This is a genomic window from Pedobacter sp. UYEF25 (assembly GCF_054061655.1).
The window spans coordinates 115,344-173,014 of record NZ_JBSSEL010000009.1 but is presented as its reverse complement, the minus strand read 5'-3'; the positions used below and the strand labels follow the sequence as shown (position 1 = coordinate 173,014).

Sequence of the window (57,671 nt, the reverse complement as noted above, 5' to 3'; positions counted from 1 at the left end):
TCGTGCTTCGAGCGAAGAAGATTTTACGTCTTAAAGAATCCTGAATTCTTTCCCTTGCAGACTGGTTATGGGCCTTGTCAGTTCATTTGATTTATTTTCTATTTCTTGCTTTGTAAGGGGCAACAGGTCTGTTCAGACCTACATTCTGATATATTTCTTGATCGTACCATTTTAGATGCAGACCAGTATGCTGCCAATATACAACGTCATATGTTTGTGGATGAGCTGGGGTAATGTCATCAACATTAAGTTTTCCATTCCCCGTACCTTTGTAAACAACTACACTTGGAGCGATTGTCCGGATGATTTTGTTAAGTTCAGAGACCAACTCTTGGTCATTTTTCACTTTCAGCATTTTTTTTTGACTCCATATACTGAAAAGGCATACCAGTCCGGCTCGGCAGCTTCGTCAGAAGGATGAAAGTATTGGACATAACCATAAAGCTAATTGAAGGCAGTTAAATTGCGTTTTTGTTGTTCGAGTGACTGTGCTTTTGAATTCGGGCCAAAGCAGAAAAGAAATAGCTGAAATAAAAGAGATAGGAAACCAAATAATCTTTTTTTGGACATGTAAAATGCGACTAACAGCTTAAAAATAGGAAATTATTTGCTAAGTTCTTGGAAATTCAGGGATAAACTTGGTGTTTTTCAACTCGATCAAAACATAACATTTTAGGCTAATGTGAAAAAAAAGCAGATTTAAATAATAATCCGTTTCCCAACTTCTAAATGGTACTGCTGACCAACAAATGCAAACCTTTTCCAAGCTCTAAAAGGAATTTGGTAATATGTGAGATCAATTGCTGCTCTACACCCCTTTCTTGAAATGGCTTTGTCATTGTGAGAAAATCAAAAACATAAGGATCTTTTAGGCTCTGCTGCGCAAGTTCTGACAGTTCATACGCGGGATGTTTATTATCTGAGCATCTCCGTTGGTGGATTTCCGTAATTGTCGAACTGCTTGTTGGAAAATTGATTTCCATGGTTAATTCACACTATACTTGTAGGTTGCTCTACCGATTTGGCCGTCTGAACTTATCCCTTCTAACACAACCCGATAATTACCTGTTTGGTCTGAATTGAAAAAGCTGGTTTCAGCTTTGCCTTCGCGTTGAGTGATAACAGATGGGTTCCAATAAATCGTAGTTCTTAGATCAGCTGCAATGTTACCTTTTTCCGGTCTATCATATTTTGGCAGATAAAATTCTTTAACAGAATCGTATCCTTTTGGTGCGTATGTTATCATTGATGGATCTTGCGCTTTGCGGAAATTTCCACTTTTTGTATAGATAGCCATAACGGCACGTCCACCATTCTCTGTTCCTATTACTCCAGTCATCAATTTGGCACTTATTGCTGCACTTTCATGTGAAAAGTATATTTTTTCGATGTCAGATGAGCTACCCGAGAAAAAGGATTGATAATCACATGCAGCAACAGACATATTGTCAATGATTACACCGTACCTTTCTTTTTGGTACATTGGCACCCATATAGTGCCACATTCTTCATCTGTTGTAATTGCAAACCGGACTCTGGAAGCTTTCATTTCTTCTATACATTCCATCAACGTAGTACAGGGCATTCTACTGTCAGGACGGAAAACTTCATCAGCCTGGCTCTCGTTAATCTCGTTACCAAAGGTCCAAGGTTTGCTTGCTCTTATATTAACTTCTCGTAACTGTTGGGTGCGACTCAAAATTCCGTGTTTTTCAAGCTGTTGCTCTTGCTTTCTTCCATTATCCATCGATATTTTCACAAGCTTTGGAATGTCTAAATTTATGTCGCCAATATTCCGGTTAGGAGCTACCTCTGGTTTGGTAATATTGTCCACCGCAATAGTCACACGCTTACTATGTTTTTCATTTCTTCCCTGCAAACTAAATTGCATGTCATTTAAGATCATCAGATTTCCAAACTTGTAACTGCCATTTTTATCTGTTACTGTGTCCAGGAGCAAACCGTGCTTGTTATTTATAAGGGTAACTTTGCCATTTATTACGGGTTTATTGTTTAAGGTGGTAAGAGTTCCTGTGATGTCGTTAAACAGTTTTTCGGCTTTGTAAGTAGGTTTTGTTGGTTTGGGATCCAGGACTTGATTCCAAAGAAATCTCCTGTATCCCTGTGTCAACATTAAAATGTCCAGATCACTTTTAGTAGTTTGAGAGGGATGTTGAAAATAGTAATTCGGTTTTTCAATATAACCTTTAATGTCAGCATTAAGGAGCAATTGCGAAAAGATTGATCGCTCATTAACCTCATCTGTTGGCACTGCATCTTCACTGATTACGGATATTGAGAAGTTCCCAACAGCTGGTTTTCCGCTGGCATCTTTCGCCTCAAGTTGGAGAACAACTTTGTCTCGTGGATGATGGGTCTGTTTTTCCGTTTCGACTAGTTTTAGTTGTAACTGGTCATTGTTCTGTATAAAGACTATGCGCTCATTAAGAGGAGAACCAGAGGAAGAAAAAAGTGTAAACTGCAATATACCCGATGGAACGTCTTTAACGGGTAGGTATATTGAGGTCATAGTTTTAGTGACCTTTATATTCGCTGCTCCATATACAGTTCCACCAGATTGGGCGATAAGGCTTAATTGCTGGGCACCCTTTTCTAAGGTTGTCGGGTTTGTATTGATCCTAACCAAAACAGAGTCAGCTTGTAAGCGCTTATCAATAGTCTCTAAACTGTTATAAACTGAAAGTACGTATCCCTCTGTCTTTACCTCCGGTAATTTTAATGTCCTTTCAGAATCAAGGGAATTATGGATTCTGGCACTATAGGTCTTTCCTGCTTCTGGGATAATACTAAAATAACCCATCCCCAAATGATTGCTTTCTATCTTGGCAATTTCATTTTGTTCGTTGTCAACTATTGTTCCGTGTAATATAATGCCAAGACCATCGGGACCAATGGCTTTAAATGCTATCTTACTTTTAACATTATTTACAAGGTATCCGCCTTCAGGAAAAAATTGTATGTCGGGTTGCTTAATTGTTGGCTTTATGGGAAATGTTTTTGGCACTGTGATGCCTTTGCTCGGACTAAATTTTGTTAGTAGGTAAGTATTTTGCGTAGTGTCAGATTTAGAAATAGGAAGGTTGATGCTAATTTCACCGGCTGCATTTGTTTTACCTGCTCCCGAAGTGATTATTTTATAATCCTCCTTTAGATTATATGTGAGCATTTTATCTACATATGGGTTGTCTTTTTCATCTGTAAACTTTAGAAGCGCTTTAATCTTTGTATTGTCGTTACTTTCTGAATAAACATAACTTATATTGGCAAATACCGTATTGACTACAGAATTTCCAATGCTGAATGTTTGGTCATAAAAGTAATCTGGACCCGCATTGCGCATCCATTGTGTGTATGCCCTGATCCTATAATTGCCTTCTCTACTTGTGCTATCATTGAGCACAAAATCTCCCTTTGCCATCCCGGCAGTTAATGGTAGTTTAAGCGTCTGTGCTACTGAATCTTCTTCATTAATTAGGTCGATATATATTGCGCCACTCAATGCCGAAAGTTGATGTTTATTTCCTATCGTTACATAGGCTTTAAACCATATCGTATCTCCGACGAGATAATATGGCTTATCAGTGTGCAGATATACTTTTTCCTGCGGATTAGTCTGCGTCCAGTTTTCTAGAGAGGAGATTATTTTCTCTATGGGGCTATCATCTCTGGGAATAAAGGCTAGAAAAATAGCCGCAATTACAGCTATGAAAATTGCAGAAGAGCGCCTCATACTATCAGGGATTTGATTAATTAAAATTAAAGAAAAAAACAACAACAAATATTAATGAGTCAATCAAAACTTCTTGATTATTTCATTTTACATCTGCATGAGGCATTCCCATAGCTAAACATGAGTTCGTTGAACATCCTTTCGTCACGGCGCATATTTTGACAATCAGTTTCGCTTGTTCCACGTTACAACTTTCTAACGGGTGTTTTACTTTTAAGATAGTGCTTAGATAAAATAGTTATTCAGATAAATATGTCATTTGCTTTGCGTTTTTATTTTTCCGTCAGAGGCTTTCAATGCCTCAGCAACCCTTAAATAGCGATAACAGGTGGCACGACCAATATTCAAACCATTTGCAATCTCTAGCCCAGATGCTCTATTATTCTTTTCATACAAAACCTTTACGGCCTTAATTTTAGCAAGTATTTATTTAGAATAGGCTGATGGCCGCCCACCTATCCGTCCACTTGCTCTAGCTGAAAGTAAACCCGCTTTGGTTCGTTCGGAAACGATTTCTCTTTAGAATTCTGCCAATCAGGCAAAAATATTGAAAGTAAACCTTCCCGTTGCCGTTTTTGTATCGATCGAATCCTGAATACTTAGAAAGCTAACTTCTAGCTGCCGGATTTTGGCCACCAGATCAATAAGATCCCTCAACGATCGGCCAAGTCTGTCAAGTTTCCAGACCGCAACGGTATCACCCTTTCTAAGCTTATCAAATAATTTGACCAGCTCGGGTCGTTCCTTAGATTTACCCGACATTTTCTCTTTAAATATAACTTCGCAACCAGCTTTATTTAGGGCATCCACCTGCAGAGCTAAGTTCTAGTCCTGGGTGCTTACCCTTGCATATCCAAGGTTCATAAAACGTATATATGTAAATATAGAACCATAGTTTAGTGAGACGTATTTTGGAGACACTAAAGGGCGACAATATTTAGTTTATTTTGACCAGACCAACGTTCGAAATCCCAGTAAACGGTGGTATAGCGAGAAAATGGAGGCGTATACATTGTAATTATGTTAAATAGAATAAATGATTGTTTAACATTCAAATGGTTGGCACTAAAAATTCTTAATAAGAATTAAATATTTTGTTTCGTTATATTTATCACAATGGAAGAATTTATTAAATTCATAAAAACAATCGTCGGAATAGACGATTTCGATTTACAACTTGTACTTTCCCGCTGTAGCAAAAGGCAAATTCCTAAAGGAAAACTGATCCTGCGAAAAGGACAAATTGCCAACCAATACTTCTTCATAATATCAGGTGGGATCCGTTTTTTTTATGATGCGAACGGTCAGGAAAATACGACTTGGGTGAGCTTTAAAAATGAGTTCTTTACTGAGATTTCTAGTCTCAACCCACAAAAGCCATCTCGTTTTAATATTGAAACCATTGAAGATTCAGAACTTATTGTAATAGATAAAAAGGATATGGACTTTTTATACGGTCATATAGCCGTATGGGAAAAGTTTGGACGAAAAATATTCGAAGAAATAGCTGTTCGGATGATAGATCAGATCCTTAATTTCCAAACGCTGTCAGCCGAAGAAAGGTATCTCAACTTCATGAATAACCCTGAAATGATCCAAAAGATTCCAGTAAAACAGTTAGCTGCAGTTCTTGGAATTACACCTAATGCTTTAAGCCGAATCAGGAAGAATGTGAGGTAGAAATCATTATCTACCACTTGGTAGATTTACGCTTTGATAGACCATTTATCTTTGAGCTATCAAAACAAAGCACCTTATGAATGAGAACTCAATTAAGTCGCAGAATGTATACGCTGACGATGAATTAATAAAAAAATTTCTTGGATTTACCAATCACTATCCTACCGTAAACGGAGTGAAATTACACTATGTATCAGGTGGAAGTGGTACCCCTCTGATTTGCCTTCCGGGATGGCCACAAACTTGGTATTCCTATCATCCGGTTGCAATGGAACTCGCAAAAATATTCCGGGTAATCATTGTGGATATACGAGGTATGGGAACTTCGGAAAAACCTGATTCAGGCTACGATAAAAAAACGATGGCAACTGATGTTGTTGAACTTGTAAAGCTGCTCGGGTTAAGCAAAGTGCATATCATGGGTCATGACATAGGCGGAATGGTGGCCATGAGTTTTGCCTACAACTACCCTGAGTACACTCAAAAGTTAATCGTATTAGATGGATCTCACCCTAATGAAGGAATGATGCAAATGTCTTTGATGCCTGCTGCTGGTACATTTGAAGAAAAAATGGATGCTAACATGCCTTATGCATGGTGGATGGGTTTTAACCAGGTAAAGGCGTTGCCAGAAAAAATATTGGAGGGACGGTTCCATTACCTACTAGATTGGCTCTTCAACTACGTAATGATTGACGATACTAAGATGTCTTCTTTTGATAGAGCAGTGTATGCTTCGGCTTATAACCAAACGGAGAGTATCAGGGCTTCAAATGCCTGGTACCAAACATTTACCCAGGATATAGAAGATTCAAAAAACTACCACCAACTGACAATGCCTGTTTTAGGAATTGCCAGCTATGTGAGTTATAACTTCATGAAAGTGGGTTTGCCATATACAATAAAGGATGTGGAGGTAATAGGGATTTTAGATAGCGGACATTATCTGTATGAGGAACAACCCGAACAAATAATTGATGCAGTTGTTAAATTCTTATTAAAATAGATAGAATAAAAAAATGGGAAAATCAATATTAGTAGCCGGTGCTACAGGTAATTTAGGAAATAGGATTTGTAGGGAATTAGTAAGGCGAGAAGCATTAGTAAGCGCTATGGTCCGACCCTCTACTGACCCTGAGAAAATAGAAGTACTAGTTAAAATGGGCGTCAATATTTTGGAAGTAGATCTTAATAGCGTAGAGGATATTGCAAAAGTAGCTGCAAATATGGATTGCGTCGTCTCAGCACTGGCAGGTTTGAAGGAAGTAATTATTGATTTACAAAAAAGAATTTTGGATGGCGCCACTCAAGCAGGCGTTGCAAGGTTTATACCATCAGACTTTTGCACAGACTACAATGATTTAGTGCCTGGAGAAAATAGAAATTTTGATCTTAGACGAGAATTTAAAGCCTATCTGGATCGCACTCCAATAAAAGCATCGTCTATTTTCAACGGTGCCTTTGCAGATATCCTAAAGTACAATACACCGGTTTTAAACTTGAAAGATAAGAGCATTGCTTACTTTGGTGATAACAAAGAATGGAAATTAGATTTCACTACCATGGACAATACCGCCGCTTTTACAGCTGAGGTTGCTCTTGATAACGATGCCCCGCGGAATTTACAGATTGCAAGTTTTCAAGTTAGTCCTGAGATGATTTGGAACGATGTAAAGGAAGCAACGGGACAAGAATTCAGGACATTTCAGTTGTCAAGCCTGGAAGACTTTGCCAAATCCATAAAGAAACAAAGAGCCGACAACCCCGCAGGAGAAAATGAGTTGTATGCAAAATGGCAGCAAGGACAGTATATGTATTCGATGTTTACAACACATCATCTGCAATTGGCTAACGAACGGTATGACAGTTTGACTTGGACATCAAGTTTAGCGTTTTTAAAGTCATTTGTTAAGTAGATATTACACAATGTCTTTTCAAATTTAAATGAGAAGATATTCCCATAGATTGGCGTCATTTAAATTGTTGGTGCAAAACCTTTGCAGATCCTGTTTGTGGTACAGGTGGTTTCTTTTTGGTAGCTTACGATTGGTTGGTAGAAAATAGAGATTTAGATAAAAACAAGAGCAGTTTTTGAAATACAATACCTTTTATGGGAATGAGATTGTTGCAGGGACGCGTTGTTGGGCGTTGATGAATTTATTCCTCCATAACATTGGAGACATTGATGCAGGTTCAGCAATTTCGCCAAATGATGCTTTGATTGCAGACAGCGGAGTTAAATACGATTATGTATTGGCTAATCCACCTTTCGGTATTAGATATAAGTTGGATTAAAGATAAATCTTTAGCGGATTTAGATAACTTACCCGATCCTGATGGTTTGGCAAATGATATTCTAGAAAATTTGGAAGCCGGAATCTAAAATTTTAGGCCGATTATTATGCAGTTGAAGTAGTGAGATTCGAGCAGAGGCGCATTTTCAACTTGTGCTTAGCGCCATAATATTTCTTCCTCCCAATTAGTTGGAAACCCCATTGCATTTAGATCTATATTGGGGTACTACTCGGACAAAGCCTTAAATCGTTTCGCGAAAGGATTTCGTGGGTGGTTTAACAAATAACATTTTGGACATTTAGGACAAAAAAAGCTTACCCTAAGTGCGCTGTTCAAAAGGGAAGCGTGGGTAAGCATGTTGATAGAAACATAATAATAAATTCGACTTAACATGAATTAAATGATAAATGTTACAGATCAAAAATAGAAAGCATTGAGCGAGAAATAGTGTACGATATCTGTCCGATTATAAACAAGAAAACCATTAACTAGCTTAAAGTTAATGGTTTAATTATTGCTATCGTAGCCCGTAGGGGAATCGAACCCCTGTTTCCAGAATGAAAATCTGGCGTCCTCACCCCTAGACGAACGGGCCAATTTTACATGTGTAATTTTAAAATTTAGGCCTAAGATTTTTTAATCTTAAGCCTAAAATCAAAACTAGTAGCGGGGACACGACTCGAACGTGCGACCTTCGGGTTATGAGCCCGACGAGCTACCAACTGCTCCACCCCGCAATATATTTTAAAAATCATTCTGCTCAAATCATTACTCCAAGCAGGCTACCTAGGTAGCAATTCCAATTTTTATTGGCTTTAAATCCTTAATGCCTCTTCCGAATTGGAATGCAAAGATATAATTCGTTTCTTTGCGGTGCAAATTTATTTTAAAAAAAATTTTAATGGCACATAAAGCAGGCTTTGTAAGTATCGTGGGAAAGCCTAATGTAGGAAAGTCTACATTAACAAATGTTCTTGTAGGAGAGCGACTTAGCATCATTACACCTAAAGCTCAAACCACTAGACACCGTATTTTAGGCATTGTAAATGATGACGATTATCAGATCGTTTTTTCCGATACACCTGGAATTATCAAGCCAAAGTATGGTTTGCAGGAGAGTATGATGAGCTTTGTGAACGGTTCTTTAACCGATGCCGACGTGCTTTTATTCGTTACCGACGTAAATGAAACACACGATGAGGAGGACGCAATTGAAAAAATTAAGAACAAAGACATTCCAACCATTGTATTAATTAACAAGATAGACAATGCACTTCAAGAGAAAGTTGCGGAGAAAATTTCCTATTGGGAAGAAGTGCTGCATCCTGTAGCCATTTATGCCATTTCTGCGCTCCATAAACATAACGTAGATGGTTTGTTGGACAAGATTTTGTCTATGCTGCCTGAACATCCTGCCTATTACAATAAAGAAGATTATACAGACAGATCGGAGCGGTTTTTCGTTTCGGAAATTGTGAGAGAGAAGATTTTTTTAAATTATCAAAAAGAAATTCCTTACAGTACAGAGGTGATTGTGAAATCTTTCAAAGAAGAAGCATTAAGATCTGGTAAGGACGGAGATTTACTCATTAGAATTACTGCGGAAATCATCGTTGAACGAGATTCTCAGAAAAATATTCTAATCGGCACTGCTGGCAACATGTTAAAAAAGGTTGGGACAGAAGCAAGGTTGGAGATAGAAAAGTTACTTGGAAATCGAGTGTTTTTAGAGCTTTTTGTGAAGGTAATACCCGACTGGCGCAGTAAGAAGAATTATCTAAAAAGCTTCGGTTACGATAATTAAGCGTATTTTTGTCGCGTTATTTTTAGATGAAGAAGAAAAATACGCAGTTTATTGTCCTTATAGTTTGGGTTAAAGATTTCAATCCAAACGAAAATTTCATTCAATTTCAGAAAACATGAGTAATATAATAGCCATTGTGGGAAGGCCAAATGTTGGCAAAAGCACCCTTTTTAATCGTCTAACAGAAAGCCGAAAGGCAATTGTAGACGATGTTAGTGGCGTAACACGCGACAGGCATTATGGAGTAGGGGAGTGGACTGATAAACAATTTACAGTAATAGATACCGGCGGCTATGTAGCAAATCCAGACGATATTTACGAAGCTGCCATCCGAGAGCAGGTTATGATTGCGATAGAAGAGGCAAGCGTAATTATTTTTATGGTCGATGTAACTACAGGAGTTACCGATTTGGATGACGACATTGTAAGCGTTCTTAGAAAAAGCGACAAGCCGATTTTTGTAGTTGCTAATAAAGTAGATAACACCGCGTTACATTCTGAAATTCATACCTTTTATGGTTTTGGCTTGGGTGAAATCTATCCCTTATCATCGATGACAGGTTCGGGAACAGGAGAACTGTTAGATGATGTTATCAAAAACTTTGAAGATGAACCGGAAGAAGAAAATTCGCTCCCTAAGATTACGATCGCTGGAAGACCAAATGTAGGGAAGTCTTCTTTAATTAATGCGTTAATCGGCAAAGAACGAAATATTGTTACACCGATAGCTGGCACTACCCGCGATTCGATAAAGATCCATTACAATCAGTTTGGACATGAGTTTATGCTTATAGATACTGCAGGACTTCGTAAAAAAACTAAAGTAAGGGAAAATATAGAGTTTTATTCAGTAATGCGGACCATCAAAGCGTTAGAAGAAGCAGACGTAGTGGTGTTAATGATTGATGCGACAGAGGGCATCGAAAGCCAAGACATTAATATTTTTCACCTTGCCGAAAAAAATAAGAAAGGGATTGTAATTTTAGTAAATAAATGGGATTTGGTTGAAAAAAACACCCAATCCATGAAAGCCTTTGAAGAAGCAATTCACGAACGCATTAAACCCTTTACGGATGTGCCCATTGTTTTTACTTCGGTGCTAAACAAGCAAAGAATTTTTAAGGCGATTGAGGAAGCACTTGCCGTTTACGAGAATAGGAAAAAGAAGGTGCCAACGTCTAAATTAAATGATGTGATGCTTCCGATCATCGAGAATTTTCCACCACCTGCGTTAAAAGGAAAGCACATTAAAATAAAATACATTACGCAGATAAATGCAACCTCGCCCATGTTTGCCTTTTTTTGTAATTTGCCTCAATACATTAAAGATCCATATAAACGGTTTATAGAGAATAAACTAAGAGAAAATTTTAACTTTTCTGGTACACCGATCCAAATCTTTTTCAGACAGAAATAAGCACGAAATTTAGAAGAGCACCTTTCTTAAACTGATTTTTATAGCGGGCATATTTTTAATATAAACTGGCTAAAGTCTTAAACGTTTGCCTGACCGTACTACTTGGCAAATTGGGGAGGATACAGAAGCGCTTTGAAATGGATTTTAGCGTAATTTAAAAGGTGCTTTAAATTTAAAAAGAGCCCTATGAATGGCGCTAAAGACGTCGTGTTTTTCAGCTAGTTTATTCTAAAACTCGTTTAATAAGCAACTTTATATTTAGATTTTAGTGAGCCAACAGTCTCATTTATAGTGTTCTCTATCAACGCTATGGATTGCACTAAGGACGGATCATTTATTTGCTCATTTCCAAGTTCTTCTATATTTCTAATTACACGCTGTATTTTAAAAATCTTCAGATGGTCAATATTTGATTTTAATTTATGTGCCACAGACCCCATCTCTAACAAGTCGTTGCTTAGAAAGGCAATTTTCATTTCTTGTACCATAATTGGCATCTGCGTACAAAAAAGATCGACCATTTTAAGTACAAAATCCTCTCTGCCCTTGCTTATCTCCACCAAAGAATCTAAGGTGTATAAAGGATTTTCATCTTTTTCTTCTTTCATTTCTTCTGCTGTTGTAATTGAATGCTTTGCGTCTGATTTGTTCAACCATTTGTCTATGTTCTGCAAAAACGATTGTTCTTCAATAGGTTTGGTAACGTAATCATTCATGCCCTCTGCCAAGCAACGCTCTCGCTCGCCTTCCACTGCAGAAGCGGTAAGTGCAATAATGGGTAACGTGTAACCTTGGGCGCGCAGAATTCTAGTGGTTTCGTATCCATTCAATACCGGCATCTGCACATCCATAAGAATTAGATCAAAATCATTTTTGCTAACCATTTCCAAGGCATCTTCCCCGTTCTCAGCTACAATAACCGTTGCGCCATAATTTAGGAGTAAAATAGATGCGACTAGTCTATTAAGATCGTTGTCATCGGTAATTAAGATTTTTTTGCCATCTAAGAAATCTTCACTAAAGGTGATCACTTTACTTTCTGGCATATCTTTTTCAGACCCCTTTTTAAATTCTATGTTTAGAACAACCTTTGTTCCCACGCCTTTCTCACTGTTCACGGAAATGGTGCCGCCCATTTGTTCTATTAAACTTTTGCTAATACTCATGCCTAAACCAGTTCCGCCATATTTTCTGCTCACAGATTCGTGCTCTTGGCTAAATTTATCAAAAATACGCGCCACATAACTTTTGTCCATACCAATGCCTGTGTCTTGAATTGCTATTTCAATGAGTTGAGCATCTGGTTTGTCTTCTAACACTTCGCAGCTTATGTTCACAGAGCCTTTCTCGGTAAACTTAATGGCGTTGGTAAGCAAATTAATAATAATTTGTTTAAGCCTATCAGGACTGCCAGAAAGAATTGGAGCAACTTTATCTCGTACAAAATGTTGGTTTAAGGTGAGGCCTTTTAATTCGGCCTTATGTGTAACCACTTTAATGGCATCTAACAATTCTGCCATTAAATCAAAAGAAATATATTCTAGGTTTAACTTTCCGGCGTCGATTTTTGCCAAATCTAACACGTCGTTTATTAATACCAATAAACCCTTTGACGCCTTGCGAATGGTTTCTAAATAAAAATTTTGGCTGGAATCTAGATTGGTTTTTTCCAGTTGGCTGGTCATACTCATAATGGCATGCATAGGGGTACGCATTTCATGGCTCATATTGGCCAAAAAAGTATCTTTTGCCTGTGCCAACCGTTCCGCATCATTTCGTGCCTCAACAAGGTCTTTTTCCTGTGCTTTATTGTCTGTAATGTCTAAATAGATGCCAACACTGCCAGTTTGCTCAAATTTTTCGTTATACCTTGGGGCACTACTCACCATCCACCATTTTTGCTCTTGGTTTTTATTTAAAGCTTCCAGTTCGTAAGCAGGAAGGACACCATTTGCTTTGGTCTCTAATACATTTTGCGAAGCGTTAGAAAACATTTCATCTGATTTACTGCCAAGCAACTCATTTTCTTTATACCCGCTCATATAGCAGAAGCTTTTGTTTACATAGGTAATAATGCCTGCGCCATCAACTTCAAGCATTCCTAATTTCATGCTCGCCAAGATATTCCTATATTTTTCTTCATTTATACGGATGGAATCCTCTATGGCTTTTCGCTCTGTAATGTCTACCATAAAACCGCTAAACACAATAGCCTGATGAGGCGTGGTATAGGAATAGACGGAACTTATGGCGTACCAACGCTCACCTTTGCTCGGTGTAGTAATTTGGCATTCATCATAAAACGGCTTTAATGTTCTACGGCTATATTGCTGTTTTCTATCTATTCTCCGCTGATCGTAATCTGAAATACTCTTTTTATTCCAAAATTCATGTGGTTTTAGTCCAAATACACGCTCTATCGCCGGACTTATGTAGCGCATTCCATCAGATCCGTCTACACGATATTCATACTCATAAAGTACAATAGGCAAATGTTCGGAAAGGGATTTAAATTGATTTAGTGCGCGTTCCAAAGACTCTTCAGTTTCTTTAATGCTAGTAATGTCTGTGTGCGTGCCAATTAATTTTAACGGTAACCCTTCAGGGCTTCGCTTTACAATCACTCCTTGCTCCAAAACCCATTTAACTTCTCCGCTATTGGTAATAAATCTATATTTTTCGTTATGAGAATCTATCAATCCAAGCTCATAGCTCTTTATATTATCCTGAAGTTTTCCTAAATCATCCTTGTGTATCTTTTCCCACCAATCAACTGAATTATTTGTTAATTCTTCTCCTTCAAAACCCCAAAATTCTTTGTCGCTTTTAGAAAATGTTGTTAGTCCGGTAGTAAAATCAAGTTCCCAGAAATGGCTAATCTTTTCTAGCGCATTTCTAAATTCTCCCTCCGCCAGTGCCGATTTTTCTTCTATTTGTTTTTGGAGGGTAATGTCTTCTATAATGGAGAAAAATCCAGTCGTATTGCCATTGTTATCGCTAATAGTCTGTCCGGTAATTCTTCCCCAATATGGGGTTCCGTCTTTTTTATAGTTAATCAGTTCACTGCTAAAAGGCTTGCTGCTCGCAACCTGTTCGTTTAGATAGCTTAATGTTTTTGCACTCGTATTTTCGCCTTTTAATAAATCTTCAGGCTTTTTCCCAAGCGCCTCTTCAAAAGAGAACTGTGTAAGTGCAGAGAAACTCTTATTTATCCATTTAATGTTGTCTTGTAAATCGGTTATGGTAACACTATGAATATTATTTTCTACAATTTGCGAAAGCGTATGTAAACGTTCTTCTTGGTTTTTTCCAGCACTTTTATCGCCCAAAAGTGCTTCGGTTTTATCGCCAGCAAAAAGCAATAGGTCTTCTGATATTATTTGTATTTTGCCAACGATGAACTCATGGTCATGATTTTTAACGCTTAGCGTTAAGCGCCGACCTTCCAGTGCTAAAAATCGCGTATAATCGAGCGTGGCCTCTTGGGGTGTCTCAACCGAAAAGTATTCGCTTAAAGGTTTATCAACACAGTCGCCCAGAAGCGCATTAAGCGCTACCGAACAATCCGAAATGGATAAATTATTATCAAAGACGATAAAATAGGGGAACAGGTCATTCAACTGTTTCTTACTGAAAGATATTTGAGACATTTTCATTTTCAATAATAAGCTACGAAGGTAAAGCGGCTGTAGTTTCCATTAAATAAGAAATTCTGATAACTCCAACAGAATCAACTTATAAAATGATAAATTTAGGCATTTTAATACCGACAAATATAGAATTTTTTAAATGCTACTTTTAAGTAATTTTGCATAAAATCAAGTGAATTCGTACGTGTTTTGTGAGTAACTCGAGGTGTATTGCATTTTAATTATTGCTTTTTCGTATAATTGTAGAATTTCTTGAGAGAAGATATACTATGGTTAAATTTATGAACGGTAATCTGTTTAGAGGTAAATTTCGTAAACAAGATTTGGTGTTGGAATTTAAGGTAAGTGAGGTTTCTCTAAGCAATGAAAGTATAAATTAATAGTCCCAAAAATGAATTTATCCGATAACAGACCAAGAAGTATTCTCGTTGTAGAAGATGACATCTTTATGCAAGCCATTTTAGAAGAGATTTTAGGAAGCCAATACCTCACAAAAATTGTTGCAGATGGCATGGATGGGCTTGCTCATCTTCAAAACGGAAATATGCCAGATTTAATAATTGCGGATTTGAATACACCGAAGTTGGGTGGTTTGCAGTTAATTGAACAAGTAAAAAGCAGCGATTTCTTTAACTCTATCCCTATTATTATCCTGTCTGGAGAAGAAAGTTCAGAGAAGAGAATAAAATGTTTAGATGCTGGCGCTGATGATTATGTGGTGAAACCGTTTAATCCCGCAGAATTACAAGCAAGAATTAGAGTAGTGCTAAGACGAATGGGCAAATTTACTGCTGCGAGGTCATGAACGAGGAATTTTTAGGCGATAATAAGCGACCAATCATTGCGCTAATTTCATTTGATACGACGAACTTCGAAAAATTTGCCTCTTGCGATTTTGGAGACCGTGTGCTAGTGAACTTTGAGAACGGCATGAAAATGACGACAGCTTGGCTCGAACAAGGACTGGATATTGTTTCTATTGTTTCACAAAGTGAAATTATGGCGCCCGGTGGTTTGGCACTAATTGAGACGTTAACAAATAAAGACACGCCCCGTGTCCCGTTTTTTCTCTTGGCAAATTATTTCAATCCAAATTTGCGTAAATTGGCCTTAGACGCAGGGATTGCTGATGTGTTTAGGTTTCCGCTCGCCACCGAAAAATTAGAAAAAAGAATTAATTTTTTAGTTGACAACTGGGATGGCCTTAAAAGTAGTATTAAGGCAGAGGTTCCTGCAGTAAAAAGCACTGGTGTTGCAAAACGGGTGTTCGATATTTTTTTTGCCGGGCTTGCGTTGTTGGCTTTTTCGCCATTGTTTTTGGTGATTTATATATTGGTCAAATTAGAATCTAAAGGACCGGTATTTTATTATTCTTTAAGAGCTGGAACAGGGTTTAAGGTGTTTAAGTTTTATAAGTTTAGGTCTATGTTTGTTGATGCAGATCAACGCATTAAGGATTTGAAACACCTAAATCAATACAATATAGATGCTGGTGAGAAGGCGACAATTTCAGAACCTCAGGGACTTTGCGCAGAATGCGCGATTGGAGGGGTGTGCAAGTTTCCGATGTATGCCGATAAAGTTCAATGGTGTGAAAAGAACTTTCTTGATCATAGATCTAATACCGCAGGATCTGCTTTTTTTAAAATCAAGAACGATCCCCGAATCACCAAAGTGGGTAATTTTATACGCAATACAAGTATCGACGAGCTTCCACAGCTTTGGAATGTATTAATTGGAGACATGAGTATTGTAGGAAATAGACCTTTACCATTGTATGAGGCAGAAAAATTAACTACCGATAAATACGTGCTTCGCTTCGCTGCACCATCTGGCATTACTGGTCTTTGGCAGGTAGAGAAACGTGGGAAAGGAGATATGAGCGAGGACGAGCGCTTGGAGTTGGATAATACCTATGCGAAAAATCAGAGTTTTGTAAACGATTTGCGCTTAATCCTTAAAACGATACCAGCATTGCTACAGAAGGAAAGCGTTTAAGATAACGCTTTCCTTCTGTAATTTTCTGTCTCGCTTAATTGCCCATAAAACCAAATATTCTTCTTGTATTTGGATAAGCTGCTTCATCAATGCATCCACTTCGAAACAAGCTAAGATAGTCCCTTTCAGGTTTGTCGAGCATTCTGCTTTTGTTACTTCATTTCAAATGCATTTTAATTAGTGTGACGTTAACAGATTATCCAAGGGATAAACGTTTTAACCAAATCCTGTGAAAGTTAAGCGCTGTCTTTGCTTTGCAGAAAATGCTGCACCTTAACTGTTGCCGGTGGCATTTAGTTCTTAAGCAGCTTGCGGTAATAATGCGCAACAAAAAAGCCCTACAAATTTTTGGAGGGCTTTTGTTTGTTTCTTAATTTTATTAGTTAGGTATTCTATTGGTTAGGTGCTTGTCCCATGTAAATGGTAAAGCGGTTTTCCAGTCCTTTTGAAATATTGTCCAGCTGGGTGGCAATCTTAAGTTGATTATTTGCTTTAGCTGCTTCACTCATCCTACCTAAAAAGTATAGTCCTGTACGCACATTTTGCGCTCCCGTAAGCTGTCCTTTAGAATCCGATATGTCTGCTAAATAGATGAGTTCCTTGTTTACATAATCGCCCGATTTAACCAAAATATCATTCGCCCGCGCTGTCTCACCCAGTTTATAAAGGTTTTCTACAAAGTAATATTTAAGCATTACGGTCCGAATGCCAAAGAAGCGCTGGGGCATTACCTCATAGAATTTCTCTACCACTTTCTTAGCGCTGTCAGTTTTCCCTTCGTTGATTAGGCTGGAAGTCAAGCTGCTAAATATATTCGTAAATATAAAGGTATCGTCTGATGATTGCGGATCTAGGTAGGTGGCAGTTTTCATTTTTCCCCACTTAAATTTGTTCATCACATTATTGTACATAATCGGTGTATTCAGCTGATCTGGCTTTTCGGTTTCTTTGGAGGTTGTATCAGCTTTTAAAGGCAGCAAACGCTGAGTCAATCCCTCTGTGTACAAATATTTATCTAAGCCATTAAATTGTTCTGAAGGCACTGTAGAGGCAAAATAGATAGGACGCTTCCAATTGTTGTGCGCCAAAATATCAAGCATCGCCAATGTTCCTTTGGTTACATAGTTCTTGTTGAATTTCCAATCCATTTCTGGGGCAATTTTCGCAGAATCTGCTGCCGGAACGGTACCAGTGCTTAGCACTTGTGCTTTATTTATGGTTAGTTTGAAGTTTTTGGTCGGTAAAAAGTTGCTCTGACTATTGTCTTGCATCGCAACTTTGTCGCTCGCATTGTCTGACAGCAATAAGTCTACGATCTTTTTAAGTTCTATACTTCCTTGAATTTTATAATCATCAAAGGGCATCACATCTCTTATACCTTGTACGTACTGTGCTTTTGTCATAGAAATAGGAAGCGGTTCGGAGTCATTTTGTTTTTGCTTCATCCCGTCGATGTACCAATCGGTATCAAACAGACTCAAATTTACTACCCGCACATCTGGGCGCACATTTTCCACTTCTTGAATGTACCAAAGTGGATAAGTATCATTATCGCCATAGGTGAACAGAATGGCGTTTGGCGCGCAGGATTGTAGATAATCATAGGCGATATCATGGGTTACCATTTTAGTAGATCTATCGTGATCGTCCCAGCCCTGTTCGCCCATAATGGTTGGCGCAACCAACAAACCTACTACTGTTGCCGCTATAGCTCCAGTAATAGGAGTAAGTTTTTCGAAAAGCCATTCTCGAATGGCCAGCACCCCGAGCCCAATCCAGATTGCAAATGCATAAAATGAGCCCACATAAGCATAATCTCGCTCTCGAGGTTCTAAAGGTTTTTGATTAAGGTATAGCACAATTGCCAATCCTGTAAAAAAGAAAAGTAAAGCCACTACACCAGCATCTTTCTGGTTGCGTTTGAAGTGCCAGATAGCGCCTAAAAGCCCAAGAATAAGGGGTAAAAAGAAGAAACGGTTATACGCATTGCTATCTACAGTAGAGGGTGGCAAATGACTCTGGTTGCCCAAACGCATGGCGTCAAGTGGTTTGATGCCGCTAAGCCAAGATCCCTCAAAACCACTGCCTTGCCCTTGTTCATCATTTTGTCTACCAACAAAATTCCACATAAAATAACGCATATACATATAGCCCACCTGATAACTCGCCAAAAAGCCCAAATTATCTATAAAGCCAGGTTTCACACTGTCGTCCAAGTTCATCCACTCTTTATAGAAAGCGGCATGGTTTGGGTCATCGCTGTACATGCGCGGCAAGAGCGTTGTATTGCTATACTGATAGTCTGTTTTCTGACCTGCGATAACATAGTTTTTATCCCCTTTGCGGTAAATATTTTTACCTTCACTTACGCCGGCTTTTTCAGAATTATAGTTGGGACCGAATAGAAGTGGTCTATCTCCATATTGCTCACGGTTTAAGTAGCTTAAAAATGAAAAAGCATTCTCTGGATCGCTATTGTTTAGATTAGGCTCAGCCTTGGCTCTAATTACGATCATAGCAAAAGAGGCATAGCCAAAAATGATAAGCACCGTAGCCATTAAACCAAGGTTTAAGATTTTTTTCTGATGTTTGATTGAATAGCTTATGGCAAGTACAAATGCGGTTATTAGAATAACTGCAAAGAATAAGACGCCGCTTCCAAAACCGAGGCCCAAGGTATTTACAAAAAACAAATCGAAGTATGCGCCGAGAGAAACTACATATTGAATAATCCCATATTGAATAACTCCTAAGATTAAAATTCCTAAAAAAAGTGCCTTAAAAATGCCCGTGGTAGTAGTTTTTTCTGTTCTTTTAAAATAATAAACCATGGCCATGGCAGGTATGGTAAGCAAGTTGAGTAAGTGTACGCCAATGGAAAGACCCATCATATAGGCAATAAATAACAACCATCTGTCTCCTTTTGGTTCATCGGCGTGTGCGTCCCACTTTAAAATTCCCCAAAAAACGATGGCGGTAAATAGAGATGATTGTGCATAGACCTCGGATTCTACAGCAGAAAACCAAAAACTATCTGAGAAAGTATAAGCCAATGCACCAACTGCCCCGGCACCCATAATGCCAATCAGCTGAGATTTTGAAACTTCTTCTCCTACCTTAACTAAAGTTTTCTTGGCTAGGGCAGTAATTGTCCAAAAAAGAAATAAGATGCAAGCGCCACTACATACCGCAGACCCAACATTCATCCAATAGGCAATATTCATCACATCGCCGAAGGCAAAAAGTGAGAAAAATCTTTGGATCATCAGGAAGAGTGGAGCACCTGGTTGATGCACAACCTGCATTTTAAATGCAGATGCTACAAATTCTCCGCAGTCCCAAAAACTAGACGACGGTTCTAAGGTAAGCACATAAGTTAGGGTAGCAATTCCGAAGCATACCCATCCTATACTATTATTAACTTTTTTGTAATTCATTGTCTATCTGGTAACTGTAAATTAAATTTTGCCTTTGAAAATGCTGCCGAAATTAACCAATAATGTCGATAAAAATAGGGTTTCGGCAGATTGTTTTAACAATATTAACCCTTTAACCCATTTCTACACGTAAAATTCATAAAACAAATTTTGGCAAGATTTAGGTAGCGTCTTTCACTTTTTGTTGATGTACCCATATTGACGTCAAAGGAAAGACGAAGTTGCATGGAATTCGTTTTTTAAGATAGATTTTCTTATTTTTTCTAAAAGCAGATAAAACAGCATTTTTTTTAAGAACACTATTGCAAATTTAAAATATGGTGCCTACATTTGCATTCTCTTTCGATGAGTGCTTTATCGATTGATTTTTGTCCGATAGTATAAGGGTAGTACGACAGTTTTTGGTACTGTTTGTCTTGGTTCGAATCCAGGTCGGACAACACAAGTTTAGGCTCGGATCATGTTTAACAAAGCATGGTCCGATTTTTTTTAAAAACAGTTAACTACACGGATCATGCCATTGCAGTTTAACAATGTGAAGCTTTTTTCAGGAACAGGTTCGCGGGATTTAGCAGAGAAGATAGCCGGTAATTACGGTAAACAGTTGGGCGAGGTCACCATTCATCGGTTTAGCGATGGAGAGTTTCAACCGTCTTTCGATGAATCTATTCGTGGCTGCGATGTGTTTTTAATTCAGTCTACGTGCCAACCTACTGATAATTTAATGGAGCTTTTGCTCATGATCGATGCGGCTAAACGTGCCTCTGCCCATTACATAACAGCTGTGGTACCTTATTATGGTTTGGCGAGACAAGATAGAAAAGATAAGCCACGGGTAGCAATCGGCGCCAAATTGGTTGCTAATTTGTTAAAATCGGCCGGAATTCATCGCATCATGACTATGGATTTACATGCTGCACAGATACAAGGTTTTTTTGATATCCCGGTAGATCATCTAGATGCTTCGGTTATTTTTGTTCCATATATTAAAGGACTAAACCTTGCAAACCTCACCATTGCATCGCCAGATATGGGCGGATCTTATCGTGCTCGTACTTTCGCGAAGTTTTTTAATGCGGAAGTGATCATCTGCGATAAACGTAGAAAAAGAGCGAATGAAATAGAATCCATGTCGATCATTGGAGATGTTACCGGTCAGGATGTGGTGCTAATGGATGACATTTGCGATACCGCTGGCACTTTATCTAAAGCCGCTGCACTGATTATGGAAAGTGGTGCAGCAAGTGTTAGAGCCGTTTGTACGCATGCAGTATTATCAGGCAATGCAGTACAAACCATAGAAAATTCTGTGTTGGCCGAGCTAATTGTTACAGATACCATCCCTCTAAGGGAAAAAAGTGAGAAGATAAAGGTCTTGAGCACTTCAGATTTATTTGCTCGAGCAATTACCAATGTAAATGAACACGGCAGCATAAGCGAGTTGTTTAAAGTGTAAAAGGTGATGCATAGTTGTTGGTGGACTTTTCTGCTTACTGCCATGATAAAACCGAGTTGAAATAAAGAGAATATAAATGTGTAGAACTGAAAGGGTTTAGCTTTACTAAATACCATATAGGAACTGCGAAACAATAAATAAGTAAAAACAAAAAAAACATGAAAACAATCGCAATTAGCGGTTCTCCAAGAGAGAACGTAGGGAAACGCGACGCCAAAGGGCTTCGCTACGAAGGTAAAGCTCCAGCGGTATTGTACGGAGGTAAAGAGCAACATCACTTTTCGGTATTGATCACTGATTTAAAAGACGTGATTTATACTGCAGAAGCAAATTTTGTTGAAATTGATTTAGACGGTAAAAAAACTAAGGCTATTGTAAAAGATGCCCAATTCCATCCTTTAACAGATGTATTGTTGCATATCGATTTTCTTCAATTGTTTGACGATAAGGAAATCGTTATGGAAATCCCGGTTAAATTAACTGGTACTTCTCCTGGTGTAAAAGTGGGTGGAAAAATGGTTCAAAAACTTCGTAAGTTGCGAGTGAAAGCATTGCCATCCGACATGCCACAAAGTGTAGACGTAAGTATTTCGAAACTAGAAGTTGGCGGTATTATTCGCGTTAGAGATGTGAAGACAGAAAAGTTTTCAGTTATAAACACTGCAGAAGATACCATTACTTCTGTAAGCTTATCGAGAGCATTAAAGCAAGCTGAAACTGAAGCTTCTAAAACAGTTAAGAAATAGACGGTTTTAAGTATCACTCAAATTTTTAAAGAACGACAGGTTTTTCCCCTGTCGTTCTTTTCCGTTTTAACTCTTTTTGTTGTCGTTTTTCTGTTTGTTTTTTAAGCGGGTTAATTGTCGCTTTACTTAAAGCTTAGTCAGGATCTCAGCATTAGTATTTGGTCTTTTTCATATCTTTGTTAGCATGAAATATCTTATTGTCGGTTTAGGAAATATTGGCCCTGAATATGCCCATACGAGGCACAACATCGGTTTTGATATTGCCGATGAACTGGTGAATAACTTAGGCGGAAAGCTGGAAATAGGTCGGTTGGCTTATTATGCTGAAGTAAATTTTAAAACGAGAAAACTGCATGTGATTAAACCTACAACGTTTATGAACTTGAGCGGAAAGGCGGTTAACTATTGGATGAAGGAATTTTCAATTCTGCCTGAAAATGTGTTGGTATTGGTTGATGATTTGGCACTGCCATTTGGAAAATTACGGTTAAAATTGCAGGGGAGCAGCGCCGGACATAACGGTTTAAAAAGTATCGAAGAAGTTTGTGGCGGACAGAATTATGCCCGGTTGCGGTTTGGTATTGGGAGTGATTTTCCGAAAGGCAGACAGGTGGATTATGTACTGGGGGCATTTGATAAAAAGGAGCAAAAGGAATTGCCCATCTTAACTACAAGAAGCGTGGCCTTGATTAAAAGTTTTATTACCATCGGACCATCGCAAACCATGACAGAGTTTAACAAATAATTAAATGCAAAACGATGCTTAAAAAAAAAGCTCCCAAGATGATTGGGAGCTTCCATAAATGACTATCTAATATTTTTATTTTGCTTGTGCCTGTGCTCTAGCAAGATAACCGTCTATCAATTGTGCCTCAGCACTTTCTGGATACTGGGTTTTAATCTTTTTATAAGAATCAACTGCAGACTTAAAATCTTTTTGATTTTCTTGCACCAATGCCAATTTCTTCAAAAACATCGGAGAAGTAAATTTGCTCGCCTTCTCGGCAGCTTTTGTGTAAAAAGTTTCAGCTTGTTTATAATCCTTCAGCTCACTATATGCGTCGCCCAAAAGACCTAAAGCCAATGGATCTGCGACCGGACTTCCTGTAGCGCTATATTTGCTCAATGCATCCACTGCTTGCTTGTATTGACCTTTACGAAGATAAATACCACCCATGTATAGATTGGCCAAATTAGCCGACTTTGTATTGTCGTAATCTGCAGCAATTTTTTCAAGTCCTGGATAACCGCCCTCACCTTTAATGGCTTTGTTCGATAAAGAATCGATGCCAATATATTGCTCGGCCTTGTACATTTTTGCAGATGCTTCTTTAGCACGGCCTTTTAAATATACCCCTTGGTACCAGATGTAAACGACTACTAGCAATACGACAGCACCGGCAATAAATAATAAACTTTTACTATTCTCTTCTAGAAAAGACGTTTTTCTTTGTGTAGGAGATGTTCTATTAATTGGATTAGACATATTGGTTTTAAAAAAATTTGAGAGTGCAAAAATACGTTTTTCGTTTAAAGAAACAACTTTTATCTAAAAGTATTTGATTAAATATTAGTTAATTGGCAGTTTAAAATGGCTAAATTGCGGTTTGTTATATGTGGCTAAAAAATATTACCCTTTTAAACTTTAAGAATTACACAGATGCTACGCTTCGCTTTTCTGAAACCGTAAATGTGTTTACAGGAAATAATGGCTCAGGTAAAACCAATATGCTAGATGCCATCCATTATCTTTGTTTATGTAAGAGCTATTTTAACCCTATAGATGGACAGCAAATTAAAACTGGCGAAGAGCTTTTTATGATTCAGGGTGATTTTGATAGGGAACAAAAAAACGAGAAAATTACTTGTGCAGTCAAAAAGAATCATAAAAAACAGTTTAAACGGAATAAGAAAGACTATGATAAATTAGCAAATCATATTGGATTGTTTCCCTTGGTGATGGTTTCTCCATATGATGTGAACCTTATTATGGAGGGGAGCGAGGAGCGTCGGAAATTTATAGACAACGTCATTTCGCAAACAGATTCCCATTACTTAGATCAGCTCATCGCTTACAACCGTGTATTGGCAAATAGAAATGCATTTTTAAAGCAGATTGCCATCTCAAAAGTTTACGACGCAGATTTGATGCAGATTATAGATGATCAATTGGTAGGTATAGGAGATAGAATATTCGCCATTCGCACGTCGTTTATCCAAGACTTTATTCCACTATTTGCTCAATATTACAGTTATTTAACGGATGATGCCGAAACGGTTGAGTTAAGCTATATATCTCAATTAACCGATAGTCCATTTAAAAGCTTGCTTGCAACGACAAAAGAAAAAGACAGAATTTTAGAACGGACCACCACCGGTATTCATAAAGATGAACTTGCCTTTTCTATAAGGGAAATGCCTTTGAAAAAATTTGCCTCTCAGGGACAACAAAAATCTTTCTTAATAGCATTAAAACTTGCACAATATGCATACCTCGCTAAGAAGAAAGGTTTTAAACCTCTTTTGCTGTTGGACGATATTTTTGATAAATTAGATGACAGTAGGATAACAAAGTTGATGCAGCTGGTATCACACGAAGATTTTGGGCAGATCTTTATCACCGATACAGGAAAAAATAGAGTTGAGGGAATATTTGCGGCGATAGCAGTAAGCATTACCCTTTTTGAAGTAGAGAAAGGAAGCATCAGATATGCGTAAACCAAACGACGTAAGTGTTAAAGATGCCATAGATAAAATGCTAGATGTCTACAGGCTAAGGAAAAAATTTGATGAAACTTCTATCGTAGCGTTGTGGCCCGAACTGATGGGCGCGGCTGTCGCGAATAGAACTACACAAATTTATATTCACGATAAGAAGCTATTTATCCGCCTCGAATCATCTGTCATTAAAAATGAACTTTTGATGGTCAGACATGGAATTATACAAAAACTAAATGAGAAAGCAGGCACTGAGGTAATCTCAGAAATAGTTTTTCTTTAAAAGCGTTAATTCCTGACTAAAAAGGCGAAAAAATAGCTTCTCGCTATTTTCCGCCGAATATTTTCGCCAAAACCCAAATCACCAATGCGACAACTACGACAATCGCAATGACTCCGGTCCACATACCGGCCTTAAATATTCCGCCAACTAGTTCGCAACTGCTTAGAACGCTGCAAATTATGGCAATTGATGCTAATGGAAGTGCTTTTTTCATGTTTAATAATTTTCAACAACAACACTACGCATCAAAATAAAGTTTTGATTTTTTTACTTTCCGTTTACTTTTATCAATTCAATTTCAAAAATCAGTGTGCTAAATGGCGGAATATCTTGCCCGGCACCACGTGCGCCGTATCCTAAATTATAAGGCACATAGAATTTGTATTTTGAACCTTTTGGCATTAATTGTAAACCTTCTGTCCATGCTTTTATTACTTGATTTAGTGTAAGTGTAATTGGTTCGCCACGATCATAAGAACTATCAAACTGCTTTCCATTAAGCAAAGTTCCCTTGTAATTTACTAGAACAGAGTCGGTGGCAATAGGTTTAGGTCCGGATCCCTCAGTTAAAACTTCATATTGTAAACCACTGGAAGTTGTTTTTACCCCAGCACGTTTGCCATTTTCTGCTAAGAATTTTGTGCCCTCTGCAGTAAGTCCTGCATTTTTTGCCTCACTAACGGCCGCAATAGCACTTTGTATCTGTTCTCCCGCTTGCTGTTCTGTTAATAACTGATTTTCCCCTAAAAATGCCGCTTTCAAGCCTTGAGTCAATAGTTCAAAATTAAATTCTGTAATTCCAGAACTTTTTAAACTCGCCCCGATTGAAGTTCCGAAGGCATAGCTGACAGAGTCTAAATTGGTTTTTAAGCCATTCAAAACAACGGGTTTTGAAGCTGTTTGTGATTTTTTGGCCATTGGTTGTTTTTTTTGTGCGAAGCCTGACAACGTTAGTGTGCCAATGGCCACTGTCAGAAATAATCTTTTCATAGGATTATCAGTAGTCTAATGTTTTAAAAAATGGAAGTTAATGTTGTTCGAAAGCCTTTCCAAAAACGTTCTGGTGCACTATAATCGTTGTTGAAAAGGCAAAAGATAAGATTTACTTTTAAAAGCGCTCGTCTGCGGCGAAGAAAAATTCTCCTTCAATTTTGGCGTTTTCATCACTGTCTGAGCCATGAACCGCATTTGCGTCAATTGATTTTGCATATTTTTTTCGAATAGTTCCATCTGCAGCGTCTGCCGGATTGGTGGCACCGATAAGCGTTCTGAATTCTTCTATGGCATTTTCTTTTTCCAAGATGGCCGCAACAATAGGTCCCGAACTCATAAAAGAAACCAAATCTTTGTAAAACGGTCGTTCTGCGTGAACTTCGTAAAACTTGCCAGCACTTTCAGCACTGAGTTTTGTGTATTTTAAGGCTATTAATTTAAAACCTGCTTGGGTAATGTCGTTTATAATTGCTCCGATATGGCCATTCTCTACAGCATCTGGCTTAATCATCGTAAACGTTCTGTTTGTGCTCATGAATTTTATTTTTTTGCAAAAGTACGTTTTAATCTTTAAAAGGAAAGTTTTTCTAAAACATGCTTGCCGACCAACTGAAGTGTTCTAATTTCTATTGCTGCTTTCAAGTGACTTACCGCAAATTATATTTATTTAAATTAATTCTAAATAACTATTGACATTTACACAATTGCTGTTATCTTTGGCCTTCTTTAGAATTAATCCAAATAAAAATGAATAGACTTTATACTATGTTTTGTTTTGCCTTTTTTACTTTAACGGCAATAATTTCTCCACTTATGGCACAAAACCGCCCAGTGAATTTGCATGGAGAAATAAAAATAACGGACGGCGAACCGGCAGCACTTGTAACGGTAAGCTTGTTGAATACCAACCGAACAACAGCAACGAACCATGCTGGCGAATTTTTACTAAAGCACGTTTTGCCAGGCAAGTATATGCTAAAAATTTCGGCCATCGGGATGAGTTCACAGGAACAAGAAGTGACGGTAACCAGCGGTATCAACAAAATTATTTATGTGACAGTTTCGGAGTCGGCGGCGCAGTTGGCAGATGTTGCCGTGCGAGGATACGTTTCCCCAAATAGAAAACCAGTTAAATTAGGAAAGGTAGATATAGCGCCGTTGGATTTGCCCCAAGCGGTACAGATTATTGGCACAGAAGTGATTCAGGATCAACAAGTAAATAAGCTCAGTGATGTGTTGCAAAATGTGAACGGCGTAGCATACGCAGAAAATAGGGGTTCGGTAAGTGGAGAAACTTTTTATGCTAGAGGTTATAGTCTGGGAAAGGATAATGTTTTCAAAAATGGATCTCGCGCTTCCACTGGTGGCATGCCAGAAACAAGTTCGTTACAATCTGTAGAAGTATTAAAAGGCAGCGCTGCTTTGTTATATGGAGGTGTTACAGGTGGAGCCGTGGTGAATTTAATAACTAAAAAACCGGAATTTGATCATGGCGGAGAGGTATCGCTCCGAGGAGGAAGTTATGATATGTATAAGCCAATAGGAGACATTTATGGGCCAATAAGTAAAAACCTGGCTTTTAGGTTAATTGGAAGCTATGAGGGTGCAGATAGCTATAGAAATGATGTTAATTCGAAACGAACATACATCAATCCATCTCTGTTATATAAACTAGGAGAAAAAACAGAGATTTTATTGCAGGGAGACTATTTAAAAAGTGATTTTACGCCAGATTTTGGAATCGGTACCATAGATAATAAGATTGTAAATATTGGCAGAGGCACTTTTTTAAATGCACCTTGGGCGTACAACAACACAAATACCGTAAGCACTCAACTAAATGTAGACCACACTTTTAACCAAAGATGGAAGATAAATGTGATCGCAAATTTCCAGAGCTACAATAGAGACTATTTTAGTGCGGAGCGTCCTTTTGCAGATGCAAGCGGAGTTGCTGCTAGAAACGTAACGCGTTCGAAAACTAGAGAATTTAGCTATAATCAGCAGATAAATCTTAGTGGGCGTTTTAAAACAGGAGAAATTGCACAAACGTTACTTATTGGGGCAGACGCAGACCAATTAAGGACTACGTCTAACGGTTTTCTGTACGCCGATGGAAAAACGGCTTTTAATTATGGCAACATTAACCTGCTAGATCCCTCCACGTATTTTGGTTCTGGCATTGAGCCCGAGGCGAATAATGTGAGTAGAACGTTAGCTCCAGTGTATAGAATGGGTGTATTCGCTCAAGATCTAATCGCGATAAGCAGCAAGTTTAAAGTATTGGCGGGGATAAGATACACTACGCAGAAAACAGCAAATACTAGAATGACGGATCTAGTACAAAACAAGAGATCTGTTGGTGTTAACGCACAAACAGATGGCGCGTTTTCTCCAAAGGCTGCTCTAATTTATCAGCCATTAAAAACAACTTCATTATATGTAAGTTATGCGAACAGTTTTATCACCAATTCTGGTACCGATATTTACAGCGCTCCCCTAGATCCATCATTAGTAGACCAGTTTGAAGCAGGTGTAAAAAATGATTTCTTACAAGGAAGATTGTCGGTAAACTTAACTGTCTATAAAATATTAAATGATAAATATGCACAGCAAGCGCTGTTTTTGGCAGATGGATCTGCAAACGCCGATAGAAACATTAAAGAATTAAATACCAAAACAGCGAGTGATGGCGTAGAGTTAGATGTTACAGGCAACATTGTAGAAGGTTTAAATTTTTTAGCCGGTTATAGCTACAATTACATTCGGTTTACCAGCACACTTGCCGGAAGTGGCGTTGTGGAAGGTGAGCGATTGGTTGGGTCTACTAAGCACACAGCAAATGGAACGTTGTTTTATACCTTTAACGGCGGATGGGCAAACGGACTTAAGTTGGGTACCTCTGCTTTTTACACAGGTTTTAGAAATGGAGGCAGAAATACAAAAAAAGATGGAACTTCTACTGGAGTAATCCCCTTGGCACCCTTTACAACCTTTGATTTTACAGCAGGCTACAGTTGGAATAAAATTTCCTTACTGGCCAAAGTAAGTAACATTGGAAACGAATTAAACTACTTTGTTCATGAAAATTATAGCGTAAATCCAATTGCACCAAGGCAGTTTATCACCACGCTTTCTTACCGTTTCTAGCGCTAAAAAGTTTGAAATTCATAAATTGAAAATGGCTAAAGGCGCGGATATCTTATTCGCGCTTTTTTGTTTTTCGAATTAAATAAAAATTGGTATCCATTTTAGCACGTTGGATTTGTGGAATGGATTTATACACATAAAATCTAAAATTCATCGTTTTAATAGATAGTGTTAGGATAGATTGAGCGCCTTTAATTAAAGACACCTCTCATTTTTTCAAAATACAGTAGTTGTTTACTTACAATTCTGGAAGTACTAGAATTAAACAGCTAATTTACAGCATAACTAAAACTAAAAATACTTAGCTTTGCAGCGCAAAATAACTATGCTTACAATAACAGCGCTAAAATCTTTATTGGCTACGCCGCAAAAAATCGTAATTACTACGCATCACAAGCCCGATGGAGATGCAATGGGTTCGTCGCTTGGCCTTTATAATTACCTCATCCAAAAGGGACATCACGTTAAATTAATTACTCCGACAGATTATCCGGATTTTTTACACTGGATGCCAAACAATGCCGAGGTAATTATTTATACGGAAAATAAAGAGGAAGCAGCACTATTAATTGAAGAAGCTTCGCTAATATTTTGTTTAGATTTTAATGCCTTGAGTCGCATTAACGAACTTGGTGAACTTGTTCGAACTTCCGTTGCGAAAAAGATTATGATAGATCATCATTTGGATCCAGAAGATTTTGATGATTATAGACAATGGGACATCAACGCTTGTGCGGCTGCCCAGTTGGTTTACGACTTTATTGTAAATCAGTTAGATGACAGAGTAGGGATAAATAAAGATGTTGCGACTTGCCTTTACACCGGCATAATGACAGATTCTGGTTCTTTCCGGTTTCCTTTGGCAGGTGCAAATGTGTACCGTATTGCAGCAGACTTAATAGATTGTGGCGCCGAACATTGGAAGATCCATCAATTGGTTTACGACAATTCTAGCGAAAATAGAATAAAGTTTTTGGGATTTTGCCTTTCTAATAAACTCGAAGTTTTGAAAGAATTTAATACGGCTATTATTTCGGTAACTAAAGAAGAGTTGGCGAAATACCATAGTGCAACGGGGGATACAGAAGGCATTGTAAATTATGCGCTATCTATAAATGGAATTAAGCTTGCGGCGTTCATCGTAGACCGACCTGGATTAGTTAAATTGTCTTTACGTTCTACAGGAGATTTTCCCGCAAATGAAATTTGTAAAAAATACTTTAATGGTGGTGGACATCGCAATGCGGCGGGCGGAGCCATTGCTAAGCCTTTAGAAGAAGCTTTACAAATCTTTAAAAGCATTCTGCCCGAATACAAAACACAGCTTTTAGCATAATAATTATAAATTTAAATTAAAAATAATAAAGACAGAGGTGCAAACACTTCTTATAAAACAAAGCAAATAAAATGAAAAAAGGATTAGTTATGCTATGTGCGGCGACTTTAGGGTTGGCTGCTTGTAATCAGTTTAAAAAAGGTGAGGGCGATATGACCTACAAAATCTACAAGAATGAAAACAAACCAAAAATTCAAGAAGGTGATTTTGTAAAGTTGAACGGTATCCAGTCTGTAAAGACTAAAGGTGGCACGGATTCTATTATGGTAAATACCTACGATAATGAGCGGCCGGCATTTTTCCCAATAAGCAAATCGATGTTTAAGGGAGATATGGTTGCTGCCTTAAAGTTATTGGGCGAAGGCGATAGCGCAAGTTTTAAATTAAATTTAGACAGTATGGCTAAATATTCTGGTCAGCCAAAACCTACCAATGCAAAAGATAGCTTTGCAGTTTTTACAGTTAAAATAGAAAAGGTTTTACACAAGCAAGCAAACGAAGCAGATTCTGTATTTGAAAAACAAAAAAGAACATTTTTTGAGGCTGAGTACAAAGATTTAATTGCTAAAAACAAGAAAACTGAGCAAAGTAAAATAGATAAATACATTAAAGAAAATAATCTTAAAGTAGATAGTACTGCAGATGGATTGAAATATATTATCGAAAAAGCTGGAGATAAACAAAGGGCAGCTTTAATTGATACTGTAGTAATTGACTATACTGGGCAATTCACCAACAAAAAAAGCGATGGTAAATTAAATGTGTTCGACACGTCAAACGCAAAAATTGCTAAAGAAGCAGGTATGTTTTCTCCAATGGCCCAATATGCCGCTCGTCCGCTATTATTAAGTCAATTGGCTCCGGGCTTTATTGAAGGTGTTGGATTGATTGGAGTTGGTGGGAAAATCAAAATTATTGTTCCATCTAAACTTGCATATGGCGAAAATGGTGGTGGTCCAATTAACCCTTACACTCCATTGATTTTTGATATAGATTTGCAAGGCATTAAAAAAGGTAATCCAAATGCGGTTGCGCCTACGCCACCAACAATGGCACCTCAAATGCAACGTAAATAAGTTTTTATGTGACAATTGGGCGCTTTACCACGCTATTTGCGATATCTTTTGGAAGAAAAAAGTCCAAATGGATTGCTCTAAATTCTTTAAAGCGTCTAACTTGCAAAAAAAAATATGGCCCTAATATATTAGGGCCATATTTTTTTGATTTTAAAAATCAACTCGAAGACAGGAAGAAATATTACTCGCCTAAACTACCTTGTGGCCCCGATATAATTTTGGCTCTTTAGAGCAGCAATGGCGAATTCTATTAATTGTAAATGTTCAAACTGGTGTCCGTGCTGAACTTCCACATTGATGTATGGGATGTGATTCAACATGGCATAAATCGAAAGGGACCCATCATTTTCTGCAAATTTTGATTGTAGGACTACATTCACATCTGCTTTTTTTAAATAGTTAAAAAGCGCTAAGTCTGTTACCAGCAACATGTCATCTACATCCCACCGCGGACTGATGTATAAAGAATCGGCAGTGCTCGCCAACTCACCTTCTGTGGCATATGAGTTTATTCCGAACGCACCATCACTGTTATTGTGCAGCGTTAAGAGGTATCCGGTTTTTTCGACATCATAAAAACTTAGGATTTGCTTGCCCGCGGAAATAATTTTATCTCCAGCTTCACTACTGCTATACGGGTCCATTTTTAAGCGGGTTTTCACTCCAATTTCCGTATAAATGGCATTTGGATCGATGTGATAAGGATCGTCCATGTAGATGAAATTGTAATTCCTCACGCTTCCATACTGACTGTCTATGAGCTCACCTCCGCTCCAACGGATGTATTCAAATGCAGCCCTCACGCCCGTGTCCTCATTATCATGCACCACCAAAAACCGAACCCCGTTTGGCTTGTAACTATATTTTACCAGGTTGATGTTGAGGTTGCCTATTTTTATTTTTGAAGTATCTGTTTTCATCGCCGGGAAAACAGGAGGGAATTGAGCCCGTACGGCATAGCCAATACATAGGAGAAATACAAGAGTGGAAGCCCTAATCATAAATGCGAATATAGTGGATTTATGATTTTAGATGTACGATTTTCGATTTAAAATTTCTTTTATTGTTCGGCTTGCGATATGTTGTTTCTAAAATATTAACTCCTAATTTCTGATGTTTGACTTTCTTTTTTTCGTAATCATGAAGGACACGGTACCTTTAAAGAATTGGCGATTTAGCGAATAGGAAGCAAAATTTAAGAATTTGAATGAAATTTGCTTTTCTAAAAGTAGTTTGCGGTAGGAATACATTGTTTCATTCCTCTATTTCACATCATTTTTTAAATCTTCATAGGGTAAAAAAAAGCCGTCCTTGGGTTAAGGACGGCTCGCGATGATTGTGTTATGGTGTTTATTAGTCGAACGAGGATTCTATTTCGTATTCGGCCACCTCTTTATGGTCGTAAGGTTCCACCATCAATTCATCGATAGATTGACCTTTTTTGTTCATACCAAAATAGTTTAAAATATTATCGAACCACTGGTACATTACCGGTACAATGATTAACGTTAGGAAGAGTGAACTAGACAAACCGCCTATAATTACCCAAGCCAAACCGTTTTTCCACTCCGCACCAGCACCACTTGCAAGTGCAATTGGAAGCATACCAAAAATCATAGCGATGGTAGTCATTAAAATCGGGCGTAAACGTGCGTGGTTTGCAATAATTAACGCATCGTGGGTAGACTTGCCTTCTTTCTTCATCTGGTTGGTAAAATCGACGAGAATAATGGCATTTTTCGCTACCAGTCCTATCAGCATAATTAACCCGAGAATGGTAAAAATTCCCAAAGAGTTATTGGTCAAGGCCAAAGCAAGTAATGCGCCAATTACCGAGAGCGGGATGGAAAACATCACCACGAGCGGATACACAAAACTATCATAAAGCATAACCATAATAAGATAAACCAGAACAATGGACGACAATAGTGCGATACCCAGTGTACCAAAACCAGCTGCCTGATTTTCTTCATCGCCACCCCATGTATAACTTACGCCCGTTGGCGCTTTCAGCTTTCCGTTTTTCTCTAATGTTTCTAATTGGGTGCGGAAATCTGAAACCACGGTACCTGTAGGTCTACCAATAGACTGTGCTTTAACGGTTACAGAGGTGCTTTTGTTCTGTCGCTCTAATTGAGAAGGACCAGAATCTTCCGCGATGGCAGCAAATTGGGATAGTTTTACCTGCTGCCCTGCATTATTTATAAAAATAAGGTTACGCACATCGTCAATATTCTTTCTGTTAAAAGCTTCATATTGAATGTTAATGTCGTACTCATACTCACCACTTCTAAACTTACCGTCCGTGTTTCCACTAAAAGCAGTTTGCATGGTTGCACCAACGGTTTGCAAATTTAGCCCGAGCGCAGCCATTTTATCGCGGTCTACCTTTACATTTATTTCTGGTGTTCCTTTTTCTACAGAAAGTTCTACCTGAGCCGAACCTTTAATGCGTTCTAGCACTTTTTTGGCGCCTTCCGCATATTTCAGCACACTATCTAATTCGGGTCCCATTACCACCAGGGCAATAGGCGCATTTTCCGCAATTCCCAAAATACTGATAGGCACAGTTTTCACTTTGGCACCGACTAAATATTTGGAAAGTTTTCTGCTTATTTTCGTAGAATAGATGGCCTGGTCATCTACACGCTCGGTACGAGGAACTAAAGTAACATCAATTTCTGACTTATAGGCCGTTGCTTGGGTTCCACCAAAATCGCCACTTGCTTGACCAACTGTGGTAATTAATTTGGTTATTTCTGGTTGCTCGGTTAAAAAGGCTTCCGCTTTTTGTGTCAACAAATTTGTCTGCTCTAAAGAAGCGTCTTTCGGAAGTTCTAATTGGACTAAAAATTCGCCTTTATCTGTTTTTGGAAAAAATTCTGTACCGATAAAGCCTCCGCCCAAAAGTCCGCAAGAACTAATTAACAATAGAAAAACTCCAATTAAAGTAATGGCTTTGTGTCCTAGGGCCCAAATTAATATGCCTGTAATCCAACCTGTAAATTTCTTTAACTGTTTTTCGAACCATAAAATAAAGCGGCCAAAAATATTTTTACCTTCTATTTTGTTCAATTTTCCGAAACGAGAAGAAATTAATGGAACGATAGAGAACGATGCGACTAGAGAGAGTAGGGTGGCGATAATTACCACTACACAAAACTGACGCAGGATGTTACTAACCAACCCTGTACTAACGGCGATTGGAAAGAACACCACCACAATTACAAAAGTGATGGAAACAACCGTGAAACCAATTTCACTTGTTGCATCATAAGCGGCGCGTACCCTGTTTTTGCCCATCTCCATATGGCGATAGATATTTTCTAATACCACAATGGCATCATCCACCAAAATACCAACGACCAAAGAAAGCCCTAAAAGCGACATTAAATTTAACGTGTAGCCAAGCGCACTAATGCCAATAAATGTTGCGATAAGTGATGCGGGTATAGACACCATTACAATTATGGCGTTCCGAATGCTGTGTAAGAAGAATAACATTACGAAAGCAACTAGTACGATGGCCAAAAGCAAATCGTGAATTACTGCATCGGCAGATTCTAGCGTGAAAATAGAACTATCGTTTACGATATTAATCTTAAGATCATCTTTTTTGTATTGCGTCATTAATGTAGCTACCACGGTATGCATCTGCTTACTTAAGTCTACAGCATTTGCATCGCTTTGCTTAATTACCTGTAATGCAATAGCGCCTTGTCTGTTTATGCGCGCAATTTTCTCTACGTCTTTTTGCGAATCTTGGACGTCAGCAACATCTTGTAATCTAATTTGAGCGCCGTTTTTATCGGTAGAAATAACTAGATTACGAAGTTCTTGTACACTAGAATATTTACCAGATAAACGGATAAGGATGTCTTGATCTTTAGTTTTAACAGCGCCAGTAGGAAAATCTAAGTTAGAGCTTAAAATGGCTTGCTGTACCTGAATAACCGATAATCCATAACCTTGAAGTTTATCAGCATTTAAACCAACGTTAATTTCTCTTTCTTGTCCGCCTACCAAATTTATTTGGGCAACACCTTGCACGCGAGATAAATTTGGCGCAATTCGCTTATCAATCAAATCATAAAAGCTAGCATCGTCCATTTTGGCCGAGGCGCTCATGGTAATTACCGGTAAATCATCAAGCGAAAATTTACTAAGCGATGGCGCTTTCACATCTGTTGGCAAATCTGCCAAAATTGCGTTTACTTTACGTTGAGCATCATTTAATGCAATATCTACATTGGCATTATCTGTTAACGTAATCGTAACTACCGAAAGACTTTCGTAAGAAACCGCATTTAATTTTTTGATGTTCTCCAAAGATGAAATGGCATCTTCAATTTTTTTGGTCACTGTATTTTCTACCTCATTAGGCGAAGCGCCTGGGTAAATGGTTGCTATAGAAACTACGTTATTCGAGAATTTAGGCAGCAACTCATAACTTAAAGAGAAGTAGCTTAACAAACCCAACAATGTAAGCGCCGTAAACACCACGATTACCAGAGAAGGTCGCTTTATTGAAATTTCTGTTATTTTCATTTTATATTTTTTTGTATCACAACGTGACTTTTATCAAGGTTCTACTTCTACTGCGGATTAGATTATTTTACCGCTTCAATCTCTGTACCTTCTGAAAGGTTGATTTGCCCGCTGGTAATTACGGTCTCTCCTTCTTTAAGTCCGTCTAAGATTTCTACATTGTTGCCCAAAATCCTCCCTGCAACGACTTTGCGAAGTTCTGCCTTATTTCCTTTTCCAACCACGTAAACCTCATTGCTACTCACACTACCCACAAACGCACCGCGCGGGATGGAAATACTGGGGTCTTGTTTTGGAAATTTAAAAATTGCAGTACCGTACATACCCGCTTTGAGCGTATTTTTATGGTTGTTGTCTACCTCAATCTCAATCGGGAAGTTTAGACTGTTGTCGGCAAGCGCAGCGATAAAACTCACTTTTCCAGAAAAATCATCATTAGGAAAAACCGATGATTTGATGTTGACCTTGTCATTTAACTTTAGAAGTGCTACTTGGCTTTCATTTACATTAACATCCAATTTTAGCTTTGACACATCTACCAATTGGAAAAGTTGCGTTCCCTGAGCGGTTAGAAATGCACCGACTTCGATGTATCTTTTATTCACGATTCCGGTTATTGGCGATTTGATGTTGGCATCGCTAAGTCTGCGTTGGCTTGCCTGCAGGCGAAGTTTTGCAGTGTTTGCGCTAAGTTTTGCCTGATCTAACTGTTGTTGCGTTACGCCGCCAGTACTAAAAGAGCTTTGGTAGCGGGCCAAATCTTTAATAGCGTTTTGATAACTTGCTTCGGCCGTTTCGCGGTCTGTATTAATAATTTCAGCGTCGACCTTTGCCAACACCTGGCCTTTGGTTACTCTGTCACCTTCATCAACATAAATGGCCTTCACCCGTCCGGCGTTCTCCGAAAGGAAATTTAACTCTTTGTTTGGTTGAAAGTTGCCATTTGCACCAAAATCCAAATCAACAGCTTTTTTTTCGACTTTGGCTGTTCTAACTACAACCGCGCCGCCAGTTGCGGCAACAATCGCAGTTTTAGCATTGTTCTTCTTTTTGTTGTTGGTGAGGATATAATAGATTCCTCCTGCCACTACAACTAATATTACAATTGTGGTAATTATTCTTTTCATGTCTATTGCGCTAGCGTTTTAATATTTCCGTTCGATTTTATTAACTGTATTTCTGCAATCTTGTAATTTAACAAGGCTTGCGTATAACTATTTTGGGCTTGGGTAAGTGAGTTTTCCGTGTCTAATAAATCTGTTAAAGATGCGAGGCCATTGTTATAATTGTTCTGTGTGCTTTTATAGATCTCTTGAGCTAGATCTGCATTTTTCTTTTGAGCATTTATCGTATTGTAATTATTCCTCAACTGAATCTTCGCATTCTCATAAGCCAGGTTCAATCCGTTTGTTGTTTCCAGTCGATCTTCGTCGGCCTTTTTAATGTCTACCGTTGCTTGGCGCACTCTAGATCTTGTGGCAAAGCCATTAAAAATCGGTATTTTTAAAGACACGCCTATCGCAGATGCGCCATAAGAGATAGATCCGCTACTGGCGCCCAAGTAATCAAACTTGTCGTTCTGCGAAGCATATGTGTAGTTTGCGGACAAAGAAAGTGATGGGTAATATTCTGCCACATACGCTTTTTTCTGAAGCACAAGTAGCTTTCTTCTGATGTCTTGCAATTTTATTTCTGTTCTATTTGCCAAATTTAAATTGTCCTGAAATTCCGGAAGCGATTTCACCTCTGTAAGTTCTGATTCGGGCAAATTGATGGCAGTACTTACCGGCATTCCCATACTAAACTTTAACTGGTTCTCTAATTGAGTAATCGCATTTACAGTTTGATCGCGTTGAGTTTGTAAATTTGTAAGGTTTACATTGATCCGATCTACATCTATTTTTCGAGCCAAACCATTTGTATATTGGTTTTTTATAATCTTGCCAACAATGCCAACATTCTTAATGTTAGTATCTAAAACATTTAGCTGTTGTCTAGTAACCAACACCTGATAATAGTTATTTGCAACCGATTCGATCATTTGCTCTTCGCTATAACTTGCGGTTAAAGCGTAATATTCTTCGCTAGATTTTGCAGCTTGCAAGCCTGTAAATACCTGTTGATTAAATAATTGTTGAGACAATTGAACGCTTGCATTAGAGTTCCATGGTTTACCAAGTTGAATGGCTTGATTGCCAAATACAATTTGTCCAATAATTGGATTATAAGTTAAACCTGTAGTTGCAGAAAGCTGTGGCAATGCCTGCGCCCGTATTTCGTCCGTTTTGTATCGTCCGCCTTCTATATCTAATCTTGCTTTGCGCACGGCGGTGTTGTTTTGGAGCGCAAAATTAAGCGCATCTTTTAAGGTAAGTTGCTGTTGTGCTGCCACCAAATTCGGCAAACTAAAGCATACCACCAGCGTCAACAACAATTTTACCATTTTAATTCTAAGCATCATTTATTTTCGTTTTTGGATTTTTGTAAATACATTTTCAATGTTCGAGCGTATCTTATATAATTTTTTTACTGTTTAACTCTTTCTCAACGGTCTTGTTTTTTCGCTTACGCGGATGTTAACATTTTAAGCCACGCGCAAAAATTGCCGAAAGTGCCTTTTGTTTATCAGCCACATCCTTAAGCATTTTTTTCTCAGGCATTATCTTTTTATGTTCAGCCATCACGCACATATTGGTTAAACCCATCAAGCTTTCTAAGTAAAGTGAGGCCAACTGTTGCATATTATTTTCGTGAATTTCTCCTTTTAATTGGGCGTTTTTAAAGATGCCCTCAAACAAGTCACATTCTTTTTTCTTTAGCGCATCTAAACTTTCTTTCACATCGTCATCCCACAATAGATCTGGTACACCTTCAGAAATTTTTAACATAAAATACTTTTCAAAAAAGCAATTTCGAACATCTATGCTTCCAAACAAAGCGCTTTCTAACGTGTCCTCTTCGTTGATGTTTTTTCGAAGCATCGCGAAGTAGTCCTTAAATACCTTTTGAATAACCCCAATTATTAGGCTTTTCTTGTCTGGAAAATAGTAATATAACGAAGGTTTAGAAACAGATAAATCATCAGCTATGTCGTTCATGGTCGTTTTATTTATGCCAAAATGACTAAAACGCTTTATCGCACCTTCTATAATCTGCTCTTTTTTTTTATCTGCCTCTGCCATGTATCCTATCTTTCTACTTTCTGACTATTTTAATATTATGGTCAAAGGTAAAAAAAGAAAGAAATATAATCAATCAATTGATTGATTTTTTAAAAAGCTTACTTTTTATTGACTTTTTATCGTTGCCTTATTACAAGCAGATGGGCGCGCAATAAATCCTTTAATCATCTGGTGAGAAATGATGGGCTAACTAATTTTTCTTTAGCTGTTATTTTAACGAAGTTGCCGATAAGTTTCAGCTCGAATTTATCGAAATAAAATGAGGTTTGAAGTTTGATAAGTTTGCAACAAAATTTTAAACGTTTAGGACACAACTGTGTTTTAGTTTAATGACATGGTGAGTCAAATTTCATCAAATCAAAAACTCTATATTTGTATTATACTTCCAAGCATGAAAATTGTTGTAGACGTTCTTATTGTGTTGGCCACCATCGGTATAATGGAAACCTTATCGTGGGCCATGCACAAGTTCCTTTTTCATGGGCCGCTTTGGTTTATTCATAAAACTCATCATCGCGTCAAGCACAATTTTTTTGAATTGAACGATGTGTTTTCAGTCTTGTTTGCAGCGGTTTCATTATGGCTAATGTTTGTTGATCGAGAAGCATTTGGTCTTCTATTTTTTATCGGAGTTGGTATTTCGGTATATGGAATGATCTATTTTGTTATACATGATTGGTTTGTTCATCAACGATTTAAACCATTTAAATCGAAGAATTCCTACTTGACCAAAGTGCGAAAGGCGCATAAAATCCATCATAAAAGTATGAAAAAAGAACATGGCAAAGCTTTTGGATTGTTATATGTAAGTAGGGTTGTTTTTGGAAAGTAGTGGCCAAGGAAAAAATTAATTATACGTATATGAGAAAAATTAGCATCCTAGTCTTGAGCTCAATTGTACTTTTTTCTTGTGCCAAAAAAGAAAGTAAGAGAGACACGGCAATCAATTTGGTAAAGTTGGAATATGGAAATGTTCGGTTAAATTTTGATGGCGCAAAGTTAGACAGCCTGTATACCATTTTGCCTGCCAATTATATAGACAGCGTGAAAAAGGGGAAAGAGTTGGATGTGAGACTGACAGAATTAGAAGGCCAAATTGAACATTTACCACAGTCGCAATCAGACAGTGTAGGTAGAATCAGCGCTTCTTTAACAAAGCAACGGTACCGATTATTGGCATTGGAAAAAGATAAGCCTAAGTTTATTGGCTTCCAGCTAAATCAAGTGCGGATAAAAGGAGATCAGAAAAAGATTCTAAGTTTTAATTTCGATAAGACCATTACCAAATTGCTTAAGTAACTTAACGAAATTAAACCCAATACTATAAATTTAGTAGTTTTGCAGTCAAATAGTCTGTTCAGTATGCTGCAAATCCGACATAACATTTCGTTAAAGCCCTACAATACCTTCGGGATAGAAGCAATGGCAATCTCTTTTGTTGAGTTAGTTCGCGAAGATGATTTGGAAGAATTATTTAGTAGCGGCTTGTTAAATGGAGAGAAATATCTAATTCTTGGGGGCGGTAGTAACGTGCTTTTCACAAGAAATTTTAGCGGCCTTGTGATAAAAGTCGGTTTGATGGGAATGGAAGCCAAGACTCAAGGAAATCATGTTTTTGTTACCTCAGGCGCCGGCGAAGTATGGAACGATTTGGTCATTTATTGTGTAAAGAACGGTTTTGCCGGAATGGAGAACCTCACGTTAATTCCTGGAACTGTTGGTGCCTCGCCCGTGCAAAACATTGGCGCCTATGGAGTGGAACTGAAAGATATTTTTTTCAGTTGTAGGGCTTTTGAGCTTGCTACAGGCAAAACAAAAGTATTTAGTTTTGAAGAATGTAAGTTCGATTATCGAGAAAGTATTTTTAAGGGCGCTCTAAAAGAAAAATTTATCATTACCTCAGTTACCTTTAAATTGTCTGTGGAAGCCAATATAAATACGGGTTATGGTGCAATAGAAAGTGAACTTCAAAGACGAGGAATAGATTACCCAACCATCGCCGATGTTTCTGCCGCAGTGGCTCACATCAGAGTAAGTAAATTACCCGATCCAAGTACAATTGGCAATGCAGGTAGTTTCTTCAAAAACCCAATTGTTTCCAACGATTTTTTTAAGCAGTTACTGAAAAAAAATCCAGAGGTTGTTGCTTATCCAATGCCAAGTGGAAATATTAAACTTGCCGCCGGATGGCTTATCGAACAATGTGGTTTTAAAGGTAAAACAGTAGGAAATACAGGTAGTTGGAAAAATCAAGCGTTGGTTTTGGTAAACCATGGCGGAGCAAGCGGTACTGAAATTTATGATTATTCGCAACAAATTGTAGACAGTGTCTACAGCGGTTTTGGTGTAACTTTAAGCAGGGAAGTAAATATACTGTGACGTATGCGGTTTTCAACGGGTTTTGCAAAGAAAACTTTGAAGAATCGAATTTTTTGGTATCAAAATTGTCTTAGAATAAGGACAGGGAGATGAAAGTCTTTCTAAACGCCTAAAGCATTAAAACCATGACAAAATTCGAATTCAGCAATCTTGTAAATTATCACTCTGTATCATTAAGGTCTTATGCGTTAAACTTCACTAAAAATGGCGAGGATGCGAACGATCTTGTTCAAGATACCATGCTTAAGGCCATTACCTATTTTAATAAATTTAAAGAAGGAACCAATTTAAAAGGATGGTTGTTTACAATAATGAAGAACACTTTCATTAACAATTACCGAAGAATGGTTAAAACGAATACACTCATTACGCAAAGCGATGACATATCTTCTGCAAATTTGCATTTTAGTTCTAGTAAGAATGCCGCAGAAGGGAAATTCGTGTTAGGCGACATTACTAAGGCTTTAGATCAGCTTCCAAAAGATTATTATTTACCATTTATTAAATATTTTGAAGGGTATAAATACCATGAGATTGCAGAAAATCTTCAAATTCCGATCGGTACTGTAAAAACTAGGATTCATGTAGCCAGAGGAATATTAAAGAAATATTTAAAAACTTACGCAAAGCCGCTCTCAGCCACAGAGATTGCTTAAAGAGGAATATGCCAATTAGTCTCTCCAGGTTTTTTAAACCTGGTTTTTTTTGAGGTCTTTTTTTCATTACACTCTTCCTGTTCAAAGCTTAAAAAGACCGATCTATATTTTGTTAGAACGTTATTTTGATCATACAGCTATTCAAGTTTCTACAAACCTTATGGCGTTCTAAAGAGCAGGGATAAATTCTGCGTTAATGTTAAGATTTATGCTTCTAGGCCCGACTTAAGGTTTAAATTAAAATGCTTCACCCAAACTGAGGTAAAGCCCGTTTTGTCTTTTCTCGTTTGGTCTCTTTTCGCCAATGCCGTAATCCGCCCGAATACTTAATCCTTTAGCTGGGTCGAAAAAGTAACGAACACCTCCCCCTAAATTAGGTTTAAAGGTGTTTAAAGAAAATTCGCTAATTCCCCAAACGGTACCCGCACCTGCAAAAATTACCGCACCGAATCTATTGTTGTACCTATAACGCAACTCAGCTTGCATGGCTAATAGGTTTTTATCACGATAGCGCCCTGAATAATAGCCTCTCATTATCTCATCGCTACCCAATTGTGGCAATAGATAGAAAGGCGTATTTTTGCTGAGCACATTGTTATAAATCCCTTGGCCTCCCAAAACGAGCTTACTTCCCAAACGCAAAAAGTCTCTCATATTTAATCCGATTTTGCTACCTTCAAAATTCTGAGCACCAAAAATATTAGGCGCATATTGATAGGTTAACCTTCCAAAAAAGCCTTTTGTAGGATAATTATTGCTATTCCGTGTATCGTAACTTTGAGAAATCCCTACATAAAATACCCGGCCTCCTTGTTTACCTATAATATTTTTGGCCGAATCTAGCACTCCACCCGTTATTTTATCATTGAAAGCATAATCTTCAAACCCAAGAGATAGTCCAGTATAGGTATTTTCTGCCGTATTTTTTTCCAAGTCGAAGTTTAATTTAATAAGTTGTTGCACCAACTTATCTTCATCTGCCGCGTTCGTGTTATTGCCAAGGCCATAAAAACTAAAAGGAAGTTTTTTAAAGCGAATTTCTTCCAAAATATGATAACGGTTGCCTTTTGTCCAAGCATCTCCTAGCAAACTAAAATTATAGCTTCGTTTGGTAGAATAAGTTGCTGTGGTAGAAAAATTAGAACTTCGATTGACAGTATCCTTTCTGTCTACATAAAAAGAATAAATGGCACCTACACCAAACTGTAATCCCGTTTCTTGAGCGTATCCAAAAGAGGGCACAGGTAAGAAACTTGCACTTCGAGTGGTATCTTTTTCATTTGAAAGTAGTTTTTTAATCAACCTCATCTGTGCGAAGATTGGATGACACGTAAACAGCAACGTGGTTATTAAGATAATCTTTTTCATTGGAGGGGAATAAACAATAATTTCGTGGGCGAAGCTATGTAAAATGAGTGATTTGTGATTGGATTTAAGACCTACATTGTTAAGTTTACAGTGGGTTGTCCAAGCGATCTCACCATAAATGCTTTTGCCTCGTATTTTACGAGTACAGTTTTAATGCGCCATTTAGCAAAAAACCGCTATTTTTGAGCAAACTATAAAAATTTAAGGATGAGCAATAGAGGACCGATCTCTCAATTTATGGAGCATAATTATCTCCATTTTAATGCAGCAGCTATGATGGATGCTGCCAAAGGTTACGAAACGCATTTGGAGGAAGGCGGAAAAATGATGATTACTCTTGCCGGCGCCATGAGCACCGCAGAATTAGGCATTTCCCTTGCGGAAATGATAAGGCAGGACAAAGTTGCTGTGATTTCCTGTACTGGTGCAAATTTAGAGGAAGACATTATGAATCTTGTCGCACATTCACATTATAAACGAGTGCCCAATTATAGAGATCTTTCCCCTCAAGACGAATGGGACTTACTCGAAAATCATTACAACAGAGTAACAGATACCTGCATTCCAGAAGAAGAAGCTTTCCGTAGGTTGCAAAAACACATTCAAAAAATTTGGAAAGATGCCGAAGCTGCCGGCGAACGTTATTTTCCGCACGAATACATGTATAAAATGTTGTTAAGTGGGGTTTTGGAACAATATTACGAGATAGATCCTAAGAATTCTTGGATGCTTGCTGCGGCTGAAAAAAATCTACCGATCGTCGTTCCAGGATGGGAAGATAGTACAATGGGTAATATTTTTGCAAGCTATGTAATGAAGAAGGAATTAAAAGCCAGTACTGTAAAAAATGGCATCGAATATATGGGCTATTTAGCCGATTGGTACATTAAGAACAGTGGGGGAAAAGGGATAGGGTTTTTTCAAATTGGCGGAGGAATCGCCGGAGATTTTCCAATTTGCGTAGTTCCAATGTTGTATCAAGACATGGAGATGGAAAACATTCCGTTTTGGAGCTATTTCTGTCAGATATCGGATTCTACAACTTCGTATGGTTCTTATTCTGGTGCTGTACCGAACGAGAAGATAACTTGGGGCAAATTAGACATTCACACACCAAAATTTATAGTCGAGAGCGACGCAACGATTGTTGCTCCGTTGATGTTTGCCTGGATACTTAAACAATAATTTCTGGGCCTTAAAAATTTCGGGTTTAATAGATTATTAATTTCAACACAAAATCTACCGCCGATTTTAAGATTTCTCCATTTTAACTACAATTTTTTATTTCAATAGGAAAGTATTTCGAAATTTTAAACTGTGCTGCAATTTATTACTATTGGGTTTAGCTTCCTAAGCCTTGAATTACCGTTATAAATGGCAATTTCATCGGCTGAATAGCTACAAAGCATATTTGTTTAGAATGATTATAAATTGTATCTCGAGTCTGTATTTTGTCATGGGAATTATTAATAAGTTATACTTTTGTTAAAGTTTTGAGAGCAGAAATTCCTTTTAAGGTTGATTTTGGTAGGAAATAAAAATAAAATAAGTATAAAGTGTTCATTATGAGAGATATCTCGATGATTTTTAAAAATCTTTACAAGTCTGTGTTTGCGTTAGCTATTTTAGCTGTGTTTACGGCTTCCATTGCAAATGCCCAAGATGCTAAAGAAGGTAGAACTTTGTTTAAAGCAAAGTGTACAGCATGTCATGCCTTAGATACGAAGGTTATCGGCCCTGCACTTACAGGTGTAAGTGATCGGCATCCGGAAGCATTTTTGTTAAAATGGATCCCGAACTCGCAAGGTTTAATTAAATCTGGCGATCCGGCTGCTGTTAAGCTTTATGCCGAAAACAATAAAATAGCCATGACTTCTTTTCCAGAATTGGATGAGGCCAAGGTAAAAAGCATCCTTGCCTATATAAAGGAAGGTGAGCCAAAACCTGCCGCTGGTGCCGCCGGTGCTGCTGGAACTGCGCCTGTTGCAGATGAAGGAATTTCTAGTTTATCTCTAGCAGGTATCGTTGCCATTATTTTGGTTGCCATTTCGGTATTGGTAATATTGGGGAGAGCTGTCAAAATGCTCGAACGTCTTATTTTACAGAAACAAGGCATAGAAGTAGAAGAAAGTGTTCCATTGAAAGTGGGCATACGTAAAATGTTTAAGAACAAAAAATTTGTAATGTTCTTTATTTTATGTGTGATTATTTTTCTTGGTTCTTGGGGATGGATGGGAATGTGGAATACAAACGTACACCAAGGATATCAACCAGTTCAGCCTATAAAATTCTCTCACGAGTTGCATGCAGGTATTAACCAAATAGATTGTCAATATTGTCATTCCGGCGCATGGAAGTCGAAAAACGCAACTATACCTTCGCTGAATATTTGTATGAATTGCCACAAAGCAGTTCAGGCGACAGAAAAGTACGATGGACAGATTTCTCCAGAGATTAAGAAAATCTACACGGCTTTGGGTTACGATCCTGAAACGCGCACTTATGACAAGAGCAAAGAGAAGCCGATGGAATGGGTTAGAGTACATAATTTACCAGATTTTGCTTACTTCAATCACTCGCAGCACGTAGTTGTAGCAGCAGATGCAATACGTAAAGCAAAAGGTTTGCAACCAAACGAGCCAGTGTGTTATGCTTGCCACGGTCAAGTAAACACCATGGAGGAAATTTACCAAGCATCGCCATTAACAATGAAATGGTGTATCAATTGCCATAGAGAAACAGATATTTCTGGTCAAAAGAACAATGCATTCTATACAAAATTAATAGAGGCACATGAAAAAATTAAAAAGGGTGAGAAAATTACACCTGCTTTGTTAGGTGGAATAGAGTGTGGCAAGTGTCACTATTAATAGGAATTTAGTAACGATCGAATAAATAGTAACAAAGCTTAAATGGAAAGCAATAAAAAATACTGGAAGGGCCTTGAGGAATATCACAACACCTCAGAATTTGTTAACGATAACAAAAGCGAATTTGCAGAGCCTATTCCAATAGAAGACGTTCTGAACGAGGTAGGGCTGAGTACGGTTACTCCACGTAGAGACTTTTTGAAAGCATTGGGCTTCGGTTTAGGCGCGGTAACGTTGGCGGCTTGCCAATCTGCACCAGTGCACAAATCAATTCCTTATCTAATAAAACCAGAGGAGGTTACGCCTGGAGTCGCCAATTATTACACCTCCAGCTATAAAGGAAAGAGTGTTTTAGTTAAAACGAGAGAGGGAAGGCCGATTAAAATAGAGCATAATCCTGCAGTTAGTGATTATGCATGGGGTTCTGATTCACCTGCGCAGGCATCTGTGCTAGACTTGTATGATGTTTCTAAGTTGCGTTATCCTTTGTTAAATCAAGCTGAAGCAAATTGGGATGCCGTAGATAAGTATGTGGTGGCGGCACTTACAAAAGCACAGGATTCTGGTAAAAAAATTCGTATTGTGTCTTCCAGCATTAGCAGCCCTTCTACTTTTGATGTAATAAATGAGTTTGTGGCAAAGTATCCGGCCGCAAAATTGATTCAATATGATCCAGTTTCTTATTCAGGAATTATTCAGGCAAACCAAAACAGTTTTGGTAAATCAGTAGTGCCTAAATATAATTTTAACAAGGCAGACCTCATTGTTAGCTTTGGTGCAGATTTCTTGGGTTCTTGGTTAAGCGGTGAAGAATTTACTGCTCAGTATGTATCCAATAGAAATCAAAAATCGCTAGATAGTAAAAAAATGAGTCGCCATTTTCAGTTTGAAAGTGGTATGAGTTTAACGGGTTCAAACGCTGACACCCGTATTCCAATTAAACCCTCAGAACAGGGGCCCGCATTAATAGCATTGTACAATGCAGTTACTGGGGCTACAACAGCTGGCGCCTCTTTGGGCAACAATAAGAAAGCAGCTATGGCCATTACGTTATTGGCCAAAGAGCTTCAAAACTCAAAAGGAAAATCTTTAGTGGTTTGTGGAAGCAATGATGTAGCTACGCAAACTTTGGTGAATGCAATTAACGCGGCGGTAGGTAATTATGGCACAACTATCGATTTAGATAATCCTTGCAAATTGTATGGAAGTAACGACGTAGATTTTGCTCAATTTATAGGCGAGATGAGCCGAGGTGAAGTCGGAATGGTGTTTTTTCTAAATGCTAATCCAGTTTATGATTTCGCAAGCAACAAGCCTTTTGCCGAAGCGTTGAAGAATGTTCCAGCAAAAGTTTCCTTTGCGGATCGGGGAGATGAAACCGCATCTTTGTGCGATGCCGTTGCTATAAATAGAAATTACTTGGAATCTTGGGGAGATGCTAGTGCATATGAAGGTATTTATTCCATCGTTCAGCCAACCATTAATCCTGTATTTAACAGCAGACAAGCCGAAGAAAGCTTACTTACATGGGCTGCCCATCCTACCAAGACTTATTACGAGTACGTGCGCAACAATTGGGAAACAAAAATATTGCCAACGGCAGGAATAAAGTGGAATGATCTTTTAGATAAAGGTATTGTTTCGGCTGCCCCAAAAGCTGTCGGAACTTATACGTTCGGTGGAAATGTGTCTGCTGCAGTGAGCACCATTGCTTCAGTCAGCAAAGCCTTGGAAAAAGACATTCAAATTCAACTATACAGCAGTGTAAACATTGGTGATGGAAAGCATGCAAACAACGCTTTTTTGCAAGAGTTGCCAGATCCTGTTTCGAAAGTTACTTGGGATAATTTTTTAGCATTATCTCCAAAGACTGCCAATAAACTCAACATCAACCAATTTGACGTTGTCACTGTAAAAAGTGCCAATGGATATTCAATTGATCTTCCTGTCTTGGTGCAGCCAGGTCAAGCTCAAGATACCGCCTCTATCGCTCTAGGTTATGGCCGTAGTAAAGCAGGTAAAGTGGGCGATGGTGTTGGTCAAAATGCTTATCCTATGGTTTCATTTGCGGATGGCAGTATGCAGTATTTTACCACTGCAACCATCAGTGCTGCTAATGGACATTATGAGTTGGCTCAAACACAGACTCACCATTCCTATGAGGGTCGTAACATCATTCAAGAAGCAACTTTTGCAGAATATGTTAAAGATCCTAGGGCGGGAAGTGAGAAAAGTGAAGAGGGACATAAGGTCTATGATCTTTGGGATAAATACGAACAATTAGGCGATAGTTGGGTAATGGCGATCGATTTAAATGCTTGTACCGGTTGTGGTACTTGTGTGGTTGCCTGTAGTGTTGAGAACAATATTCCTGTAGTAGGTAGAGATGAGGTTCGTCGCCGTAGGGAAATGCATTGGATACGGATTGATAGGTACTACAGTTATGAAAATGACGGAGTAGAAATTACCAAAGAAAGGGAGCTTGACGACTTAGATAAGTTAGACAATGTTTCTGTAATTTATCAGCCTATGCTTTGTCAGCATTGCGACCACGCACCTTGTGAAACGGTTTGTCCAGTGTTGGCAACTGTTCACTCCTCTGATGGGCTAAATCATATGGCTTACAACCGTTGCGTGGGAACACGTTATTGTGCAAATAACTGTCCATACAAAGTGCGTAGGTTTAACTGGTTTAACTATTGGAACGATTCTCGTTTTGATAACTATATGAACAATGAATTTACACAATTGGTGCTAAATCCAGATGTAACTACGCGGTCTCGTGGAGTTATGGAAAAATGTTCGATGTGTATACAACGTATTCAATCCAGTAAATTAGAAGCCAAGATAAAGAAAATGCCGATGAAGGATGGAGATGTTAAGACGGCATGTCAGCAAGCTTGTCCAGCAAATGCCATTATTATGGGCAATGGAAATGATCCTAATTCAGAAGTTTCCAAAGCATTGAGATCTGAGCGCACTTACTACGTTTTGGAAGAATTGGGAACCAAACCTGGTGTTGGCTATATGACAAAGATTAGGAATAAAGAAGGTCAAACGGTAAAAGCTTAAGCGAAATTTCAGAAATAACAAATTATGTCAGGACATAACGAATCAATACTTAGAGAACCCTTAATCACTGGCGAAAACATTACGTATGCAAAAATTACGAATGATATTTTAGCGCCAGTCGAGAACAAGCCCAATAAAGCTTGGTGGATAGGCTTTATTTTTTCTTCGCTCGGTGCAACGCTTTGGGTTGTTTGCGTGAGCTATACCTTTTGGACAGGCATTGGTGCTTGGGGGCTTAACAAAACGGTTGGATGGGCTTGGGACATTACCGGTTTCGTTTGGTGGGTTGGTATAGGCCACGCTGGTACACTTATCTCTGCTGTATTACTACTTTTCCGCCAAAATTGGCGTAACTCTATTAACAGGTCGGCAGAAGCGATGACTATTTTTGCCGTAATTTGCGCCGCTACTTACGTTGTGTCGCACATGGGACGACCATGGTTGGCTTACTGGGTATTGCCGTTGCCAAACCAATTCGGATCCTTGTGGGTAAATTTTAACTCTCCTTTGGTTTGGGATATGTTTGCAATATCTACCTATTTCTCAGTGTCTTTATTGTTTTGGTACACAGGTTTATTACCAGACATTGCTGCCATTAGAGACCGCGGAAAAGGATGGAGAAGAAAAGTATATTCAGTTTTCTCTTTTGGCTGGACGGGAAGCGTTAAAACTTGGCAACGTTTTGAGGCGGTGTCTCTAATCTTAGCAGGTATTGCCACTCCGCTGGTACTTTCGGTGCACACCATTGTATCTATGGACTTTGCAACATCATTAATCCCAGGATGGCACACCACTATTTTCCCTCCATATTTTGTAGCAGGGGCAATATTTTCTGGGTTTGCAATGGTTCAAACTTTATTGTTGGTAACCAGAAAGGTAATGGGATTAGAGAATTACATCACCATGTTCCATATAGAATCTATGAATAAGATTATCTTATTAACAGGATCAATTGTAGGCGTGGCGTATTTAACAGAGTTTTTTATTGCTTATTATTCTGGTAATGAGTACGAGCAATACACTTTTTTAAATAGGTTTATTGGTCCGTATTGGTGGGCTGGTTGTATGATGTATGGATGTAACGTATTGATGACGCAGTTAATGTGGTTCAAAAAAGTGCGGACCAACATTCCATTGTCTTGGGTGCTATCAATTGTAGTGAATATCGGCATGTGGTTTGAGCGTTTCGTTATTATCGTACTCTCCCTACACCGTGATTTTCTTCCTTCTAGCTGGGCAATGTTTTATCCAACCTGGGTAGATATGGGTGTGTTTATTGGCTCCATTGGCTTGTTTTTTACATTGTTTTTATTGTTTTTAAGAGTATTGCCTTCGATAGCTATTGCTGAGGTAAAGCTATTATTGAAAACAGCTAGTGAGCAGTCTAAAATAAAGTTGATCGCCGAAGGACATCAAAAACCTGAAGAAGTTAAAGAGTATGTAGAGTCTTTACAGAAATTCGATAGTGTTAATCAAAAACAATACGCAAAAATATAATAATGAGCGATATTAAATATATTTTAGGCAGTTTCGGCGATCCCGACGAGATGATGCACGGGATAGACAAGCTTCAAGAAAATAACATCAAAATATTTGATGTGTACACGCCAATGCCAATCCACGGAATTGAGGATAAATTAGGAATTAAGCGTTCTAGAATTGATGTTGCAGCTTTTTGCTTTGGCATAACTGGAACCGCTGCTGGCTTTGCACTAATTTACTATTGTTCGGTAATCGACTGGAGAATGAATATTGGCGGCAAGCCGACTTTTGTATTGCCGGATTTTATTCCAATTATGTTTGAATTAACGGTGTTATTTTGTGCTTTTGGAATGGTACTTACTTATTATGCATCTACACACTTATTCCCGGGTCGGGCACCAAGAGTGATGGATTTAAGAGCTACTGACGATCGTTTCGTGGTGGCGATTGATGCGCGCGAAAATCCTGCGCATGATGTTATTGATGGATTGTTAAAAAATGCTGGTGCTTTAGAGGTAAAGTACAATGAAAGGAAGTACGTGAGCTATGAATAGGAATTTAACTTTATACACCTTATTTTTTGTTGCAGTGGTTGCGCTTGCCTTCTCTGCGTGTAAAGACAAACGGAGTACGGGGCTTGTATATGCGCCAAATATGTACGAACCTATCGCGCTTAATCCAGACCAACCCGTTTCTACTACAGATCCTTATTTGAAAAGTTTTGGCGGACATGCGCCACAGGTGCCGCCTGCACATACAAAACCAATTGGGTTTACAGTTTATGATGAGTACACGGATGATCAAGCCGGTTATGAAGCAGCAGGGAAAGAAATGGTAAATCCATTGGTAGCCGATAGTGTGACATTATTAGAAGGGCAACACCTTTTTACCGTGTTCTGTTCTCCATGTCATGGAGATAAGGGCGACGGACAAGGACATTTGGTAAAGCTAGAAAAAATCAACGGAGTACCTTCTTACTATGAGGGAAATTCGTCCAGAGGTGGTGCGATGGCAGATTTAACAGCAGGTAAGGTATACCATACGATTGAGTACGGTTTAAATAACATGGGCTCGTATGCGTCACAGATATCCCCTAATGATCGTTGGAAAGTGATAGAATGGGTTAAACATTTACAAGAAGCAAAAGGACAATAAGAAAAATAATATAAATAAATGGGAACTCACGATATAAAATTTAGTGAACAGTTTGAGTTTACAGGAAAAGTAAAAATCCTAAGTTTAGTCGGTATTTTAATCGGCGTTGCTGCTGTTGCTTATGGCTTCTTGAGCGGTGGTGAAATGATGCGCGAACGTACTTTTGCAAACCTGTTGCTTATGGCTTATTATTTTGCCTGTGTTTGCATGTCTGCCACGTTTTTTTTAGCAATACAATATGTGGCGCAAGCAGGTTGGTCTACGGCAATTTTGAGGGTACCACAAGCCATGGCCAGAACATTGCCTATTGCCTCTATCATTCTTTTGGTTATAATTAGTGCCGGGTTATTTACCCACGGTCTTTACCACCATTGGCATGCAGATGGAATTACAGATCCAAATAGTGCCAACTTTGATGCAATTATTGCCGGTAAATCGGGTTACTTAAATGTTCCCTTTTTCATGAGCCGAGAAATTATATTGTTGGGTTTATATTGTATGTTTTCTTGGTTGCTTGCAAAATATTCTTACAATGAAGACTTAGCAGGTGGACTATCCAATTACAATAAGAGCTTTAAAGTTTCTGTTATATTCTTGGTTGTTTATGGTTTTACAAGTCCAATATTTTCGTTTGATACAATTATGTCCTTAGAGGCACATTGGTTTTCTACCATGTTTGGTTGGTATAATTTTGCCGCCATGTGGGTAAGTAGTCTTGCTGTAATTGCTGTTGTTGTTATCTTGTTGAGAAGAGCAGGACACATGCCTTGGGTAAATAATAGTCATTTGCATAATCTAGGTCAATTTATTTTTGGATTTTCGATTTTCTGGACTTACACCTGGTTTGCTCAGTTTTTATTGACTTATTATGCAAATATCCCTGAAGAATCGATTTACTTCTTTAGACGTTTTGAATATTATGAATTTTGGTTCTATTTAAATCTAATCTTAAACTTTTTGGCGCCCGTGTTGCTTTTAATGGATAGGGATAATAAAAGAACTGATTTAAAACTTTTAGCGGTGGCAATATTAGTGTTGATCGGCCATTGGGTAGATTATTACCAAATGATTATGCCGGGTGCAATTAAAGATGGTTACAACGGTTTAGGAGTTTTAGAAATAGGTACTGCAATCGGTTTTGTTGGGATATTTACTTTCACAGTTTTATCTGCATTGGCTAAAAAACCTTTGGTTGCGAAAAATCATCCATTGTTGCAGGAGAGTTTGCACCACCAACTTTAATGGGTAACTGTTTAGTTTAATTAATGGTGTAGAAATACACATACCACTTAATAAAATGAGTATTAAAAAGTTTATCAAAATAAAAGCTGCCGCCGTTATGGCCATATTGTGTATGCTTTTTTCTAGCGTCGCAGCTTTTGCGCAAGATGCGGCTGCTGCTGCTGCAGCTGCACCCAAGGTAGATATGGGCGAGGTATATAAATCTGTGATTTATTACGCGTTAATTTTTCTTGCCATAAGCGTTTTCATCGCAATTATAGGGAAATCTATAAAGGTTTATGAATTGAGTAGACAGGCGCAAGGCAAAGATGTCGGGATTAATTGGAACAGGATTAACGCTATGATGTTTGCATTGGTGTTGGTCTTCGGCCTTTATGGATTGTATTGGGAATATACGGTGCACGGCGCTCAAATTTTGCCTGATGCGTCTTCTATTCATGGAAAACGAATAGATTTTATGTTTAACATTACGTTAATACTAACCACTATAGTGTTGGTTTTTACGCATATTCTTCTCTTTGGTTTCTCTTTCATTTATAGATATTCTTCCAAAAGAAGGGCTTACTATTATCCACATAATAATACGCTAGAGAAGATATGGACAATTATTCCCGCATTGGTCCTAACAGGTTTGGTTTTGATGGGGTTTTTAACTTGGAGATCTATCTTTAATAAGCCAGAGGACCCTAACAACAAGCCCTTACAAATAGAGGTTACCTCAGAACAATTTAAATGGGATTTGCGTTACCCTGGCGCAGACGGTGAAGTGGGTAGGAAAAATTACAAATTGACCACTTCTGACAATGGTCTTGGCATAGATTTTAGCGATTTAAAGTCTAGAGATGATTTATTGGCCGATGAGATGGTAATTCCTGTTAATAAACCAGTAAAGCTGCTTCTAAACAGTAAAGACGTAATTCACAGTTTTTATATGCCCCAATTTAGGGTTCAATTAAATACTGTGCCAGGTATGACTACTGTTTTTGAATTTACTCCAACAGAAACCACTGTAGAGATGCAACAAAAATTAAATGATCCGACCTTTAAGTTCCTGTTCTATTGCAACAAAGTTTGTGGATCGGGCCATTATAATATGCAAAAGGTAGTTCGTGTGGTATCTGAAAACGAATACAAAGAGTGGGTTGCAAAACAACCTGCTTATTTAAACGATAATTTAAGGAAAGAATTTAATTTGCCAATACCAATATCTGCACCTAAATCGGTTACGGATACAGCAGCTAAAGATTCTGCAAAGGTGAGTACAGGTACCATGGCAATGATTAAAAAATAATTGGAAAGCACTAGAAATATGTCAACAATAGCATTAAATCACCAAGTAGCTCATGATCATACAGATCATGGACATCATAAAGAGAGCTTGATTAGCAAGTACATCTTTAGTATGGATCATAAGATGATCGCCAAGCAATTTCTTATTACAGGTATCATCATGGCGGTAATTGCCATGAGTTTATCTATTTTATTTCGGATTCAGCTCGCTTGGCCTGATAAGAATTTCCCTTTTTTGGAAACTTTTTTAGGAAAATGGGCTGAAGGGGGGCGTATTCGACCAGATTTTTATCTCGCCTTGGTTACCATTCACGGTACAATAATGATTTTCTTTGTGCTGACAGCAGGTTTGAGTGGGACGTTTAGTAATTTACTTATCCCACTTCAAATAGGCGCACGAGATATGGCATCGCCATTCCTAAATATGCTTTCTTACTGGTTCTTTTTCACCGCCTGTGTAATTATGATGTCGTCATTTTTTATCCAAACAGGCCCTGCATCTGGTGGATGGACAGTTTATCCACCACTTTCTGCCTTGCCTACAGCCATTCCAGGCTCAGGATTGGGAATGACGCTATGGTTAATCAGTATGATTTGCTTTGTTGCTTCGTCTTTAATGGGTGGAATAAACTATGTTACAACCATTTTGAATATGCGTACCAAGGGAATGGACTTGTGGAAGATGCCGCTTACCATTTGGGCTTTCTTTTTAACTGCAATTCTCGGTATTTTGTCGTTCCCAGTATTGGTTGCAGGGGTTGTTTTGTTAATTTTTGATAGAAGTTTCGGAACTAGTTTTTATTTATCGGATATTGTAATGGGTACTACCATTCTACCAAATGAGGGTGGCTCGCCGATCTTGTGGCAGCACCTTTTCTGGTTTTTGGGCCATCCTGAGGTTTATATCGTAATTATGCCTGCGATGGGTATCGCTTCTGAAGTGATGTCTGTGAATTCTCGTAAGCCAATTTTTGGATATCATGCAATGGTTTATTCATTGATTGGGATTACCTTATTATCTTTCCTAGTATGGGGTCATCATATGTTTGTAACAGGTATGAGTCCGCTATTAGGTGGGGTTTTTATGGTGTCTACACTTATTATTGCGGTTCCTTCGGCTGTTAAAACTTTTAACTGGCTTGCCACACTTTGGCGAGGAAACATTCGATTTACACCGGCAATGTTATTCGCGATTGGTTTAGTGTCTTTCTTCATCTCTGGCGGTTTAACCGGAATTTGGTTAGGTAATGCTTCATTGGATATTACTTTACACGATACTTATTTTGTTGTGGCACACTTTCACTTAGTGATGGGATCGGCGGCTATTTTTGGAATGCTGGCCGGTGTGTATCACTGGTTTCCAAAAATGTTTGGTCGGATGATGAATCCAAAACTTGGTTATTTACACTTTTGGTTTACGTTTATAGCGGCGTACATGGTGTTTTTTCCAATGCACTTTTTGGGTTTGGATGGTGTTCCCCGTAGATATTATGCTTTTACAGAGTTTGAATTTATGAAGAAATGGCTTACGGTAAATGTATTTATTACTTGGGCAGCCATTACAGCCGCAATTGCGCAAGTAGCGTTTTTGTTTAACTTCTTCTATTCTATCTTTAAAGGTAAAAAAGCAGAGCAAAATCCATGGCAGGCAAATACACTAGAATGGACTACGCCTGTAGAGCACTTACATGGCAACTGGCCAGGAGAAATTCCAACGGTATACAGATGGCCATATGATTACAGCAAACCAGGGCATGAATTGGATTTTATTCCCCAAACTGTTCCTTTTTCTCAAACCATGAGTTCTAACTTACCGACAGATTTCGAAGGTAACGAAGAGGCAGAGAAGTTGCAGAAAGCTTGGGAAATAGAACATCCTGCAGAGGAAACTAGAGTATAGTTTTTTCCAGCGATATTTATTGAGGGTATCTGGTTAAGATTAAATAACCCAGATACCCTTTTTACTAAATAATGATATGATCAGTAGATCAGAAAGACGTTTTATTAGGATTAACTTTATTACAATAATCGTCACATTATTGGTTATTTTGGCTGGAGGAGTCGTTAGAAGTACAGGTTCTGGAATGGGATGTCCTGACTGGCCAAAGTGCTTTGGAAATTATATTCCCCCTACAAATTTGTCGGAATTGCCCGCAAATTATAAGGCGAAGTATCTTGATCAACGTCTTAAGAAAAATGAGAAGTTTGCGAAGTATTTAGACAAGTACGGATACCGTGAGCTTGCAAGCAAGATCCGAGCAGATAAGAGCATCACCCAGCCAGAGGAATTTAACGCTTATAAAACCTGGACCGAATACATCAACCGTCTTATTGGCGTTGTTACTGGAATATTTTTATTGTTAACAGCTGCTTTTTCTTTTACTTACAGAAAAACTGCGAAGCGTATTGTTGTCTTAAGTATTTTAAATATTTTTCTTGTAGGGTATCAAGCTTGGTTAGGTTCTATCGTGGTTTCTACCAATTTAACCCAATGGATAGTTACAGTTCATATGTTATTGGCATTGGTTATTCTCTCCATTAGTATTTACACTTACAGCTATGCAAAGCAACTACATAAGCAAAAATCAGTTATTATGTATCGAATTGCATGGTTAAAAGGGTTTTTACTTTTTACCT

47 protein-coding genes and 2 tRNA genes (1 of these 49 only partly in view) are annotated in these 57,671 nt (G+C 38.2%); 30 read left to right on the top strand and 19 right to left on the bottom strand.

Annotated features, from left to right (window positions below; all coding sequences use genetic code 11):
• Window positions 1-91 precede the first annotated feature (91 nt).
• From ACVWYG_RS10690 to ACVWYG_RS10670, 5 genes are all read right to left on the bottom strand, one after another.
• The gene (locus ACVWYG_RS10690) at window positions 92-355 is read right to left on the bottom strand and encodes a hypothetical protein (protein WP_457270209.1); all 264 of its coding nucleotides are present in this window, start codon (window positions 353-355) and stop codon (window positions 92-94) included.
• Window positions 356-610: 255 nt separating this feature from the next.
• Window positions 611-766, bottom strand: coding sequence for a PDDEXK nuclease domain-containing protein (locus ACVWYG_RS10685; RefSeq protein ID WP_457270208.1), 156 nt, complete (start codon window positions 764-766; stop codon window positions 611-613).
• Window positions 726-983: a PDDEXK nuclease domain-containing protein gene (locus ACVWYG_RS10680; protein WP_457270207.1), complete on the bottom strand. Its 258-nt coding sequence runs from the start codon at window positions 981-983 to the stop codon at window positions 726-728. The genes ACVWYG_RS10685 and ACVWYG_RS10680 overlap by 41 nt, the downstream gene beginning before the upstream one ends.
• Window positions 984-985: 2 nt before the next feature.
• Window positions 986-3,751: a TonB-dependent receptor gene (locus ACVWYG_RS10675; protein ID WP_457270206.1), complete on the bottom strand. Its 2,766-nt coding sequence runs from the start codon at window positions 3,749-3,751 to the stop codon at window positions 986-988.
• 534 nt (window positions 3,752-4,285) lie between these two features.
• Window positions 4,286-4,561, bottom strand: coding sequence for a recombinase family protein (locus tag ACVWYG_RS10670; protein WP_457270205.1), 276 nt, complete (start codon window positions 4,559-4,561; stop codon window positions 4,286-4,288).
• A 306-nt stretch (window positions 4,562-4,867) separates the two neighbouring features.
• Between ACVWYG_RS10670 and ACVWYG_RS10665 the strand changes: the two genes are divergently transcribed.
• From ACVWYG_RS10665 to ACVWYG_RS10650, 4 genes are all read left to right on the top strand, one after another.
• Window positions 4,868-5,431: a Crp/Fnr family transcriptional regulator gene (locus tag ACVWYG_RS10665; RefSeq protein ID WP_457270204.1), complete on the top strand. Its 564-nt coding sequence runs from the start codon at window positions 4,868-4,870 to the stop codon at window positions 5,429-5,431.
• 76 nt (window positions 5,432-5,507) lie between these two features.
• Window positions 5,508-6,437, top strand: a complete 930-nt coding sequence (locus tag ACVWYG_RS10660; RefSeq protein ID WP_457270203.1) for an alpha/beta fold hydrolase — start codon at window positions 5,508-5,510, stop codon at window positions 6,435-6,437.
• 13 nt (window positions 6,438-6,450) lie between these two features.
• A complete protein-coding gene (locus tag ACVWYG_RS10655; RefSeq protein ID WP_457270202.1) occupies window positions 6,451-7,347 on the top strand; it encodes an NmrA family NAD(P)-binding protein in 897 nt (298 codons plus the stop codon).
• Window positions 7,348-7,522: 175 nt separating this feature from the next.
• A complete protein-coding gene (locus tag ACVWYG_RS10650; protein WP_457270201.1) occupies window positions 7,523-7,726 on the top strand; it encodes an N-6 DNA methylase in 204 nt (67 codons plus the stop codon).
• Window positions 7,727-8,249: 523 nt separating this feature from the next.
• Here ACVWYG_RS10650 and ACVWYG_RS10645 read toward each other — a convergent pair.
• Both ACVWYG_RS10645 and ACVWYG_RS10640 read right to left on the bottom strand, forming a co-directional pair.
• Window positions 8,250-8,321: transfer RNA gene (locus tag ACVWYG_RS10645), tRNA-Glu, on the bottom strand.
• 69 nt (window positions 8,322-8,390) lie between these two features.
• Window positions 8,391-8,463: transfer RNA gene (locus ACVWYG_RS10640), tRNA-Met, on the bottom strand.
• 164 nt (window positions 8,464-8,627) lie between these two features.
• Here ACVWYG_RS10640 and era point away from each other — a divergent pair.
• Together era and der are read left to right on the top strand one after the other, a co-directional pair.
• Window positions 8,628-9,530 (top strand): GTPase Era, encoded by a 903-nt coding sequence (gene era / locus ACVWYG_RS10635; RefSeq protein WP_457270200.1) that lies wholly within the window; start codon window positions 8,628-8,630, stop codon window positions 9,528-9,530.
• Between the two features lie 115 nt (window positions 9,531-9,645).
• Window positions 9,646-10,947 carry a ribosome biogenesis GTPase Der gene (gene der / locus ACVWYG_RS10630; protein ID WP_457270199.1) on the top strand — a complete coding sequence of 434 codons (1,302 nt, stop codon included), beginning with the start codon at window positions 9,646-9,648 and terminating at the stop codon, window positions 10,945-10,947.
• Window positions 10,948-11,186: 239 nt separating this feature from the next.
• Here the strand turns inward: der and ACVWYG_RS10625 are convergent, their stop codons facing one another.
• Window positions 11,187-14,597 (bottom strand): PAS domain S-box protein, encoded by a 3,411-nt coding sequence (locus tag ACVWYG_RS10625; protein ID WP_457270198.1) that lies wholly within the window; start codon window positions 14,595-14,597, stop codon window positions 11,187-11,189.
• Window positions 14,598-14,988: 391 nt separating this feature from the next.
• Here ACVWYG_RS10625 and ACVWYG_RS10620 point away from each other — a divergent pair, with 391 nt between their 5' ends.
• Window positions 14,989-15,402: a response regulator transcription factor gene (locus tag ACVWYG_RS10620; RefSeq protein ID WP_457270197.1), complete on the top strand. Its 414-nt coding sequence runs from the start codon at window positions 14,989-14,991 to the stop codon at window positions 15,400-15,402.
• Window positions 15,399-16,595 carry a sugar transferase gene (locus tag ACVWYG_RS10615; RefSeq protein WP_457270196.1) on the top strand — a complete coding sequence of 399 codons (1,197 nt, stop codon included), beginning with the start codon at window positions 15,399-15,401 and terminating at the stop codon, window positions 16,593-16,595. The genes ACVWYG_RS10620 and ACVWYG_RS10615 overlap by 4 nt, the downstream gene beginning before the upstream one ends.
• Window positions 16,596-16,987: 392 nt before the next feature.
• Here the strand turns inward: ACVWYG_RS10615 and ACVWYG_RS10610 are convergent, their stop codons facing one another.
• Window positions 16,988-20,032, bottom strand: coding sequence for a glycosyltransferase family 117 protein (locus ACVWYG_RS10610; RefSeq protein WP_457270195.1), 3,045 nt, complete (start codon window positions 20,030-20,032; stop codon window positions 16,988-16,990).
• A gap of 514 nt (window positions 20,033-20,546) precedes the next feature.
• On the opposite strand from ACVWYG_RS10610, the gene ACVWYG_RS10605 reads away from it, so the two are divergent.
• From ACVWYG_RS10605 to pth, 3 genes are all read left to right on the top strand, one after another.
• Window positions 20,547-21,488 (top strand): ribose-phosphate pyrophosphokinase, encoded by a 942-nt coding sequence (locus ACVWYG_RS10605; protein ID WP_457270194.1) that lies wholly within the window; start codon window positions 20,547-20,549, stop codon window positions 21,486-21,488.
• A gap of 158 nt (window positions 21,489-21,646) precedes the next feature.
• Complete coding sequence (locus tag ACVWYG_RS10600; protein ID WP_457270193.1) at window positions 21,647-22,234, top strand: 50S ribosomal protein L25/general stress protein Ctc; 588 nt, start codon at window positions 21,647-21,649, stop codon at window positions 22,232-22,234.
• A gap of 184 nt (window positions 22,235-22,418) precedes the next feature.
• Window positions 22,419-22,979: an aminoacyl-tRNA hydrolase gene (pth, locus tag ACVWYG_RS10595; protein WP_457270192.1), complete on the top strand. Its 561-nt coding sequence runs from the start codon at window positions 22,419-22,421 to the stop codon at window positions 22,977-22,979.
• A 75-nt stretch (window positions 22,980-23,054) separates the two neighbouring features.
• On the opposite strand, the gene ACVWYG_RS10590 is transcribed toward pth, so the two are convergent.
• Window positions 23,055-23,720, bottom strand: coding sequence for a tetratricopeptide repeat protein (locus ACVWYG_RS10590; protein WP_457270191.1), 666 nt, complete (start codon window positions 23,718-23,720; stop codon window positions 23,055-23,057).
• 128 nt (window positions 23,721-23,848) lie between these two features.
• On the opposite strand from ACVWYG_RS10590, the gene recF reads away from it, so the two are divergent.
• Together recF and ACVWYG_RS10580 are read left to right on the top strand one after the other, a co-directional pair.
• Window positions 23,849-24,952 carry a DNA replication/repair protein RecF gene (gene recF, locus ACVWYG_RS10585; RefSeq protein ID WP_457270190.1) on the top strand — a complete coding sequence of 368 codons (1,104 nt, stop codon included), beginning with the start codon at window positions 23,849-23,851 and terminating at the stop codon, window positions 24,950-24,952.
• Window positions 24,945-25,235 carry a DUF721 domain-containing protein gene (locus ACVWYG_RS10580; protein WP_457270189.1) on the top strand — a complete coding sequence of 97 codons (291 nt, stop codon included), beginning with the start codon at window positions 24,945-24,947 and terminating at the stop codon, window positions 25,233-25,235. Before recF ends, ACVWYG_RS10580 begins: the two co-directional genes overlap by 8 nt.
• Window positions 25,236-25,278: 43 nt before the next feature.
• Here ACVWYG_RS10580 and ACVWYG_RS10575 read toward each other — a convergent pair whose 3' ends face one another.
• From ACVWYG_RS10575 to ACVWYG_RS10565, 3 genes are all read right to left on the bottom strand, one after another.
• Entirely contained in the window at window positions 25,279-25,449 is a 171-nt protein-coding gene (locus ACVWYG_RS10575) for a hypothetical protein (RefSeq protein ID WP_457270188.1), read from the bottom strand.
• Window positions 25,450-25,502: 53 nt separating this feature from the next.
• The gene (locus ACVWYG_RS10570; protein ID WP_457270187.1) at window positions 25,503-26,225 is read right to left on the bottom strand and encodes an FKBP-type peptidyl-prolyl cis-trans isomerase; all 723 of its coding nucleotides are present in this window, start codon (window positions 26,223-26,225) and stop codon (window positions 25,503-25,505) included.
• Window positions 26,226-26,343: 118 nt separating this feature from the next.
• Window positions 26,344-26,763, bottom strand: coding sequence for a nucleoside-diphosphate kinase (locus ACVWYG_RS10565; protein WP_457270186.1), 420 nt, complete (start codon window positions 26,761-26,763; stop codon window positions 26,344-26,346).
• 212 nt (window positions 26,764-26,975) lie between these two features.
• Here ACVWYG_RS10565 and ACVWYG_RS10560 point away from each other — a divergent pair, with 212 nt between their 5' ends.
• From ACVWYG_RS10560 to ACVWYG_RS10550, 3 genes are all read left to right on the top strand, one after another.
• Window positions 26,976-29,378: a TonB-dependent siderophore receptor gene (locus tag ACVWYG_RS10560; RefSeq protein WP_457270185.1), complete on the top strand. Its 2,403-nt coding sequence runs from the start codon at window positions 26,976-26,978 to the stop codon at window positions 29,376-29,378.
• Window positions 29,379-29,703: 325 nt separating this feature from the next.
• Complete coding sequence (locus ACVWYG_RS10555; protein WP_457270184.1) at window positions 29,704-30,714, top strand: DHH family phosphoesterase; 1,011 nt, start codon at window positions 29,704-29,706, stop codon at window positions 30,712-30,714.
• Window positions 30,715-30,785: 71 nt separating this feature from the next.
• A complete protein-coding gene (locus ACVWYG_RS10550; RefSeq protein ID WP_457270183.1) occupies window positions 30,786-31,790 on the top strand; it encodes an FKBP-type peptidyl-prolyl cis-trans isomerase in 1,005 nt (334 codons plus the stop codon).
• A 194-nt stretch (window positions 31,791-31,984) separates the two neighbouring features.
• Here ACVWYG_RS10550 and ACVWYG_RS10545 read toward each other — a convergent pair whose 3' ends face one another.
• The 5 genes from ACVWYG_RS10545 to ACVWYG_RS10525 all read right to left on the bottom strand — a co-directional run bounded on the left by ACVWYG_RS10545 (window position 31,985) and on the right by ACVWYG_RS10525 (window position 39,520).
• Window positions 31,985-32,710, bottom strand: a complete 726-nt coding sequence (locus ACVWYG_RS10545) for a hypothetical protein (protein ID WP_457270182.1) — start codon at window positions 32,708-32,710, stop codon at window positions 31,985-31,987.
• Between the two features lie 433 nt (window positions 32,711-33,143).
• Window positions 33,144-36,338 (bottom strand): efflux RND transporter permease subunit, encoded by a 3,195-nt coding sequence (locus ACVWYG_RS10540; RefSeq protein WP_457270181.1) that lies wholly within the window; start codon window positions 36,336-36,338, stop codon window positions 33,144-33,146.
• Window positions 36,339-36,400: 62 nt separating this feature from the next.
• On the bottom strand, window positions 36,401-37,465 hold the full coding sequence (locus ACVWYG_RS10535) for an efflux RND transporter periplasmic adaptor subunit (protein WP_457270180.1): 1,065 nt from the start codon (window positions 37,463-37,465) through the stop codon (window positions 36,401-36,403).
• Between the two features lie 2 nt (window positions 37,466-37,467).
• Window positions 37,468-38,799 (bottom strand): TolC family protein, encoded by a 1,332-nt coding sequence (locus ACVWYG_RS10530; RefSeq protein ID WP_457270179.1) that lies wholly within the window; start codon window positions 38,797-38,799, stop codon window positions 37,468-37,470.
• A 115-nt stretch (window positions 38,800-38,914) separates the two neighbouring features.
• Window positions 38,915-39,520: a TetR/AcrR family transcriptional regulator gene (locus tag ACVWYG_RS10525; RefSeq protein WP_457270178.1), complete on the bottom strand. Its 606-nt coding sequence runs from the start codon at window positions 39,518-39,520 to the stop codon at window positions 38,915-38,917.
• Window positions 39,521-39,911: 391 nt separating this feature from the next.
• Here ACVWYG_RS10525 and ACVWYG_RS10520 point away from each other — a divergent pair, with 391 nt between their 5' ends.
• The 4 genes from ACVWYG_RS10520 (at window position 39,912) to ACVWYG_RS10505 (ending at window position 42,555) form a co-directional block, all read left to right on the top strand.
• Entirely contained in the window at window positions 39,912-40,352 is a 441-nt protein-coding gene (locus tag ACVWYG_RS10520) for a sterol desaturase family protein (RefSeq protein WP_457270177.1), read from the top strand.
• 29 nt (window positions 40,353-40,381) lie between these two features.
• Complete coding sequence (locus tag ACVWYG_RS10515; protein WP_457270176.1) at window positions 40,382-40,819, top strand: hypothetical protein; 438 nt, start codon at window positions 40,382-40,384, stop codon at window positions 40,817-40,819.
• Between the two features lie 63 nt (window positions 40,820-40,882).
• Window positions 40,883-41,899: a UDP-N-acetylmuramate dehydrogenase gene (murB, locus tag ACVWYG_RS10510; protein ID WP_457270175.1), complete on the top strand. Its 1,017-nt coding sequence runs from the start codon at window positions 40,883-40,885 to the stop codon at window positions 41,897-41,899.
• 125 nt (window positions 41,900-42,024) lie between these two features.
• The gene (locus tag ACVWYG_RS10505) at window positions 42,025-42,555 is read left to right on the top strand and encodes an RNA polymerase sigma factor (RefSeq protein ID WP_457270174.1); all 531 of its coding nucleotides are present in this window, start codon (window positions 42,025-42,027) and stop codon (window positions 42,553-42,555) included.
• Between the two features lie 237 nt (window positions 42,556-42,792).
• Here the strand turns inward: ACVWYG_RS10505 and ACVWYG_RS10500 are convergent, their stop codons facing one another.
• Entirely contained in the window at window positions 42,793-43,923 is a 1,131-nt protein-coding gene (locus ACVWYG_RS10500) for a BamA/TamA family outer membrane protein (protein WP_457270173.1), read from the bottom strand.
• Between the two features lie 207 nt (window positions 43,924-44,130).
• Here ACVWYG_RS10500 and ACVWYG_RS10495 point away from each other — a divergent pair, with 207 nt between their 5' ends.
• The 10 genes from ACVWYG_RS10495 to ACVWYG_RS10450 form a co-directional block, all read left to right on the top strand.
• Window positions 44,131-45,108: a deoxyhypusine synthase family protein gene (locus ACVWYG_RS10495; RefSeq protein WP_457270172.1), complete on the top strand. Its 978-nt coding sequence runs from the start codon at window positions 44,131-44,133 to the stop codon at window positions 45,106-45,108.
• Window positions 45,109-45,488: 380 nt separating this feature from the next.
• Window positions 45,489-46,793 carry a c-type cytochrome gene (locus tag ACVWYG_RS10490; RefSeq protein WP_457270171.1) on the top strand — a complete coding sequence of 435 codons (1,305 nt, stop codon included), beginning with the start codon at window positions 45,489-45,491 and terminating at the stop codon, window positions 46,791-46,793.
• Between the two features lie 42 nt (window positions 46,794-46,835).
• Window positions 46,836-49,865 carry a TAT-variant-translocated molybdopterin oxidoreductase gene (locus tag ACVWYG_RS10485; RefSeq protein ID WP_457270170.1) on the top strand — a complete coding sequence of 1,010 codons (3,030 nt, stop codon included), beginning with the start codon at window positions 46,836-46,838 and terminating at the stop codon, window positions 49,863-49,865.
• A gap of 24 nt (window positions 49,866-49,889) precedes the next feature.
• On the top strand, window positions 49,890-51,362 hold the full coding sequence (gene nrfD / locus ACVWYG_RS10480; RefSeq protein ID WP_457270169.1) for an NrfD/PsrC family molybdoenzyme membrane anchor subunit: 1,473 nt from the start codon (window positions 49,890-49,892) through the stop codon (window positions 51,360-51,362).
• Between the two features lie 2 nt (window positions 51,363-51,364).
• A complete protein-coding gene (locus ACVWYG_RS10475) occupies window positions 51,365-51,901 on the top strand; it encodes a DUF3341 domain-containing protein (RefSeq protein WP_457270168.1) in 537 nt (178 codons plus the stop codon).
• Window positions 51,894-52,502, top strand: coding sequence for a c-type cytochrome (locus ACVWYG_RS10470; protein ID WP_457270167.1), 609 nt, complete (start codon window positions 51,894-51,896; stop codon window positions 52,500-52,502). The genes ACVWYG_RS10475 and ACVWYG_RS10470 overlap by 8 nt, the downstream gene beginning before the upstream one ends.
• Before the next feature lie 18 nt (window positions 52,503-52,520).
• Window positions 52,521-53,744, top strand: a complete 1,224-nt coding sequence (locus ACVWYG_RS10465) for a quinol:cytochrome C oxidoreductase (RefSeq protein WP_457270166.1) — start codon at window positions 52,521-52,523, stop codon at window positions 53,742-53,744.
• A gap of 55 nt (window positions 53,745-53,799) precedes the next feature.
• The gene (locus ACVWYG_RS10460; RefSeq protein WP_457270165.1) at window positions 53,800-55,035 is read left to right on the top strand and encodes a cytochrome c oxidase subunit II; all 1,236 of its coding nucleotides are present in this window, start codon (window positions 53,800-53,802) and stop codon (window positions 55,033-55,035) included.
• An 18-nt stretch (window positions 55,036-55,053) separates the two neighbouring features.
• On the top strand, window positions 55,054-56,934 hold the full coding sequence (locus ACVWYG_RS10455) for a cytochrome c oxidase subunit I (protein WP_457270164.1): 1,881 nt from the start codon (window positions 55,054-55,056) through the stop codon (window positions 56,932-56,934).
• A 76-nt stretch (window positions 56,935-57,010) separates the two neighbouring features.
• Window positions 57,011-57,671, top strand: partial view of a COX15/CtaA family protein gene (locus ACVWYG_RS10450; protein WP_457270163.1) — the 5' portion only. 398 nt of this gene lie beyond the right edge of the window; the window shows 661 of its 1,059 coding nt (coding positions 1-661); the start codon lies at window positions 57,011-57,013; its stop codon lies beyond the right edge, outside the window.

Bases quoted from the DNA above. Each gene is read 5' to 3' on its own strand.
- ACVWYG_RS10485 (WP_457270170.1), top strand. From the start codon at position 46,836: ATGGAAAGCAATAAAAAATACTGGAAGGGCCTTGAGGAATATCACAAC.
- ACVWYG_RS10680 (WP_457270207.1), bottom strand. From the start codon at position 983: ATGGAAATCAATTTTCCAACAAGCAGTTCGACAATTACGGAAATCCAC.
- ACVWYG_RS10520 (WP_457270177.1), top strand. From the start codon at position 39,912: ATGAAAATTGTTGTAGACGTTCTTATTGTGTTGGCCACCATCGGTATA.
- ACVWYG_RS10465 (WP_457270166.1), top strand. From the start codon at position 52,521: ATGGGAACTCACGATATAAAATTTAGTGAACAGTTTGAGTTTACAGGA.
- ACVWYG_RS10525 (WP_457270178.1), bottom strand. From the start codon at position 39,520: ATGGCAGAGGCAGATAAAAAAAAAGAGCAGATTATAGAAGGTGCGATA.
- ACVWYG_RS10580 (WP_457270189.1), top strand. From the start codon at position 24,945: ATGCGTAAACCAAACGACGTAAGTGTTAAAGATGCCATAGATAAAATG.
- ACVWYG_RS10660 (WP_457270203.1), top strand. From the start codon at position 5,508: ATGAATGAGAACTCAATTAAGTCGCAGAATGTATACGCTGACGATGAA.
- ACVWYG_RS10560 (WP_457270185.1), top strand. From the start codon at position 26,976: ATGAATAGACTTTATACTATGTTTTGTTTTGCCTTTTTTACTTTAACG.
- ACVWYG_RS10665 (WP_457270204.1), top strand. From the start codon at position 4,868: ATGGAAGAATTTATTAAATTCATAAAAACAATCGTCGGAATAGACGAT.
- ACVWYG_RS10615 (WP_457270196.1), top strand. From the start codon at position 15,399: ATGAACGAGGAATTTTTAGGCGATAATAAGCGACCAATCATTGCGCTA.
- ACVWYG_RS10535 (WP_457270180.1), bottom strand. From the start codon at position 37,465: ATGAAAAGAATAATTACCACAATTGTAATATTAGTTGTAGTGGCAGGA.
- era (WP_457270200.1), top strand. From the start codon at position 8,628: ATGGCACATAAAGCAGGCTTTGTAAGTATCGTGGGAAAGCCTAATGTA.
- ACVWYG_RS10690 (WP_457270209.1), bottom strand. From the start codon at position 355: ATGCTGAAAGTGAAAAATGACCAAGAGTTGGTCTCTGAACTTAACAAA.
- ACVWYG_RS10625 (WP_457270198.1), bottom strand. From the start codon at position 14,597: ATGTCTCAAATATCTTTCAGTAAGAAACAGTTGAATGACCTGTTCCCC.
- ACVWYG_RS10590 (WP_457270191.1), bottom strand. From the start codon at position 23,720: ATGTCTAATCCAATTAATAGAACATCTCCTACACAAAGAAAAACGTCT.
- ACVWYG_RS10515 (WP_457270176.1), top strand. From the start codon at position 40,382: ATGAGAAAAATTAGCATCCTAGTCTTGAGCTCAATTGTACTTTTTTCT.
- ACVWYG_RS10500 (WP_457270173.1), bottom strand. From the start codon at position 43,923: ATGAAAAAGATTATCTTAATAACCACGTTGCTGTTTACGTGTCATCCA.
- recF (WP_457270190.1), top strand. From the start codon at position 23,849: ATGTGGCTAAAAAATATTACCCTTTTAAACTTTAAGAATTACACAGAT.
- ACVWYG_RS10675 (WP_457270206.1), bottom strand. From the start codon at position 3,751: ATGAGGCGCTCTTCTGCAATTTTCATAGCTGTAATTGCGGCTATTTTT.
- ACVWYG_RS10505 (WP_457270174.1), top strand. From the start codon at position 42,025: ATGACAAAATTCGAATTCAGCAATCTTGTAAATTATCACTCTGTATCA.
- der (WP_457270199.1), top strand. From the start codon at position 9,646: ATGAGTAATATAATAGCCATTGTGGGAAGGCCAAATGTTGGCAAAAGC.
- ACVWYG_RS10470 (WP_457270167.1), top strand. From the start codon at position 51,894: ATGAATAGGAATTTAACTTTATACACCTTATTTTTTGTTGCAGTGGTT.
- ACVWYG_RS10545 (WP_457270182.1), bottom strand. From the start codon at position 32,710: ATGAAAACAGATACTTCAAAAATAAAAATAGGCAACCTCAACATCAAC.
- ACVWYG_RS10600 (WP_457270193.1), top strand. From the start codon at position 21,647: ATGAAAACAATCGCAATTAGCGGTTCTCCAAGAGAGAACGTAGGGAAA.
- ACVWYG_RS10655 (WP_457270202.1), top strand. From the start codon at position 6,451: ATGGGAAAATCAATATTAGTAGCCGGTGCTACAGGTAATTTAGGAAAT.
- ACVWYG_RS10455 (WP_457270164.1), top strand. From the start codon at position 55,054: ATGTCAACAATAGCATTAAATCACCAAGTAGCTCATGATCATACAGAT.
- ACVWYG_RS10475 (WP_457270168.1), top strand. From the start codon at position 51,365: ATGAGCGATATTAAATATATTTTAGGCAGTTTCGGCGATCCCGACGAG.
- pth (WP_457270192.1), top strand. From the start codon at position 22,419: ATGAAATATCTTATTGTCGGTTTAGGAAATATTGGCCCTGAATATGCC.
- ACVWYG_RS10495 (WP_457270172.1), top strand. From the start codon at position 44,131: ATGAGCAATAGAGGACCGATCTCTCAATTTATGGAGCATAATTATCTC.
- ACVWYG_RS10530 (WP_457270179.1), bottom strand. From the start codon at position 38,799: ATGATGCTTAGAATTAAAATGGTAAAATTGTTGTTGACGCTGGTGGTA.
- ACVWYG_RS10490 (WP_457270171.1), top strand. From the start codon at position 45,489: ATGAGAGATATCTCGATGATTTTTAAAAATCTTTACAAGTCTGTGTTT.
- ACVWYG_RS10605 (WP_457270194.1), top strand. From the start codon at position 20,547: ATGCCATTGCAGTTTAACAATGTGAAGCTTTTTTCAGGAACAGGTTCG.
- ACVWYG_RS10575 (WP_457270188.1), bottom strand. From the start codon at position 25,449: ATGAAAAAAGCACTTCCATTAGCATCAATTGCCATAATTTGCAGCGTT.
- ACVWYG_RS10550 (WP_457270183.1), top strand. From the start codon at position 30,786: ATGAAAAAAGGATTAGTTATGCTATGTGCGGCGACTTTAGGGTTGGCT.
- ACVWYG_RS10540 (WP_457270181.1), bottom strand. From the start codon at position 36,338: ATGAAAATAACAGAAATTTCAATAAAGCGACCTTCTCTGGTAATCGTG.
- murB (WP_457270175.1), top strand. From the start codon at position 40,883: ATGCTGCAAATCCGACATAACATTTCGTTAAAGCCCTACAATACCTTC.
- nrfD (WP_457270169.1), top strand. From the start codon at position 49,890: ATGTCAGGACATAACGAATCAATACTTAGAGAACCCTTAATCACTGGC.
- ACVWYG_RS10610 (WP_457270195.1), bottom strand. From the start codon at position 20,032: ATGAATTACAAAAAAGTTAATAATAGTATAGGATGGGTATGCTTCGGA.
- ACVWYG_RS10620 (WP_457270197.1), top strand. From the start codon at position 14,989: ATGAATTTATCCGATAACAGACCAAGAAGTATTCTCGTTGTAGAAGAT.
- ACVWYG_RS10570 (WP_457270187.1), bottom strand. From the start codon at position 26,225: ATGAAAAGATTATTTCTGACAGTGGCCATTGGCACACTAACGTTGTCA.
- ACVWYG_RS10555 (WP_457270184.1), top strand. From the start codon at position 29,704: ATGCTTACAATAACAGCGCTAAAATCTTTATTGGCTACGCCGCAAAAA.
- ACVWYG_RS10460 (WP_457270165.1), top strand. From the start codon at position 53,800: ATGAGTATTAAAAAGTTTATCAAAATAAAAGCTGCCGCCGTTATGGCC.
- ACVWYG_RS10565 (WP_457270186.1), bottom strand. From the start codon at position 26,763: ATGAGCACAAACAGAACGTTTACGATGATTAAGCCAGATGCTGTAGAG.